Consider the following 57,671-nt stretch of genomic DNA (forward strand, 5'->3'; position numbering starts at 1 on the left):
CCCGAGATGCGGAAGATGGAGCGGATGCTACTGCTGCAGATTCTCGACACCGCCTGGAAGGAACACCTGCTGGCAATGGACCATTTGCGGTCCAGCGTTGGCCTGCGTGGCTACGCTCAAGTCGACCCCAAGGTCGAATACAAGCGAGAAGGCATGCGGATGTTCGAGAACATGTGGGACTCGGTGGGCGCCTACGTCACGGACCTGGTGTTCAAGATGGAACAGCTCGACGAGCGGTTCGTCAAAAGCACCTGGACTGAAACTCAGGCCATCCACGACGAAGCGCCGCCGTCGGACATCGCCCAACAGCAACAAGCGGCCATCGACGCCTCCGGCGGCTCGGAGCGGAAGCTCGACCCGATTCGCAACCGTGGCGAGCGGGTAGGCCGCAACGCCCCCTGCCCTTGCGGGAGCGGAAAAAAGTTCAAACAGTGTTGCATGCGGAATTCAGATGGGTAAAGTAGACATTTGATGGGTCGTGGAAGACCGACCCTTACTTAGGCGGCGAACAGGCGAATGTTCACCATAAGTAGGGAGAAGTCCGATGCGTTTGGGTTCTATCCGACCCGTCCTCTGCAGTTGCGCGCTAGTGATGCTAGCAGGTTGCTCTGATTCTGGTTCCGGCCCACAAGTTACGTCCGAGCCGGCCTCTGCCCCGGTTCAAGCCGGTGATCGAACCACGCTGGCCAGCGGTGGCGAATTCGACCTCGCCAACCCGCTGGGCCGCCCCGACGAAGCAGCGATGTTGCGTTCGACGCCCGATTACTCGATAACTCCTTCGATAGAAACTGAACTGACGCCCGGCGCCGGGCTTGCGATTGATAGCGGGACGATGATCGACCCGGTGAGCCAATTGCCTGGCGAGGGATTGGATCCCGGCCAGATCGATATCGACCTGGACACGAATCCCATTCCCACGGACTTGGGTTCGGAGAATTTGGATCCGTTCTAACGGCGATCAAAACCTGGGAAAGGAATCCCACTTGAGGCGGCTCGAAAGCTATCTGCTGAACGCGCTCTACGCGGCCATTGCCCTGGTCTGCGCGCCGCTCTTGTTGTGGGCGGCCATCACCAAAGGCAAGTATCGCGAAGGCTGGACTGCGAAGCTAATCGGCGACGTGCCGCCGTGCGAAGGTCCGCGCCGCCGCGTGTGGCTGCACGCGGTGAGCGTGGGCGAAGTGAACCTGCTGGCCACCACGATCGCTGAACTGGCGACCCGCCGGCCCGATCTGGAAGTGGTGATCAGCACCACCACCAAAACCGGCTACGACCTGGCGACCCGCAAGTACGGCGCGGACCACACAGTGTTCTACTGCCCGCTCGACTTCAGTTGGGCGGTGCGCCGCGCGATGCGGCGCGTGAAGCCTACGCTCTTGGTACTCGCGGAACTCGAACTGTGGCCCAACCTGATCGCCGCCGCCAAAGAGCATGGCGCACAAGTCGCCATCATCAACGGCCGCCTAAGCGACAACAGCTTCCGCGGCTACAGCCGCGTCGGCTGGCTCGTGGGGCGCGTGCTGCGGCAGGTCGACTTGATCGCTGCGCAGGACGAAACCACGGCCCACCGTTTCCGATTGCTTCGCGGCTCGGAGTCGCGCGACGTCGTCGTAACCGGATCGCTGAAGTACGATGGCGCCACGACCGATCGCACCAACCCACGGACCACCGCGCTTCGCGAACTGTTTGGTCTCACCGATAGCGACACCGTGTGGCTCGTCGGCAGTACGCAATCGCCTGAAGAGCAGATGGCGGCCGGCATCTTCGGCAAGCTGCATCGCGAGCATCCTCACCTGAAGTTGATCCTGGTACCTCGTCACCCCGAACGGTTCGACGAGGTAGCCACGATGCTAGAGAACTCGGGTTTAGCGTGGCGCCGCCGCAGCGAGCTTCCCAAACCGCCCGGGTCCCGAGCCCCGAGCCCCCAGCCCCCCGTCCTGCTGGTCGATACGGTGGGCGAACTCGGCGCGTGGTGGGGCGTGGCCCATATTGGGTTCGTCGGCGGCAGCTTCGGCGATCGCGGCGGGCAGAACATGATCGAACCGGCCGCGTACGGAGTGGCCACCTGCTTCGGCCCCAACACGTGGAACTTCCGCGACATCGTCGCGGCACTACTCACGGTCGACGCCGCGCAAGTGGTGGCCGACGAGGCAGAGTTGCAGCGATTCGTCGAACGCTGTCTCACCAATCCCCAGTTCGCGCACGAATTGGGCGCACGAGCCCAAGCGTTCGTCGCCACGCAACTTGGCGCAACAAGTCGCACGGTCGACTTGCTCGAAGGGCTGCTTCCAGTGGCCGCGAACCAGACGCCCGCCGCCGCGTAACGCCGATCGTCTCAGGTTTGGATCATCGGATCGTAAGCACAGTGTTTCGGTTTCGCCGTTGGCGGCTATAATTGAGTTGGCGATTGCGTTTCGCGCGGAATGCCACGGTGCGTATGACCAGGAGTCTCGTATTGTCTCGCGGTAAGACCATTCTTCTGTTCAGTCTGTTGGCATTCGTCCTGGCCGTTCCTGCCGGCATTCTATGGCTCTATCGATCGACGATAGAAACCGTTCGCGATTGCTATGCACAGGAGCGTCTGGCCGAGATACTCATCGAGCACATGGAGCGGAATCAAGGGGCGTGGCCTGACAGCTGGGACGCGCTCGCCGAGGCCGCCGAGATCTGCGAAGGTCGATCGGGACCAACGTCGGCCAACTTTGAAGAGATTCGCGAGCTGTGCATCATCGAATTCGAAGCCGTACCAGCTGAGTTGGTCAAGGCGAAGTCGGAAAGCGATGCTGAGCCACCGATCGGTGTGGTTCGTCTGGCAAGTGGCAAAGAACGCTACTGGTCGGGAGCTGAACCCAACCGAATGATCTACAACTATCTGCAAGAAGCCGCCAAGCGACCGCCTGACTACCGCCATCCCGAGCGGCCCGTTGAGTCGGAGCGACGCGCGAGGCAAGCACTGTTGAAACATGGAGCCCGCTGGACGATCGACGATGCGGGACACGTAGTATACCTGCAAATGGTATCGCCGGAGGTCGCGCACAAGTACACGGATGACGACCTGCTTCTTGTCGGCGATTTCACCGAACTACGGGAGTTGGGCGTGGACAGCTCCAACATCACCGACCAAGGACTCCAGTCTCTCTCTAAATTGAGAAAACTCGAGACATTGTATTTATCGGGGACTCAAATCACCGACGACGGACTCAGCCATCTTGTTGACCTGGATAAACTCCAAACACTCACTCTGGCCTATAATTCCATCACCGATGAGGGGCTAACGCACCTGCGTAAGCTCGCTTCGCTTAAGACGCTGAATCTGAACTTTACGGAGATCACCGATCACGGTGTCGAGGAGCTCTGTTGTATCCACACACTTGAAGAAATCCAGGTGGGAGATACCAACATCACGATGGAGGGTGCACGCCGATTGGAAGCAGCGTTCCCCGATGCCCGCATCTATCACTTCGCGAAGCCGTTGGAATGAGTGTCGTTAGAACTCACAAGGTAGATTGGCTCGCATGAATGCAACCGATAGACGTGAGATACTTGATCTACTGACGTCCTTTTTCGACGCGATGGGGGCGTGGGAATCGGATTGCAAATCCCTCTTTCGTCGAGCAAGGCAGCAGGAAGTGCCCCATCTGGACGCGAAGAAAATCGCCACGCAATCGCTAGAGAGCATCTTTGCCAGGTACTGCTCTTATTCAAACATCCCAGCAAGAGCGAGCTACGGGGCTCCACACTTTAGCACAATCCCAGTGTACGGTAGAGATTGCGAAGAAGTCCTCGATGTGCAAGGAGATGGGGACACGGCAACTGTATTCACTCAACAGCGAACCGCTGCCAGATTTAAGTTTATCTACCACCTGGTTCGCACGGAGAAAGGGTGGCGTCTGGAAGATAACCGCGAAACCGTGAATCACGATGGTTCGACGTCGCCATGGGATCTCTAACCCAAGTATTGCATGCTCGTCATCTGCTTCCCGCGCCACGCCAACACGCGGCTCCCAAAGCATACGGGCAAGGAAGCTGATCCTCCGTCTGGCGACGGAAGCTACGGGGTGATCCGCCGTCTGGCGACGGCAGCTACGTAGAACGCCGCGCTACGCGTGCATGTGGAGCGTGTGCTTGGCGAGTTGGTGGCCGTCGACCAGGTAGGTGATGCCGGTTTGGGCGTCGTGTAGTCCGCACATGCCGGTGGTGGGATCGTCGGCTCGCACAAGACGGGTGAAGCCGAGCAGCAAGCTGCAGTATTCGTCGGGTCCAACGACGCGACAATTGGCCTCGTCCGCCTGTAAACGGCGGCGCGAACGGCCTGAAGTTTCAGTAGAGACCACCCTCACGGCCCTCCTGTTGAGCGGATGCTCGAGTTCCTTCTCCGCTGTCACCTTGCGGAGCTACAAGCCAAGGGTGTCCGCCACGCCGATAGCTTGGACCCTCTACGCTAGCCGAAATAAATCTGCCGTCTAGCCCCGCTGTCGAGGGTTCTGCGGCACTCTGTAGAAAACGTCGGGGAACCGAACGATTAGCGACTTCCTGACTCTTTTGTAGCTCAGGAAAAGCAGCGAAGATACAATGATTCCACCGCAGCGTCGGCGCCGCCTAGCAACAGGGCAACGGCTGCAAGGATATCGGGCACGCGTTGGGGATACCGTGTTCACAACTTACCGTGCGGAAAGTCGCGTGCGTGAAAAACCTCGGCAATCGTCGATTCGCTGAGACAATTCGGCAAGCCCGTCGAGCCGTGGGCACGCAACTTGCTCTTGTTGTTTAGATTCGCCGCACGGATCGTGGCATCGGCAGGCTCGGACGCCTTGACTCGCAACCACCCTTCTCAGCAAAGGAAGTTGCGATACTCGTTTCCTTCTGATGCAAAAAGGGTGTGTAAGCGTATGGGTACTGCAATTCGCGATGACGCGAACAAGAATGGCAGCTTCCAGTCGGCGGTAGGCGGTGTTTCCAAGGGCGCGTTCGGTTCGCCCCGTCTGGCCGCGATCTCGGCGGTGACCAATTACAAGCCAAGTCCTCCGCAGATGAATTTTCTGGAGGAGCCGACCAGCGAACTGTTCAACTGCAACGTGTTCTCGCCGTCGGTGATGAAGAAGCGGCTGCCGAAAGCCGTCTACAAGGCGTTGATGCGGACCATTGAGTCGGGTGAGAAGCTCGACGATTCGGTGGCCGACATGGTCGCTTCGGCCATGAAAGACTGGGCCATCGAAAAGGGCGCGACGCACTACGCCCACGTGTTCTATCCGCTCACCGGCGCCACGGCCGAGAAGCACGACAGCTTCCTCTCGCCCGATGGCGAAGGTGGTGCGATCGCCGAATTCTCCGGCAGTCAGCTTATTCAGGGCGAGCCCGATGGTTCGAGCTTCCCGACGGGCGGTATCCGCGCCACGTTCGAAGCCCGCGGCTACACCATCTGGGACGTCACCAGCCCTGCGTACCTGTTGGAAAACGCCAACGGCACCACGCTCTGCATTCCCACCGCGTTCGTCTCGTGGACCGGCGAAGCGCTCGATAAGAAGACGCCGGTGCTTCGCTCGATGCAGGCGCTGAACACCCAAGCGCAACGAATCCTCAAGCTGTTCGGCCACACCGACGGCGCGCTGGTTTCGTCCACGGCCGGTCCCGAGCAGGAGTACTTCCTGATCGACCGCAACTTCTACTATGCCCGACCCGACCTGCTGAATGCCGGTCGCACGCTGTTCGGCGCGAAGCCTCCCAAGGGGCAGGAGTTCGACGATCACTACTTCGGTGCGATCCCCGATCGTGTGCTCTCGTTCATGCTGGAAGTGGAGCGCGAGTTGTTCAAGCTCGGCATCCCGGTCAAGACGCGACACAACGAAGTTGCGCCTGGCCAGTACGAGATCGCTCCGATGTTCGAGTTCGCCAACATGGCGACCGACCATCAGCAGTTGATCATGACCACCTTGCGCAAGGTGGCCGAGAAGCACGGCATGGTTTGCCTGACTCACGAGAAGCCGTTCGCTGGTGTGAATGGTTCGGGTAAGCACGTCAACTGGTCGATGGGCAGCGCCACGCATGGCAACCTGTTGGATCCGGGCGACACGCCGCACGAGAACGCGCAGTTCCTGCTGTTCTGTGCCGCGGTGATTCGCGCCGTGCATAAGTTCCAGGGTGTGCTGCGAGCCGTGGTGGCTTCGGCCAGCAACGATCACCGCTTGGGCGCCAACGAGGCACCGCCGGCAATCATGTCGATCTTCCTGGGCGACCAGCTCACGGATGTGTTCGAGCAGATTAAGTCGGGTGGGGCGAACTCGTCGATTCCCAAGGGCACGCTGACCGTGGGCGCCGATGTGCTGCCGCCGCTGCCGAAGGACGCTGGCGACCGCAATCGCACCAGCCCATTCGCGTTCACCGGCAACCGGTTTGAGTTCCGCGCTGTGGGTTCGAACCAGTCGATCGCTGGGCCGCTCGTGGCGATGAACACGATCGTTGCCGAGTCGCTCGACTTCTGCGCCACCCGCCTGGAGGAAGCCACCGGTGGCGACGCCTCCAAGCTGCACGGCGAGTTGCAGAAGCTGCTCACGGAGATCATGAACGAGCATGGCTCGATCGTGTTCAACGGCGACGGCTACAGCCAGGAATGGCACGACGAAGCCGCCAAGCGTGGCCTGCTAAACCTGAAGACCACCGTCGACGCCCTGCCGGCGCTCGAAGGCGAAGAGGTCAAAGAGCTGTTCTCGAAGTACAGCGTGCTTTCCGAGCGTGAACTCGAAAGCCGCTTGGAGATCTACCTCGAGCAGTACGTCATGACCATTGGCGTCGAGGCCAAGCTGACGCTCGAGTTGGCGCGGACCACGATCTTCCCGGCTGCGATTCGATACCAGAACGAACTGGCGTCGACCTGCTCGAACCTGAAGATCCTGGGCTACGACTTCGACACCGATACACTGGACGTGATGACCAGCCTGGTGAAGTCGCTGCAAGACAGCGTCGGAGAGCTGGAATCGGCCATCGCCGAGCCGGCTTCGGACGACCTGATGGCCGAGGCCAAGCACTGCTGCGAAGTCGTGCTACCGGCCATGAACAAGGTTCGTTCCTACGCCGACGCCCTGGAAGGCTACGTGGCCGACGACCTGTGGCCGCTGCCGACCTACCAGGAGATGCTCTTTATCAAGTAAGAGGTGCGTCAAGTAGGAGGGGGGAACCTCCGATTGAAGGCGGCGATGCTCGCGAGGGCATCGCCGCCTTTTTTTTGTGCGCGGGAACAAGAATGAAATGGTGCCTCACGCTTGGGCAGAATCCAACAGCCACGGAGTGGCGCAATCTTAGCCGCGGAGCGGCGGCAGCGCATAGCCTCGGACGCGAGTCCCAGGACACAATTCCCTCTATCGGCCTTTCAAGTACTTGTCGTTCAGTTTGCACAATTCGGCATCGATGAAGCCCTTGGAGAGTAACGCAATTGCATATGTCCACCTCTGCCATAGACTAAGTTCACGCCGACGCGTGATTGTACCATTCGACAAGGCGGTTTGGCGGTAGGGTGCAACGCCGCCTTAGCAAAGGGGTTCATTGTTTAAGGTACTTACCTATCGTCTCGAGGTTTCGCTTCATCAGTACGAGTTGCTGGTTGTCGTCAGTCCAAGTCCTTTCGCCAATGCTGACTGCTTTGGCAACGAAAACTTCTGCGTTGACAAAGTCTTCGTTCGCAGCGTGAAGCATCCCCAAGTTGTAGTAAGGTAAGATCATGGCCGAATGTTCTTCGCCTAGCACTTCGGAACGGAGCATTATTGACCGATGGTAGAAAATAGCTGCTTCTGAAAGCGACCCTTCGTTTTTCTCAATTAGTCCCAGATTTCCGAGGCACTTGGAAAGCAGTAGCTTACTGCTAGCCGGCTGGGAATCGCTAGCTTCTGAAAGAGCAGCTTCGACTTGGGTGAGAAGCTTCTTTGCAGTTTTCGTGTTTCCCTGTTGTATCAGTAGCACGGCTTCTCCGTTCTTGGCACCCCAGTAGTCAAGAGTACTCGTCATTCCGAGTTCTTCAAACAATTCCAAGGATGATCGAAATGAAGTGGCAGCACGATCATCTTCCCCAAGAGTGCGGTATGACTCGCCCAAGGACGCATGCATCTTCGCCGACGCCGTTTTCTGGGCCTCTTCATCATCAAATGGAAGAGTCTGAATCTTGAGGCAGACCTCTGTCGATTCTGCCCAGTTACCAGAACCTTGCAGAGCCATTGTGAGCAATCGGAGTGCTTGGCATTTATCTTCCACGCTCAAGCTGTCGTCTCCTAGCCAAGCTTCGCATGGTGAGAGAAGTTGCGCAGCTTCAAGGAAGCTTCCGGTTTCAATCAGTGCATTGACTTGTTGCAATGGAAGAGTATTACTCTCATTGGTCTTGCTGCGGGTGCCATCATTGCAGCCACCCAGTGGAGACAGTAGAGCAAGACCGAAGATAAGTACAATTGTTCTGCGACGGACTCTGAGCAATTTGAGTTAACTCCATAATCCTAGGCAACACACCAATTGAATACTGCGCCGCATCTTACCAAATTGCGATGGGCCAAGCGAATGGCCCTGACTTCATAGGTGTGAATCACCTGGGCAGAGTAGTCGAATTGCCACACCTCTTCCCCGCACGCTGCCCGGGTACGGTCGGGGCGGCCATACTACGGCTGATTTCAACTTGGCAGCATCAGAGATTTACTCGCTGTCGCCACTCCGTGCCTCGGAGCGCAACGTCTTAAAGCGGTCTAAATGTCGTGCGTATGCGATGGCACCCGTGCAACCGCTTGCTCGAACAGATCATCGTGGAAGAATCTCAATCGGGCGGGGCGCGGCGGGCGGATGGCGCCGAACTGCAGCTCGATGGTCGCCGACATGTTCCACCACGTCAGGCACCGAGGGCTCTGAGTCTCGGACACCGGTTTGCCATACTTCTTGATCAGCGATTGCAGGATCACATGGAATGATTGCGTTCGAAAGTACGCTTCGATTTGAAACAGCCTGCCGTCCAGGAACTGGTACAGGACTAAATCTGTCGGCTCCTGGGCAATTGTAGGCGACGCATTCTCGGCCGGCAGGTCGACTCGCGCCGTCACCACCCCTGCCGCCGCGTGCCACGGCTCGGCGTGCAATTCATTGATCTTTCGCCCGGGCGATTCGTCCGAACACCAAGGCATCGTGCGTCCGAGACTCGGCAGCTCGCGGTAGTACTTCTGTTTGAACTCGTCGAGCGTCATGCCCAGCCAGTCGCCCTTGAGCTCGAACAATTCCTGGTTATTCCCATCCGGCGTGACGTTCTTTGCCAGCTGGTCGCGCCGGACCTTGGCCGCCAGGTGTTCGAGCATTCGACCCACGTGCTGCGATTCGAGGTCGCCTGTTTTGATGCAGTACAGCAGGCGACGATAATCGATGTCCGAATCAAGCAGGTCTCCCTCCACGTCCACTGCGGGCGCAGTCGAGGTGAGCGGATCGCTGTACGCCAGCACGGCGCTGATCTTTCGCCGCGCGAGTTCACCCAGCATTTGCTCAGGGGTCGCATTCTCCAGCGACTGGCTCACCGCCCGCAACACGCTGCTGCTCATGCCGGGAATTTGAATTTTGGCGCCGCAACGCTTACACGTACCCCTGCGGCCAGCAAACGACTCATCTACCTTGAACGGCGTTTCGCATTCCGGGCACTGAAGATCAATCGACATGGTAGTGAAATAGAGAAGAACTACGCCCGAACGGCCCCCTACGGGCGTGCTCCCTCCATTGTACCAGCCATGGCGAGATAGAAAACACACTAAATCGAAGCGATTCGCAACTAGGGCCTGCAGTGCCTGCAAAACTGCTAACGTACTGGCAGTCGGGGGAGAGCGGCCATTCGGCTTACCAACCACCATGGAGCGGATGCCAAGCTGGTAAGGAGGGGGGAATCTACCATTGAGGGTGGCAATGCTCATGGGGCATCACCGTGGCTTCTCGTGGGCTGATGACACCGTGACGGCCGGTCGGATCTACGCCGCCCGCAGTCGATCCGTGATACAATGCGCGAGTTCCACCGCCCTCCACAAGACCCCCGCCTCGCGGAAGACTGACGATGGCCAAGAAGCTTGTGTGCTTGATTGCCACAGTGGTTTGCGTTTGCTGGCAACCGATGGCAAAGTCCGTACCACCGTTGTCAGCAGCCCGTGGTGTGGTAGATATTACAGCCGATCAGCTTGCTGGATGCTGGGACTTTGAAACGAGCGATGACCAGTGGGTTGCCGACATTAGTGGCTGCGGCCATCTCATGTCGGCGGCCAACTGCATGGACCTGTCGTCTCGGATTGTGAGCGCGAGTCGGGCAGCACGACTGGGAGGTGACAACGAGTACCTGGGCGTGATCATCAAGCCTGACACTTCTTTGGCCAACTTGGACGAGCGATTCACCGTTACCCTTCGTATCGCGCCGGATAGAACAACCCGTCGCTGCGTCATCCTCGCCTACAACTTCAACGGACTTTGCTGGACCGTGGGCCGCAACGAACTAGGCGAGCTAGTTGCCGGCCTGCGCGGGGATGGTGTGAGTCGGGGGCTGCGGGCACCGATGCCGTCGGACGGTGGCCACGTCGCGATCACTTTCTCTCGGCAGCATGGCCCCACGGACGTCTATATCCAAGGCGTTGCCGCCGAGACGGTTGCCGAGCCCGATTTTTGGGGTCCCGGGGACACATGCGGTCTGCTGGTCGGTTGCCGCCGGAATCATGGCAAGACACCCAGTCAGCTATACAGCGGCCTACTCGATGACTTGATCGTGATCAACTCGGAGATCGATGCTGAGGATGCAAAGCAACTGGCGAGTCGCTCCTGCCGCGAGCTCTTCGAACTGCCGAACGCTTCGATTCCAGCAGAACCCTTCTTATGGAACATGACTTATAGTCGAGAGCAACTCGGGCACCGACTGAGAACCGACTTGCGATTCAGCGGGTTCGACATCAACCTCCAGAGCCCACCTGCCGGACTAAGAATCGATGAGTCGGTCGGCCTGTTAGTCAACCAGCATGCGAAGGTACAGAAAATCCACGCGTGGCCGCGACCGCGGCAGAAGGTCGATGTGCCGCGAGGCCTGGTTACACCTGGAGGCGACTGGCTGGTTATGTTCGCAGCGGGCCGCAATCAATACGGGTGTAGTGCCGAACTCCGCCATGTGAAGACGAACGAGATGCTGAGCTATCGCTCGGCCGATCAAGGTCGAACTTGGCAGGGCCCCACGCGCGCCTGGACCTGCGATCACTCCAGTTCGTTTACAGTGCCGTTTATTCCTGCAGGATCAAACCGCATCTACGTGTTCGGCACCGAGCCCATCCCGTCGTTGCGCGAAAACAAGGAAGATGGTCCGATCGTCTACCGTTATTCGGACGATGATGGGCACACGTGGTCCGCCGCAACACGTATTCGCCCCGTTAACTTGCCAGACTACACCGGCATTTCTGGTATGCGGATGTGCCAAACCCGTGCCGGTACTTGGCTGCTGGGAACGCACAAAAAGCAGAGCTTCGATTTCACGTCCGCCAACGGTTTTACGCTGCGCGAGAAACAATTTGTCTTGCGCAGCACCGATGAAGGACAAACCTGGAACATGCACCTCACCTCGCCCGCGGCACCACCGCAGGAGCCGCCGCGCCGCAATGAAGGTCGAGTGATCGATCTGAGCGACGGTCGCGCGATGATGCTCGCCCGGGTGCAGGGTCACCTGTGGCAGTCGTTTAGTGCGGACGATGGTGTCACTTGGTCGCTCCCCGAGCCACAAAAATTGGTCCATCCCGCCGCGCCTCCCATGATCTTCCATTTATCGGACGGCAAGACCCTGATTCAGCTTATCCATAACCGTTACGGCGGGAAGGAGCACCACCAGGCGGACCGGAATGAACTGTGGGTCTCGCTGTCCATGGACGATGGCACATCATGGAGCGAGCCAGGCCTGCTAATGGCTAACCTGGTCGAGAATGTCCGCCGCCCCAATCTGTCCTACACCGATATGTTCACCGATGAAGGCCAGGTGCACTTTGTCGTGCCTCACTTGTGGGAACAGGTGCTGCATGTCAGCCTGCCCGAACAAGAACTCTTCAACTTGCCGAAGGCCGGCGATCTTCCGAAGGCTGCTGCAGATTAGCGCGCAGCACGTCACGCTTTGCTGTGCGAATGGAAGTAGCGAGGGACGGCGGTGCGGCTGGTTAGTGCTTCGACTTAGTCGACAGGCAGGCGTGTCACGCCGAAGCTGAGGCGGTTTTGTCTCTGGCCTTGATTGCATGTTCCAAGATTTGCATTCCAGCCTCGAATAGTGAAAGTATGGGAAGGTTGTTTTAGCTCAACTCTATGGATTTCCTCGAAGAAGTAAAATCGGAGAAATAATCCGCATTGGATCACGTAAGATCGACCGAATCACAATTTTCCGCACATCCCCAATCATCTATCTGGCACTTGGTGCGGCGGCTGGATGCGTCTTTGCCATACTTTGTTTCGGCGTTGCTGCTCCAACCAACTACTTGTGGTCAGTTTGCGGGTGGATGGCTGGTGGTCTTGTTTACCGCTGGCGATCACAGGCATTGCCTATCGATCCTAATGTTCGCAAGAAAGTCGTCGCCGTTGCCCTCTATATCGCAATGGTCTTGACTGTCGCAATCGCTCGTACATGGCCAGATGTCAGAAAGTCCTGTCACATCGCTTGTCTGTCAGCCGCTTGCGTTTGTGGAATTCTCTTGTGTGGCGCAAGGCGGCCGTGCGAAGCGGACAATTTAAGAGTTAAGGATGCCTCAGCGTGAAACGCCGAACGCACTCAACTGCCCCAACCCTTCGCACGTTAAACCCCATCCATTCCCGGGACTGACGTCCCGGGCTATGCGCGGTCGCCACTCCGTGGCTGAATCTACTCCGCCGACTCCAACACGGCCAGCATGTCGAAGTCCGTGAGGCTTTGCTGCGTGAAGGGGAAGTAGCGGGGGTCGGCGGTGCGGGTGGTTAGTGCTTCGACTTCGTCCACTGGCAGGGCGACGCCGCGGTGGGTGGGGACGAAGCGCGACACGTCGCCTGCGGTGAGCAAGGCCTCGAGTGAACCTGCTTCGGGCGGGCCGAGGTCGTAGGCGGGTAGGCGGCCGACGCCGACTCCGATTACCGAGTAGCGGATGCCGAGTTGGCCGCGGACGTGCGAGCCGGCGGGCCACCAGCTCAGATTGTTCTCGCCCCACTGCCACTCGGCTTTGCCTAGTTGCAAGTGGCTGTTGTGGGCGAACGCCAGGACGCGGCCGCGCCACTGCTCGCTGCTGGCGATGTACACCAGGTTGTCGGCCATCATCACGTCGCGCTGGGCAAGCATATCGGCCATGCGTGTGTCGCTCGGTGTGGCGACGATCGAGTGGTAGGTGAGAAGTTGCTGGGCCAGCCGCAGGTCCTCGATGGCCGCTTCGTACGCCTCGAGGTCGCTGTGCGTGACCAGCTTGCCTTTTTGCTTTCGCATGATTGCGTGCAGCTTGCGCACCTCGATGGCGAGCGCCTTGGCCTCAGGCGAGTTGCCAATCGACTGCGTTGGGTCGAGGTTGGCCTGCTCGTTCTCCCACTCCGCATCGTCGCCCACCAGTTCGCTGATTCGCCCGCGGCGCTCGGCGACGTCTTTGTCCGAGGCCATCTGCAAGTAACCGAGTGCCGACTCCAGCAACTTTCGCGGGCTGTCGGAGTACGTCATTTCGGTCGGCGCATCGCAGCCTGCGAAGCGCAAAGCGCGCTCCGGGTGTTGGGCCGAGTGGTCGCGCATCCACTCCACCAGGTCGCGATTCGCAGCGCTGGTGCCAAAACCGTGCGAAACGCCTTCGGCCAGCACGTCGTCGAGCGTCCTCGTGGTGCGGTGCTGGATATAGTCGTTCACCAGCCGGCCGCGGGGGTAGCTGCTCTCGATGGCAATGGCCGTGAAGCCGTGATGCTCCACCAGATGCCGAAACACCGTGTTGCGAAACTCGAGAAACCCTTCGACCTGATGCGTCGGCTCGCCCAACCCGAGCATCTGCACCGACGGCCCCAGGTACGCCATCACCCGATCGACCGCCGCAGCAATCGACGCGGGATCGTCGACCGCGAACGACGAAGCCTCGGAGCGGATCCATGATTCGAGACTGGGATGTGCAGGCGGTGGTTCGGACATGTGGGGTATGATAACGCACGGAAGGGGTTGCCGAGAGGGTGAGGTGAGGAGCGGACCCACCCGTCCGTGTGGCCATGCTGGTTCGACTCAACCGAAGTCGGGTATACTCAAGACGTTCATCGTCAGTCAGAGCAACTCAGGAGTCGACTAGTGAAAACTCTACGTGCGGTGTTGCTGGTATTGGCAGCAGGTCTGGCTGCGGATGTTGCCGTGGGGGCGCAGATTGCCGCTTCGAATTTCACATCTGGCTGGGTTCCATCTGGATTCCGAACTGACATCGGCCTGAAGACCAGCGTCAACGTCAACTACACGAACTCTTGGGTCTCGCAGCCGTTCGTGGCCGAGTTCAGTGGCACCGTCACGGCGGTCGATCTGGCCATAAAGCCAAACTCCTTTTCCCAACCCTTGCTTGTGGGAGTTCGGGAGGACAACGGGGGGATTCCAGGCAGCATGTTGGGCGAGGTCAGCGTTCCCAGTTCAGCAGTGAGTCTCGGGTACTTCCCGAACTCGCCCGGCGAACCACTTCGTCGCACCACGGTCGACTTCAGTTCGGTCGAAGTCGCCATCGAACAAGACATGGTGTATCACCTCACACTACGGGTCGACCAACCGACCAACGGGGGCACTGGCCGGTTCTCCTCTCACGTCATGAGGCCCCATGCACAATCGTTCCGAATGCCTTATCTGGTGAGCCCGGGAGATCCGACAGAGTGGCGACGCCTGGACTTGCACCGACTGGAATTTCCGGTGGAAGTGCGCGCCGTGGTACCCGAACCATCGGCCCTTCCACTGGCGCTCGGCGGCTTAGTTGGTGCAGCGTGCTGGCTACGTGCTCGGCGCGATCCGGCACGGTAGTTTTCTTTCGCCCAGTACGATCCAAGACTGCGCAGTTCGGGCGTCTCTGGTGCCTCCGGTCCGCCGCGGCGCGGGTGGGTAGGCGAGGAACGAGTCCGCTTCCGTTCTGTTGTTGAGCAACGCGATTGCAGCAGGAGGATGAAATGCTATACTCGCACTAGCTTATCTTATTTCACACTAGGGGAGGCACACCATGCCATTTGGTCGTCGGGTATGTGTTGCGTTGTATCTCGCGGTCGTTTCCTCGCACGCGTGCAGCGGGCAGTCGCTTTCCCCAGAGGAAGCCAAAGCCATCGCGATTGACGCCTATATCTATGGGTATCCCTTGGTCACGATGGATACTACGCGTCAAGTGATGACGAACGTTGCAAGTCCAAAAGGCACGCACGCGCCGATGGGCCAGTTCGCTCGGCTGCGTGAATACCCAACAGCCAAGTTTCGTGATGTCACCGCCCCAAATGCGGACACGCTCTACACGGTCTCTTGGATTGATGTAGGCAAAGAACCGTGGGTCTTGAGCTTGCCCAATGCAGACGGCAGGTACTATCTATTCCCGATGCTTGACGGATGGACCAACGTATTTCAAGTGCCGGGCAAACGCACGACCGGCACGGAGGCGCAGACCTATGCAATCACTGGCCCCGGCTGGGAAGGGAAGTTGCCCGAAGGTGTGAAGCAGTACAAATCGCCTACGAGCATGGTTTGGTTGCTAGGACGAATCTACTGCACTGGCACAACGGAAGACTATGCAGCAGTCCACAAACTGCAGAACGAAATCACTATTGTACCTCTTAGTTCCTATGGGAAACCATACACGCCACCTGCCGGGAAGGTAGATCCGAGCATCGACATGAAGACTCCCGTCCGTGAGCAGGTGAATGCCATGGACACGGCCGCCTATTTCAATCGGTTAGCGTCCCTGATGGCGGACAACCCTCCGGCAGAAGCCGACTCGCCAATGGTCGCTAAGATGGCGAAACTAGGACTTGCACCGGGGCAGCCGTTTGAGCTGGGTAGCCTCGACCCGTCAATCCAGCAGGCTCTACAAGATGTTCCCAAGCAAGCCCTGGAGAAGATTACCGGTCATTTCAAGGACGCTGGCGAGCACATTAACGGATGGCTGTTCACGACCCAAACGGGGCTGTATGGCACGCACTACCTGGAGCGCGCCATGATTACTTACTTCGGGCTGGGGGCGAACCGGCCACAAGATGCCGTGTATCCAACCTCGGAGACAAATGCCGAGGGCCAACCCTACTCAGGTGAGAACAACTACACGCTGACCTTTCCAAGTGGAAAGATGCCCCCGGTCGAGGGATTTTGGTCACTGACGATGTACGATTCGGAGTACTTCTTTGTTGCCAACCCGCTGAATCGATACACTTTGAGCCAGCGTAACTCGCTAAAGGCTAACCCAAACGGATCGACCACGCTCTACATTCAGCACGAGAATCCCGGTCCCGACAAGCAGTCCAATTGGCTTCCGGCCCCCAAAGGCGAATTCACCCTCATGCTTCGATTGTACTGGCCCCAGGAAACCCCACCATCGATTCTGGACGGCACTTGGACCCCTCCGCCCGCTGTAGTTGCGGAGTGATTTCTTAGCAACGCCGTGTAGTTTTCTTACACTCGCGCGGGGACAATGGGGGGTCGGCAGGCGTTCTGTCGGTGCCGCTGCGAGTGCCGCACGCTGATCTCTGCGTTGGCGTGAGACGCTCGTTCGCGGAGCGAACGGCTACTATCGGGTTTTGGGCCAACGGCCGAACATGCGGGGAACAACGTGGGGCGTTTGTCGCACCCCCCCGAATGGTTTGATCGAGAAAACAAGGAGTTTTTGAAGACGAGGGGGTACCTAACGCCTGGGGTTTTGGGCCAATGGTTGCGTAGGTGGGGAATTGGCCCAAAACTCGGTTGGCCCAAAATGGTCCCTCGGGAAGTCGTTTCCGGAGAGGCGTAGCTCTCCGGCTAGAGGGAGCGCGGTCCGCTTGAGGGACTTGAAGGAGCCGTGGTGGGAAACTGGGTGAGATTCGATACCGGCGAAGCGTGGTGGGGTTGGATTCCCAGGGATACAACGCGACGGCCTGGCCCCGATGAGCCAAAATGCCGTTTTCTCGCGTTGAAATACAGTTATTTCAAGGAGTATTGGCGATGCGACAATTTGTCACTTCAGTGGTTGCGGTCGTGGCGGCGGTGGCGATGGCCGCGGAAGTCGGCGCCCAGGGTCGTGGTGGTCGTGGGGGCTTTGGCGGCGGTCGGGGCTTCGGCGGTGGTGGAGTGCAGCGGGGCGCCCTGTTGCGGCTCGAGTCGGTACAGAATGAGTTGGGAATTGGCGAAGAGGTGATCGAGGAGATCACCACCGCGCAGCGGGAACTTCGCGGCGATCGTGGTGGGCGCGGCCAAGGTCAGCGTAACTTCCGCGACATGAGCGAGGAAGAGCGCACCGCCGCGATGGAAGAGTTTCGCGCCGCCCGCGCCGAGCAGCAGAAGAAGATGAACGCCAAGATGGGCGAGATTCTGGGCGAGGAGAAGATGCAACGACTGAACGAGATCTTCGTGCAGGCCGCTGGCGTCAACGCGCTACAGGATCCGATGGTTGCTGAGAAGTTGGAGATCTCCGCAGGTCAATTGGAAGACATGCAGCAAGTCGCCCGCGATGCTTTTTCCGGTATGCGAGAAGTGTTCCAGTCGCAGGACCGTGATGCGATTCGCGAGAAGATGGAAGAGATTCGGGCCGGGATTGAGAAGGACACGGTCGCGATTCTGTCGGACGATCAGAAGTCGAAGTGGGAAGACATGAAGGGCGAGGCGTTCGAGCTATCCGAAGAGGATCAGCAGTCGCTACGCCGTGGCGGTCGCGGTGGCCGTGGTGGCGGCGGCGGTGGTGGATTCGGTGGCGGTCAGCGTCGTGGACGCCCCGAAGCTGAATAAGCCCTTCAGCCAACTTTGCGAAGTTACAAGTTCCTTGGCGAGTGGCGCGAGTTTCGGCTCGCGCCGCTCGCTCTTTTTGATACGCGAGGTGCGACTGTGTTAGACTAGTGCGTGCCGCACGGGCGTGTAGCGTCTGCGGCGAAAAGTATCCAAAGCAACTCGCACAAATACGCGTTACAGGTATCGGCAGTGCGTTCTAACCGCACCCTGTAGTTCGAAGCTATCTTCACGAATCGCCCAGGAGGACTCATCATGCGCTACGTTACTCTCGCCCTGCTCTTGGTTCTAGCCGCGCCGGCAACCGCCGAAGACCCCGCCCAGCGGTTGAAGGATTCACCGCGCCACCATGAGTGGGTCGACCTGACGGAGGACGATCAACAGGTGAAGTGTTGGGTGGTGTACCCGGAGGTGAGCGAGAAGGCGACCGCGGTGATCGTGATCCACGAGAACCGTGGTCTGAACGACTGGGCGCGGAGCGCGGCCGACCAGTTGGCCGAGGCGGGCTACATCGCCATCGCGCCGGACATGCTCACTGGCACCGGTCCCGACGGCGGCGGCACCAGCAGCTACGACTCGTCGGACGCCGCGCGCACGGCGATCTACAAACTAAAGCCCGAGGATGTGACCAAGAAGCTCGACATGGCGTTCAAGTACGCAAAGGAATTGGACGCAGCCAACGGCAAAGTGGCGGTGAGCGGATTCTGCTGGGGCGGCGGGCAATCGTTTGCCTACGCCACGAAGAATCCCAAGCTCGACGCCGCGTTTGTGTTCTATGGCACCGCACCGCGAGACGAGGATTCGCTGAAGTCGATCGAATGCCCGGTGTACGGCTTCTACGGCGGCAACGACTTCCGCATCACCGGTCAGGTACCGCAGGTGGCGGAGAAGATGGAGCAGTTGGAGAAGAAGTACGAGCCCAAGACTTACGAAGGCGCCGGCCACGGATTCATGCGTGCCGGTGAGGCCGACGATGCTAGCGAGGCCAATCGCACCGGCCGCGAGGAGGCCTGGAAACGCTGGAAAAAGGTGCTTTCCGAGCTGTAACCGCAACGGATGTTGGTAGCAAAGCTTGCGGGCGCGGGGGCAGTTTTCTCTTGCCACCGTGGCGGATTGCCGATATGGATAGTGCGCCGATAGGCATTTAGTCCACGTCCCCGCGAGTACCAAGATGGCTACCCACTTTCGTTTGTCGTTCGTTCGCCCTGTGCTTTGCCTGGCGGTAGTCGCCGCGGTGGCGTCGCCCGCCGCCGCGCAGCAGTACTACTATCAACCGCCGCCCAGCTACTACCACAACGACACCCGCGAAGGCACCGTGACCGGCGCCGGACTGGGAGCGATCACCGGTGCGTTGATCGGCGGCAAGAAGAACTGGGAAGGCGGAGCGATCATCGGCGCCGGCGTGGGAGCGCTCACCGGGCGAGCCATTGGCAGCTCACGCGACCAAGCCGACGCCCAGCAGGTGGCCGTTGGATCGAGCGTTGCCGCGCAGGCCAACGCCCAAGCGGCCGCCAACGCGGTGACCAACTACGACCTGGTTCAGATGACGCAGGCTGGGCTGAGCGACGAGTTGATCGTCAGCACCATCCAAAGCCGCGGAGGCCGTTTCGACTTGAGCCCCAATGGCTTGATCGCGCTGAAGCAGTCGGGCGTGAGCGATCGCGTGGTGCTGACGGCGCAGCAGTTCGGCAGCACGAACGTGGCGACGCCAATCAACCCGCCAACTGTGCGCGTGGAGACGCGACCCGTGGTCGTTCGTCCGGCGCCAGTGATTCACTACTACCACGGCCCGCGCTACCATCACCGCCACCACTACCACTGGCATTGGTAGGCGAGCGCCGTAGCGCGAGCACGACTAGTCGGCTTACTCTTGCTCCACGCAGTACAGCGCGGTGGTGGAGCGGATGAAGAGTTGTCCGTCGCTCACCGCCGGCGTGGCGCTGTACTCGCCGGTGTCGGAGTCAAAGCGATTGGTGGCCAGTTGCTCGAAGTCGTCGCCGGCTTTGATCACGTAACCATCGCCGCCGCGGCTCATGTAGTAGAGCTTGCCATCGGCGATAATGGCCGAGGAATAATCGCCACCGCGTCCGCGGCCGCCACCTCCGCCGCTGGCGCCTCGTAGTCGCTCTTTGTAGACTTCGTCGCCGGTCTCGGCGTCGATGCAGTTGGCGATACCGCCCGAGACCCAGTACAACCGGCCTTCGTACAGCACCGGCGTGCCGATGCGGCCCGAGGCGTTGTTGGTCCACACCATGTGCGACTCGGAGACGTCGCCCTTACCGCCGACTCGCACGGCCACCGCGTCGGAGTCGCGACTGCCGAGCACGTAGGCCACGGGCTCGGGACCCTGGCTCACCACCAGGCTGCCGGTGGCCGAGTTCGACTGTCCGCCCGGCTGGATGCAGTACCAACGCAGCTTGCCGGTATCGGGATTCAGCCCCCAGACTTCTCCGGGCACGTTCAGCACGATGTCGGTTCGCTCATCGTCGACCTGCACCATCACAGGCGTGGTCCAGGTGCCGCTGAGCGTGGGTGCTTCCTGCTTCCAGACCTCTTTGCCGTCGAGCTTGTTGAGCGCGACGATCGACTCGCTCTCGGCGCCCGCCGTAATGATCACCTTATCTTTGTACAAGACGGGACTCGACGCGGAGCCCCAACTGCGCGGATCGAGCCCAGTGCCGACGCTGGTGTCCCAGAGCTTCTCCCCCTCCATATCGAACGCATAGACGCCCGACTTACCGAAGAAGCAGTACACTCGCTCGCCATCGCTCACCGGCGTGTGGCTGGCGTAGCCGTTTTCGGCGAACATGCCGCGGAACTGATCTTCCGGCAGCACGGCGTCGAAGGACTTGCTCCAGTTGATTTTGCCCGTGTTGCGATCCACGCACACCAGCGCCCGCTTCAGGTTGTCCATGTTGTCCGAAGAGCCCTCGCCGGCCGCGTAGCCGGTCCAGCAGGTGAGGAAGATCTTGTCACCTACGATAATCGGGCTCGAAAGTCCCGGCCCCGGCAGTTCGCACTTCCACTTGAGGTTCTCCTGGTCGCTCCAAGTGGTGGGCAGCGGCTTGGCGTCGTCGCTCAGCCCGGTGCCCGAGTCGCCTCGGAATCGCAGCCAGTCGGAAGCAGTCGCGGTACTTGCGACGAGCAGAAGCAGCACCAGAGGAGTGCGGGGGGAGAACAGCATGGCGACCTTCCTTTTGTGAAAATGGGTAATTCGCGCGCATATCGGTACGCACGTTTAACCCCGAAAGCGGACCGAGGTGTCTAGAGTGTAGTGATTTTCCCACCAATTCAAGCCTCAAAACTGGGGTTCTCCCCCCCGATGGCGGCTCCTACAATCTGCCCCGCCCCAAGTTACCCCTTCTGCCACGCCGAATCGGATACCCAGCAGCCATGCGGACCACCTGCCTGGTAAACAACTACAACTACCGCGAATTCGTCGCCGAAGCGGTCGACAGCGCACTGGCGCAGAGCTTGCCTTTCGACGAGATTATCGTGGTCGACGACGGTTCGACCGACGACAGCCTGTGGCACCTGCGGCAGCGATACACCAACGAGCCAGCGGTCTCGATCGTCGCCAAGGAGAACGGCGGGCAGCTTTCCGCATTTAACGCGGGAATGGAGGAAGCTTCCGGAGACTTGATCTTCTTCCTCGACGCCGACGATCTCTATCGGCCCGACTACCTGCAGCACGCGTTCGAACTGTATGCAACCGAGGGCGTCGACTTTGCAATCGCGGGCGTCGAGTCGTTTGGGCCGGCGCTGACTCGCCAGCGGAAGAAGTTCCCGCGGCGCGACCTTGGCTACTCGACACTCGCGACCTTGCTGGCCAAGACCTACGTCGGCGGACCGACGTCGGCCCTGTCGATGCATCGCCGCATCGCCGAAGTGGTGCTCCCCTGCCCTTTCGAAGACCAATGGCGCACCCGAGCGGACGACGTGCTGGTGCTCGGCTCGTCGATCGCCGGCGCGCGTAAGTACCAGATGGCGGGCGTTGGTGTCGACTACCGCGTACACGGTGGCAACAACTTCTCGGGCCGCAAACGCGACGTCGGCCGCAAGCTGCGGCACGCTCTGGCAGTGAATCGGCTGGTTCACTGGTACGCCCAGCAGATGGGCTTCGACATGGGCGAACTGCCCACGATGCTGCACCGTGAGTTTCAGACCATCGAGCGCCCGACGTTCCGTGAGTGGTGGAACTACTTCAAGATGTCGTGGCGGAGCCGCGTGTCGCTTTCGGTGCGTGCACGTCACCTGGGTGAAACCACGCAGCACTACTGGCAAGAGCGCCTCGCGCGTCGCGCCGCCGAGCCGGAGGTCGACGACACGACGCAGGGTGAGATTCTCTCGCTTCCGCAGCGCGACGCGCAGCAACGGCGCGCTGCCTAAGAGACGTTGCTAAGCCGTTGTGCGGAACCGCAGGACTTTCACGCCCAGTCGATCGAGCGAAGTGTTGTAAGTCGCGCCGGTTCCGGCGGAACTGGTGCTGGCGAACAGGTCGTCTACCATGTAGTCGGCTGGCAAGCCATCGATCGACACGTTCATCGTCGCCTCGGTTGAATTTACCAGCACCACGTATCGATCGCCATCCAGCGAGTAGTTGCCGAAGTGCAGCGTCGAGTACTCGTGCTCCTGGTCGAACAGGTCGGTGTACGTGAACGTCTGCGGCGCGTCGGTGGCCACGATCTCCAGATCGTCCTGCTCCCGCCCGGCGAGGAACAACCGTTGCAGGTTGAGCTCACCCGTCAGGTCAGTCGCCACCGAACCATACGCTTCGAACTGCTCGTTGTGCGTGGTCAGGTTGGGACGGTTCTCAAACATCGAGAAGACGTTGAAACTCGTGATGCCCTTGACCAGCGCCAGGTACATATCGTTGCGGATCACTCGCTCGATCTCGGCGGCCATGGTGCCGGTCGCCGGATCGGTGAAGTCCTCGTACAACTGCAGGATGGCCTGCGGCGTCACGCCCAGCTGCTCGGCCGCGCCGAGTATCTGGTCGTAGTTCCACACGGCTAGTCCGGCACGCTGCGGGCCGCGATCTTCCATGGTGGTCATGTAAGCGCCGCGGGCGATGACGTCGAGTTTCTGGCCGATCATCACCAACTGGTCGGCCGTGCGGGCGTTGGCCTGGTAGTTCCACACCGGTCGCGGGGCGACGCCATGCTCTGCTTCCACCTGGCGGATCGTGTCGATCGTGATGTCCAGGTAACGCAGGTCGGCGTCCGACCAGTAGCGTACTTCCTCGGGCGTGACCGCCCAACGGGCCACAGTAGCGTTGGCCACCGGGTCGTCGAGCACTGCCTCGACCTGCTGGCGTGCGTAATCGGCGATGTCGGCGTCCGATAACGCGTCGATCGCGGCCCCGCGATCGTAGACGCCCACTCCATTCAGCGAGGGATGGGCCCGCAACTGATAGGTGAACTTCAACCCAGCCTCAGCAGCCTGGTGCACGTGCGCCAGTCCTTGCCACGCGTAGTCGTAGTACGGGCCAGCCAGCGTGAAGCCTTCTTCCACCACTCGCTCAATGTTCGTCTTCGAGGGGTCGTGGTTGTTCTGCCCTGCAATGGCATACAAACCAAACCCGATCTGTTGACCGTACGGATAAATCCCTTCGGGATCCAGCTGATCGTAGCCGCTGGACGCTGTTAGACGAAAAAACCCGATTCCTGATTGATCTCCAGGATCTCGATGCCTTTTATCGTTGGGTTCTGGTTCTCGTGGAAGAAGTCGATGTCGATGTTGCCGTCCGACTGGATGACGAACGACTCCATCACGCCCGCGTAGCCACCTACCTTGGCGTAGATGTCGTAGTCGTCCAACACGATGTTGCCATCGATCGCTACGTCGAACACCCGCTTGCCGACACCAAACGTACCGGTGTAGGTATCGGCGAAGTACAACCGCACTTCATAGTACTGGCCGGCTTCGACGTCGAAGTCCCACTCCATTTCGCCACCGCCCCCCGGGTCGTAGCGTTCGCTCTTGAAGAGCGACTCGGGCACCTCGGCGGGCAGCGACGCGTGACTCATGTCGATGCCGTGGCTGGTGGAATACGTCTTGCTGCCCGAGTTGACGAAGCCACCGTCGCCGGTCCAATTCGGGTCGCCACCGATCGGGCTGCCGCCGGCATTGACGCGATAGACCACCTCGCTCATCTGCGGATCGACGATGATCTCCTCTTCGACCGTCACGGTGACGCTCTGATTGTCGGTCAGCGCCGGGTTGCCATCGTCGGTCACGGTGACGATGAAGCTCGTCATGCCCGCATCGCCCGCTTGGGGAGCCAACGTCAGCGTGGCGGTTCCGTTGCCGTTGTCCACCAGCGAGGCGTAGCTCGGCAGGTTCGTGGTGGAGAACTGCAGATTGTGGTTGTTGGGATCGGTGGCCGTGATGCTCACGATCACCGTTTCGCCTTCGGTCACCGACTGGTTGGCGATCAACGCGAGCACTGGTGGATCGTTCTCCACGTCCTCGGGATTGTATTGCACTTGCAGGTGATCGGCTTCGCTGTTCACGTCGCCATCGACGGCAACGGCCATCAGGTGATTCAAACCACCTTCGTCGTCGGTATTCAGCAGTGTGATCGGCACATCGGTAAAGCCTCCGCCGCCGATGACGATGGTCTGCTCGGTGAGTCCGATTACCTTGTTCGACTCGTAAGGATCGACGTCATACCCACCGCCCGGCACGCCCGCCAGGTGCAGCGCCGCTTCGGCGTGCAATAGTCGCACGGTGGAGCCCACCGCGCCAGTGACTCGAACCACCTGATTGGCGGTGGTCGTGGTGGTCGGAGTGCTGCCGAGTCCGAGGATCTCGAGCGTCGGCGTGGTAAGCGTGTTGGCCTCGGCGGTCGTCTCGCCTCCGGTGTCGCTACCCGCCTTGCGGAACAGCGTAGTGGTGAGCACCGAGCCGTCTTCGAACGTGATGGTTACCAAGGAGCCGGATAGTTCCATGCCCGAGACGCTGCCCGAAGCTTCGGGACCAGGATCGTTCGCGCCACGAATGGTCGTGGGATCGATGTCGATCGAGAAGCTGATCGACTCGCCGGGATCGAAGTCGTCGAAGGCGATCTCCAACGCTTGGAAACCAGTGTGCAGCGCTTTGTCGAACGTGTGACCGTCGACACCGGTGCTCCCGCCGCCACTGTTCACGGTGAAGTCTTTGCCCACCGGGTCGCCCGCGGTGCCGAAGGGATCGAAAACCACGTCGGGCAGGAGGGCCGAGTCGATGTCGAACCGCACCGAGGCGATGCGCTGGCCACCGGACGAGTTGTTCTCGATGTCGAACGAGCCGCTGCTGTACGTGCTGGACGAACTGAGCGATCCGCCTGAGTCGACGTCGATGTAAACCGAGGCGGTCTCAGCCGCCGGGGCTGCGCCGCTGCCGGTGAGCGAGACGCTCAGCGGCGAGTTGGTGCCAGAGTGCGCGATCGCCAAACTGGCGCTCTTGGCGCCGGAGGTGTTGGGAGCGAATTCGACGTCGACGAACGCCGAACCGCCCGCGGGAATGGTGAGCGTGCCGGTGGTGAGCACCGAGTAGGCCCCCGCACCGGGGCCACTGAACACCAAGTCGGCTGTGTTCACCGTGATGGCCGGGTCGCCCGACTCGCCGAGGTTCACCAGCGCGAACGACTGCGTGGCGGTGCCGCCGGTGGGCACGGTGCCAAAGTCGAGCGCGGTAAGGCTGGTCGACAACACACCCGGCGATGCGGCGCCAATGCTCACGATCTCGATCGCTCGCACCAGCGGGTTCTGCTTCTCATGCAGGAAGTCGATGTCGATGTTGGTATCGGCCGTGATGACGAACGACTTCATGACACCTTTGTTCTTGCCGACGTCGGCGAAGATGTCGTAGTCGTCCAGCACGGTCACGCCTTCGATCAGCACGTCGAACACCCGCTTGCCAACGCCCGAGGTACTTCCATAAGTCTCGGCGAAGTACAATCGCACTTCGTATTGGCCGGGGTCGACAGCGAAGTTGTACTGCATCTCCTGCCCGCTCGACGGATCGTACCGCTCGGTCTTGAAGATCGCCTCAGGCGTGCCTTCCGGTACGGAGGGATCGGACAAGTTGATGCCTGCCGAGGTGCTGTAGCCTTTGCTACCCGCGGCACCGGAGTTGGTGTAGGAGTCGTCCTTCTGCCACGTTGGGTCATCGTTCACCGCGTTGCCGCCAGCGTTCACGCGATGGATCACTTCGCCACCGGGCATCGGGGGCGGCACCGCGTTGACCGTCACGTTCACTACCTGGCTGTCGGAGAGTGACGGGCTGCCATTGTCGGTTGCCGTTACGGTGAGACTGTCGGAACCGACGTCGCCACTCTCCGGAGCCAGGGTAAGTGTGCCAGTGCCGTTGCCATGGTCGACGAACGTGGCGTAGCTCGGCAGGTTATCGATCGACAGGGCAATGTCGTTGCTGTCGGGGTCGCTGGCGGTGATCGTCACTTGCTGCGTCGAGCCGGCCATGAGCGTCGGATCGGCAATCCCTGCCAGGATCGGCGCGAGGTTCGACGGCGACTCGGCGACCACCTCGATCAAATCCCACGTGGCGGGAATCGCCGGGGCCGAGCCCACGGAAGTGGAAATGATGCCGGCGGCCATACCTTGCGTGGCGCTGGTGAGCCAACTGGCCGGAATCGCAATGGGCGAACCGAGCACGGTCCGTCCCGCGCCGTCGACGTCGTAACTGGCGGTGACCGTGGAGTTGGCGACGTCGACCGTCAGGTACAAATCGATGCCCGCTGGGCCTGGCAGCTCGAGGTTGGCCGACGGACCGGTGGTGACCACCCCACCGACTTCCAGTTGCGTGGTAATGCCAGTTGCCGAGACCACGATCTTGAAGTAGTTGTCCTGGTCGCCGTTGCCAATGAACATGCCCATCGACTGCTGGCCTTGCGGCGTGTCGTCGCCGAACGGAGCGAGTATCCTGCTGTGCGCGGTCACTGGCGAGGTAGCCGAGGCGACATTCACGCCGAGCTGGAAAGCTTGCTCTTGCGTGTTGAGCGAACCAGTGGCGTCGCCCTCGCTGATCATGTCCATTGTCAGCACGCCAGCCGCACCGCCGGAGGTGAGCTGCGTGGTGTCGAACAGTGACTCGTAGTCATCGATGCCGTTGGTCATCAGGCCGGTGAAGCCGGCGTTGATCAGCCCGCCGATGTCGCTGCCTTCGTTCTCCCAGGTGTGCGACACGCCGACCGCGGTGGTCAAACCGTTGTCGGGGTCGATGGCAAACGGATCCTCGTGGTCCAGCAAACCGTCGTTGTCGTCGTCGTCATCCAGCAGGTTCGAGGTGAAGTCGGAGTCCCAGTCGGCCGGGTAGTCGGCTGCGTTCTCGGGATTGGTGCCGTTGGCGATCTCGTCGTCGTTCAGGTAACCATCGCCGTCGGTGTCGTCAGGATTCTGCGGGACGATGATGCCGTCGTTCATGTAGTCGGCCGGCTCGAAGACGTGGATCTTGCCACTACCAATAGCGGCCACCCAGATGGTGCCGGGGAACTTACCGTTGTCGCCCACGGCCGTTACGTCGAGCGGCACCGAACCGGCGGAACTGAACAGTTGCTCCTCGAGTGCAGCCTGATCGCCGGCCGCGTTGAGCTTCACGCGTTTGATGCTATTGTTAAAGCTGGCCGCCAGCAGGTCGCCCTTGAGCGAGCCCTGGAAGTTGCTGGCCGTGTATTCGGTGAGACCATTGGTCGAACTGCCCCATACGTGCAGCGCGCCGTTCTGGCTGCCTGGCTGGCGATAGTCCGACTCGATGTCGTTGCCTTCGCTCACCGGCGATTGCGGATTGCTGTCGTTGAACGTGTTGTCGGTGTTCGAGCGGGTGGGGTTGGGATGGCCGCCGTAGTAGCCTTCGCCAGTGATGTAGTGCAGGCTATCGCCATAGGTGTTGCCGCCGTTCTTCGGATCGTTGGTGGCCTCGCCCGTGGTGCCTTCACCATTGGGAATGCCGCCCCAGCCAGCGTTCGGGCCGTTGTCCACCGAGTACATCTTGCCGTCTTCAGTGATTACCACATCATACGGATTGCGGAAGCCCGGCGCGTAGACTTGCACCGGACCGCCCGGCACCAGGATCGCCTGGTTCTTGCCATCGTTGCCGCCGAACGGGTCGTTGGGATCCGCGCCTGGGTGGTCTTCGTCGTCCAGCGTCGGCAGGTCGTAAGTAGTGTCGCCGATGGCGTCGAGGTCGACGCTCAAGATGGCAGCGGAGAGCGCGAACTCGGGCAGGTAGGCAAAGTTGTTCGACGGCGCGCCCATGTTCGTCAGGCCGCCTTGGGCGATGTACAGCGTGTTGGTCGTGTGATCGATGGCCATGCCGTTCGGGGCGTGGTTTTCTTCCGAACGTGGCAAGCCGCGGACCAGATCGAGCTTCTCCCACTCGCTACCATTCCAGGTGAGCCGCGAGAGAATGCCCGAGTTGGTGTCGAGATTCAAATCCGCGCCCGAGCCACCGGCGCCGATGCGAGGGTCGCTCGACGTGACGTAGATCACGGGATTGGTTGCGGTGCCGTCGACATACAGGCCGGTTACGAGCCGCTCGTCGACCGACGTGTTCAGCGAACCGTCGTCGTTGTGGTTGGGAATGTCGCGAATCAGGTTGATCGTCTCGGTCGCCAGCACCTGATAGTCGTTCGCGGCAAAGCGTTCGATGCTGTAGACCTTAATCACGCCATCTTGCTGCGCCACGTACAGGCGGTCGTCCGGTCCGAACTGCAGCGAGGTGGGTCGCGAAGCATCTTCGCCTTCGAGGTCGGACTTGCTGAAGCTGATCGGCACCTCGCTCACGCCGGTGCCGCTCAAAGCCACAGTGAGCGGCGTGTTGTCGCCAGAGTGAGGAATCGACAGCAGCGCGCCCTTGGTCGACGCGTCGTCGGCCGTGAACGAGACATCAAGTGTGGCCGACTCGCCCGGCTGCAGAGCAAATGGCGCGTTGGTGTCGAAGCTGGCCGCAAACGCCGACGCGTCGCTGCCGGTGATGGCGAGCTGCGCGGGGTCGATGGTAATCGCCGGGTCGCCGGCGTCGCCGATGTTGGTGAGCGTCACGCTCTGTTGCAGTGCGTTGCCAACCAGCGTGCCGGGGAAGTCGAGCGAACTACTGGAGACCGCCAGCGTATTGGCCGTGACCACCTGCTGCAGGATCTCGATTCCCTTGATCGCCGGGTTCTGCACCACGTGACCGAAGTCGATATCCAGGTTCGAGTCGCTCGCCACGGTGAACGACTTCATCACGCCCTTGTAACCGCCAACGTCGGCGTAGATGTCGTAGTTGTCGAGTACCGTTTGCCCTTCGATCGTCACGTCGAACACGCGCTTGCCGACGCCTTGAGCGCCGTTGTAGATCTCCGCGAAGTACAACCGCACTTCCACGTTGCCCGGCGTCACGGCGAAGTTCCACTGCATCTCCGCACCGCCCGCGCCGTCGTAGATCTCCGACTTGAACAAGTTCTGGGAGATACCTACGGGCAACGAGGCATCTGTCAGATCGATCGTGTTGGAGACCGTGTACTTGGTCGAGATGTTCGTGTACTGCGAGCCGGCAACCCAGTCGGGGTTGTCGCTGATGGTTCCTCCACCTGCGTTGATGCGATACAGCACATCGGCAGCCAGCATTTGGCGCTCTTCCAGATTCTCCATGGTGAGCGAACGCTGTGCGCGGCGAATCAAGCGGTTGGTGCGACGACCGTGGCGACGGCCAAAAGGATTGGAACTCATCAGTAGCTGCCGCCCGTGAATGGGCAGCCCCCAGTGGATAGAAAAGCAGCGGGCGGGCGCGAAAATGGCCCGTTAAGTTCCACACTGATTAGCGGCCTGCGCGACTTCCACAGATTTGCGCCCCGCTGCCCGGATTTCCTCGCTTCTGCCATCGGTACGGGCAGCCTCACGCGCGCTACCGGAATAACCCGAACAAGCGTGCGGGGACCAGCATGGGAGCCTCGGAGCGGGAGGACGCCACTGGAAAGCTATTGTTCGGAACTAACGCAATACCAGAGGTTTGCGACGGGCGACTAACGCCTTGGACGAGAAACGTGACGCAGAGGGAAAGATTGGCGGCCGATCGGCGAAGTACGAGAAACCGCTACAATCCTCCCCTTCCACTCCAGATGCTCTGCGACTCGAGTTACAGTCCGGCAGTGTTCACTGCCGCCAGAAATACGTCATGCCAGAGCTGACTTCGGCGTTCGCATCGATCGCCCACTGGCTGCCCGGCGACGCGGACCGGGGCATCCATTGCTCTCGCGGCTGCCACCGCTGCGCGGACAGCGGCTACGCTGGGCGGGGCGGTTTGTTCGAGATCATGGCGGCCACCAAAGCCACCCGCGCACTCATCGCCGGCAAAGCGGCACGCGACGAGGTTCACGCGCAGGCAGTGCAAGATGGTCTGGTCGATTTCCGCAGCGCCGCGCTGGTCGCGCTGGCCGAAGGCCGCACCAGCATCGAAGAGGTAGTGCGCGTGATTCCCACCGACCTGCTCGACGCGGACGGCTAGTCGTTCGTCGCGCCCAACGGTGCGTCATGGTTGGATGGCGGGCGGGCGTCGGGTATAACGGGGGCGTTCTTTCGATTCCCCGACCGAGAGGTGTGTGATGGCGCTACTTATCAAGAACGGACACATCGTCACGGCCTCCGATAGCTACGTGGCCGACATTCTGTGCGAGGATGGCAAGATCGCCGCCATTGGTCACGACCTGTCGGCTCCGGCGGGCGACGAAGTGGTGGACGCCACGGGCCACTATGTGTTTCCCGGCTTCATCGATCCGCATGTGCACATCTACTTGCCGTTTATGGGCACGTTCGCCAAGGACGATTACAACACGGCCAGCCGCGCCGCGCTGGTGGGTGGCACCACCACGCTGATCGAAATGTGCTGTCCCAGTCGCGAGGAAGACCCGCTCGAAGCGTTTGAACTGTGGCTGGGCAAGGCCCAGGGCATCTCGTGCTGCGACTATACGTTCCACATGGCCGTGTCGAAATTCGACGACGCCACGGCGGCGAAGCTTCGCACGATCGTCGAGCGAGGAATCGCCAGCTTCAAAGTGTTCCTGGCCTACAAGGGGTTCTTTGGCGTCGACGACGATGAGCTATTCAAAACGCTCGAGCTTGCCAAGGAACTCGGCGTGATCGTCACCGCCCACTGCGAGAACGAAACCCTGGTGGCCGAACTGCAGCAGCGACTGCTGGCCGAAGGCAAGACCGGCCCCGAGTGGCACGAGCCCTCCCGCCCCGTGCAGGTCGAGGCCGAAGGTGTGCACCATCTGATGGCCTTCGCCGAAGCGACCGGCGCGCATGTGTACGTGGTGCACACCAGTTGCGAACCGGCCGTGCGCGCGGCTGAAGCGGCCAAGATGCGGGGCGTGAACGTGTGGATCGAGACCGTGATACCTTTCCTCACACTCGACTCTACCCACGCCGAGCGGCCCGACTTCGAGGGCGCCAAGTACGTGATGTCGCCGCCGATCCGCGCGAAGCAGCATCAGGACTACTTATGGAACGCGCTGCGGTCGCGCAGCGTGAGTACCGTGGCCACCGATCACGCTCCATTCGACTTCGCTGGGCAAAAGGAAATGGGCCGCGACGACTTCACCAAAATCCCCAACGGACTGCCGAGCGTCGAAGACCGCGTGAACCTGCTCTACACCTACGGAGTCAAGCGTGGCAAGATCGACCTGCACACGTTCGTCGACTCCGCCAGCACCCAGGCGGCCAAGCTGTTTGGGCTGTTTCCTCGCAAGGGAACCATCGCCCTGGGCAGCGATGCCGACCTGGTGGTGTACGACCCAATGTTCCGCGGAACGATCTCCGCTGCCAAACATCACATGGCCACCGACTACAATCCCTACGAAGGTTGGGAGCTCGAAGGCCGACCAAGCCTGGTGACTGTTCGCGGCGAAGTCCAAGTCCGCGACGGCCAGTTCGTGGGCAAAGACGGCTTCGGAGAATTCCTCAAACGCGAGTGCACGCATTAGGGAGTTCTTACCGACGAGGCGTAAAAGCGTCGGCTAGTTAGCTTGTTTACCTACTCCACTTAATCACCTCTCAACGCATCCTCACTTGTTATGCCCTCGCCTACTATTGCCGACTTTCAACAGTTGATCCGCGACATGTATTTGGAGAAGGACATCGCGCGGGGTGTCGATGGCACGTTCATGTGGTTGATGGAGGAGGTGGGCGAACTGGCCAGTGCGCTGCGGGAGGGATCCCACGAAGAGCTGAAGGGCGAGTTTGCCGACGTGCTGGCATGGCTCACCACCATCGCCAACGTGAAGGGTGTCGACTTGACCGAGGCCGTGCACGAAAAATATGGCACCGGCTGCCCCGGCTGTGGCCAATTGGTCTGCCACTGCGACGACGCCGAGAAACCGTGAACTCGTCCAGACGGTGACTCCGCGGCCCGCCGAGGGTACAATACCGAGCGTTCTGTCCACCGCCCTACTCCACTCTGCCCCATCGCCTGCCAGTTATGCGAATCCCATTTTTGCTGCTACTGGCAACCGCGGCGTTTCTCTTGCCAGCCGAGACACTCCTGGCGCAAAAGAAGCCAGCACCAGTTCTTGCGGAGATGGGTTTTGGCAACTGCTACAAAGTGGGAAGCTGGACCCCGCTGCGGATCACGGTCGAGGGCGGCGACAAACCATCCACCCTGGTCGCCAATGTTTGGGCCCCGGACGGCGAGGGAACCCTCACGAGCATTAGTTCCCGCCCTTTCAACGTATCGGCGGGCGGGCTCGCGACCATTGAGCTGTTGGTCCGCGTTGGGCAGTTGGACTCGTCGGTAGAGATCGAGCTTTATGACTTGGAGTTGAATAAGGCCGTTTCGAAACGGACCTTCACCACGCATCGCGATCTGGACAAGGCCGGCATTGCTCCCGGAGAGCCCGCCACCACGCGATTAATTGTCGAAGTGGCCCCCAGCCAACTGGGTGTCGCCAGCGCCGAGGCGGATAAGACAAACGAAGAGTGGTACACCCAAGATGTGGTGGGGCGCGTAACGAGCCTCGACGCCCTGCCACGCGAATCGCTCGCCTACGAAGGTGTCGACACGGTCGTGGTCTCGACCAGCGATCGCGACGCCTGGAGCGCCATGCGTCCCGACGATCCGCGCATGGCCGCATTGGTCGAGTGGGTCGAACAGGGAGGCCGATTGGTGCTCTATGCCGCGTCCAACGCGGATCTGGTGCTAGGTTCCGGCGGCTCGCTCGAGACGCTCTCGCCAGGGGAGTACACCGGTTCGGTGACGCTCGACGAATTTGGTCCGTTGGAAACTCACGTCGGCGGTAACGAACCCCTTTCGCGGCGCGGCCGGTTGCGACTCGCGGTGCCCACGTTTGCCAACTTGCAGGGCGACGTGGAGCTTTCGCTGGGTACGCGGGACGATCCAGTGCCGCTGGTCGTCCGCACGCGTCAGGGCCTGGGACAAGTCGTGCTGGTAGGCCTCGATATCGACGAGCCGCCGATTCGCAACTGGAAGAGCCGCGACCGCTTGGTCGAAAAGAACTTGGCCTTTCCAAACGACCAACCATCGACCGATACGGAGAACTACTACTACTCCGGCCCCGACGACGTCACCGTGGCCCTCGAGCAAAAACTCGACGCGGCGCTCGAACAGTCCGGCATCCGCACGCCGCCGTTCATGGCCATCGCCGGTCTGGTGGTGCTCTACATTCTGCTCATCGGCCCCGGCGACTACTTCTTCGTCAAGAAAGTGCTGAAGAAGATGGAGTGGACCTGGATCACGTTCCCGGCGATTGTCGTGGCCACCTGCCTGGCCGCCTACTGGTATGCCGACTACCTGAAGGGCGACTCGCTGCGCGTCAATCAGGTGGAGATCGTCGACGTCGACAACACGACTGGCTTTGCGCGCGGCACAATGTGGACCCACATCTTTAGCCCGAACCCCGATCGCTACACGCTGCTGCTCGACGCCAAGTCGCCGGCCGGCACCACCAGCGAACTCGCCGGATCGTCGGTCGCCTGGATGGGCAAACCTTCGTCCGGACTCGGCGGCATGAGCAATGAACAAGGAATGCTGCCCGGCCGCCCCATCTACGCTTGGTCGCCGGACCGCGCGATGATGATGGGAGTGCCCATCGAAATCTGGTCGACCAAAACGTTCATCACCCGCTGGGAGACCAAAACGGACGACCAACTGATTAGCAACCTGACGCGAACGCCGAACAACCTGGTGGTGGGAAGCGTAGAGAATCCCACCGAGTTGAGCCTATCCGACTGCATGCTGGTGTACGGCACCTGGGCATGGCGTCTGGGCGATCTGCCACCTGGCGGGAAGGTGGAAGTGACGCCCACCAGCCTGGGCGACCCCCGCGCCACACGCCGCCTGCGCAACATGTACGAGGACCGGTTCAACTTCAGCGTTGAACAGGGATCGTATTACGAAAGACAACAACTGTTGGGCCGCTTGGACCTTGCCGCGCTGGCCGAGATGATGATGTTCTACGATGCCCTGGGCGGCCGTCGTCAAAGCCATCAGTGGCACCGCCACCAACACTTCGTCGATTTGAGTCACTCACTCGATAGCCATACCGCCATGCTGGTAGGCAAGTGCGACGCACCACGCAGCGAATTGCTGCGAGCAGAGGACTCCGAGTCGGTCGAGTCGATGCGCGGCGAAAAGGACGTATACGTCGTGTTGTATCGCTACGTGCTACCGGTCGCCGAAGATTCCGACGAAAACTGATCTTTGTATCGCACGCTTCCCCTGAATACTGACCCCTGATCCCTGTGTCGTTTCCATGATCGAAATTCGCGGTCTGACCAAGAAGTACGGCGAGCTGTTCGCCATCAAGGACATCAACCTCGAGTTGTCCAAGGGCGACGTGTTCGGGTTCATCGGCCCCAATGGTGCGGGCAAGACCACCACGATGCGGATTCTGGCGACGTTGCTCAACCCCACCTGGGGCGAGGCCTACGTCGCGGGGCACTCCATCTACACGCAGCCCAAGGAAATCCGCCGCATCATTGGCTACATGCCAGACTTCTTTGGCGTGTACGACGACATGAAGGTGATCGAGTACCTGGAGTTCTTTGCCGCCGCGTATCGCATCCGCGGCCCCGAACGGCGAAAGATCTGCGAGAGCGTGTTGGAACTCGTCGACCTGACCTACAAACGCGAAGCCCTGGTTACCAGTCTGTCGCGCGGCATGACGCAGCGGCTGGGACTCGCGCGGGTGCTATTGCACGATCCCCAAGTGCTGCTACTGGACGAACCAGCGAGCGGCCTCGACCCGCGCGCCCGAATTGAAATCCGCGGCCTGCTGAAAGAGCTTCGCAACATGGGCAAGACCATCATGGTCTCCAGCCACATCCTGCCGGAGTTGGCCGACATCTGCAACAAAATTGGCATCATCGAGAAGGGCGAACTGATCGTCAACGCCGACGTCGATTCGGTGATGAAACAAGTGCGGCAGCAAATGGTGCTGAAGATCCGCGTGCTGGGCGACATGCAGGCCGCGCTGGAAATCGTCAAAGCTCACCCCACGGTCGAGTCGGCCGAGCTCACCGAAAAGGACATCACCGCCACGCTGATCGCCGAGGCCGACGACCCCAGCGAACTGGCCGCCGCCCTGATCGCCGCCAACCACCGCCTGACGATGCTCAAAGAGGACGAGATCAACCTCGAAACCGCCTTCATGGCCCTCACCAAGGGCATCACGTCGTAAAGCCCGCCATCCATCCGGCCCCGAACCCGAGTTCGAGCCCTCTTGTCCTGAAAGTCTAAACTCGGATAATCAAGGTTTCCGATAACACGAGTCGGGCGTTTTCGGACGCCGTTCGGATATCGTCATCGCCACTTGCCCCGTTCGTCTAGTGGCCCAGGACACCGCCCTCTCACGGCGGAGACAGGGGTTCGACTCCCCTACGGGGTATCCAGCGTTCCCCGTTTCTATCGGGGAACGCTGCTTTTCTAGGGATTTTCACGTTTGACAGTGTACGGCGGTGCATCGCTGGACTACCCCAGTCTCCCGCTGACTGAGTCAAAAAGTGAGTCAAAAATTCAGGACAGCGCCCGCTCGAAATCCTCGTCGGTCACCTTCAGGTAGTGCTTGAGGGCGACCGCTTCGGAGTTGCCGATCCAGGTCGTGACGACGTGTAGCGGGTGCTCGCGGGCGAGCTCGATCTCCCGTACCTGGCGAAGGTTCTTCCACAGGTCGGGCCACTGTTCCAACCCAGCTCGCTTGATGGCCATCAGCAGCGGCTTGCGCAAGGCGGCGCCCTTCAGCGTCTCGCACTTTGGTACGACCAGCTCCTCGCCCTCGCCCGTCTCTGCGGCCTGGTGGCGCTGTTCGAACAGCGGCATCAACTCCGCGAAGATCGGCACCGTCCGCCAGCTCTTTGTTTTCTTGGCGTAGAACGTGAACCGGCGTTGCTTCCAATCGATACCGCTCCACCGTAGCCCCTGCACGTCGGACGGAACGCGTAGGCCGCCCCATCGGGCCAGGGCGAACATCAGCGGCCACTCTGTACCCTTCAGCTTGCCCAGGATCGCCATGGAGTCGGCCCTCGATATCATCGTCAGCTTCCCGCCTGCCATGTTGCTGGTGGGAACATCGATGAATGGATTCGCCACAATCCACTTCTTCCGCATCGCGTATCGCATCAGCTTGCTGACCACCGCGCAGTCCTTGCGCGCCGACGTTTCGTTTAGACGTGGCTTGCGTTCGTTCATCAGCCAATCGCGGTAGTCGTCGGCGTCGCCCTCGGTGATGCTGTCGAGCGGCGTACCCAGCTTCCAGAACGTCAGCAGGTTCGTGAACACCAGCTCGTGATTGGCCCGCGTGCGTTGCTCGTATCCGCCGAACTTCTTCTGCCGGTAACCGTTGACCAGGTCGCCAACTGTTGGCACCCTCAGTCGCTCGGCAATCTCGCACAAACCATGGGCGGCCAGCTTCTTCTTCAGCTTGTCGCCCTGCTCGGCGAGCCACTCCGACGTTGCCGGTCTGGGGGCCCTGCCCTCGACGGCCGCGGCGATCAGGTCCTCGACGCGACGCAACACCCGGTCGGCGTCGTCAACGTTCATCTTTCCGAGCCAGATTTGTTTGCGTTCGCCGGCCAACATGAATTGCAGTCGTCTGCCGTTCTTCAGCTTCGTGATTCCAGCCATCGTTTTCTCCAGGTACTTGGGGTCGGGTTGATCGCTTCCGAGCGAAACTGGGGCGTCCTGTGGCTGCCTATTCGGCAGTTTGCTCGTCGCACGCGGCGAGCGGGCCAGGTCCGACCACTTGGGCCAGCCAGTCGCGCTCCCACGCGCCGGGCCGGGTGATCGCCTGGTCGGTGTGGTCGAGCAAGCGCTCGAGCAAAACTTCCGGCCGGCCGAGACCGGCATACGCGGCGAGGCGTCGGAGTCGGGCGTGTTCGGCCGGTTCGATGTTGATAGTGATTTGGGTCATGGGTCTTGCCGTTTGTGAGAAGCCGCGCCGGCCGCGACGGTGCGGCCGGCGGGTGGTGATGGTTACAGTTGACTAAGCACCGGGAACCGATACCGCGGCACCGCCCTGCGCGGATTGCGTCGCCGGAATTCCTCGCACTTGGCGACGATTTCCTCCGGGCTCGGCAGATACGCGCCGTGATCAGACCGAGAGTGAGGCGGCTTGATGGGCGGCCTCTTCGCCGGCGTGACCTTCAGTTTCGGTGGTGGCACCTTGGCCACTTCGGGCTTAGGTTTCGCCACTATCGGCGTGACCTTGTCGGGTTCTCGCGGTCGCAGTTGCTGTGGGTGCCTGCCGCTGCGAATGCGCTGCACGCTGAAGCAACTCACGCGCATTCGGCGGGCAACCTTGCGGCTACTGACGCCAGCGGCGAGCAGAGCTTCGACCTGTCGGACTTCCTGGAGGGTTAGCACGGGGCACCTCCTTTCGCAGCCATACCGCGTTTGCGGTCGCGTTCGCACTGGCGGCAGGGCAACTTGCTCTGTCGCTGGCCGCAGTGGATGCACAGCGGTTTCACGTGCTTCTCTCGCCGGACCAACTCTGCAACGTTGGGATCGTCGATGTTGATGCGGTCGAGCAGCAACGTGGTTACCAACGCGCGGAGGATGTCGGCCGCTCTCCACGACGGATCGCCCACAGCCATGAGCGCCGCCCGAATCAAGCGACTCTCGTAGGGCTCGAGGAAGTCGACTGCGTGTAGCCGGTCGACCAAAACCATCGGGTCCTTCACCACGCTGCAGGGCGAGATGCCTGCGCGCTCAACGAACTTCAGGCGGAGCCATTGGCCCAACGCTTCGATGTAGCCACCGATCGCGGCAGACAAGTCGCCGCATTCGTGGTCGTACTTCGATCGCTTCATCACCGACTCGAGGTCGCCGTAGCGGAGGCGATGCATCTTTCGCACTTGCTCGGGGGTCGTACTCAAGATTCACCCCCTTTCTCCTCAGAGGCGGCCCAGCGGTCCTCGTCGCTGAGCGGTTCGACGTTGTCGGTCCACTTCAGCAGGTGCCAGGCGTCGTGCTCGAGCACGTAGTCGCGCAGCTCCGCGGGGTTGTTGAAATTGCGGGAGGTTCCACTTCGTCGCGTAGGTGTGACGGTAGCCATACTTGGCCAGTCCCTTTCCTGCCCCTCAGAGATGCCGGGTGACACGTTGGCAATGGCGAGGGGGCAAAGAAAGCGCCGATGTGCGAAGGCTTTGCTAGGCGGCCGAAGAGCCACCCGTGGCCCTTACGGGTACCACAAACCTGCGCACACCGGCGCTCTGATTTCTTCGGAGAATTTAGCATTTGTCTTCGGTCCTCTTTGCCGCTCGCGGGTTGTCCGCGGTCGACGGGTTTAGCACCTACAATCTTACCCGTCAGGCCGCGGATTTCAACCCGATTCCCACTCCCACAGCTAGCACTCGCTCGGCTGGGCGTGCTTCCAGCACTTGCCAGCCAGGATTAGCTGTATGTTCCTGACGTTGAGCCCGAATCGCTCGGATAGCTGGCGAGTCGTCATACCCTGTCGCCTAAGCTCATGGATCAGTGGGACATCCGCCTCGGTGATCTTAGCTTGTGGCTGGGCGGTCCCTTTGGGCGAGTTGCACCGACGCTTCTTGCCTTTGTCGGCCATGTTCGCTGCGTGGCTGCCAGCGAATAGGTGCGAAGGTCGAACGCAGAGAGGGTTGTCGCAGCGGTGGCACACAGAGAGGCCCGTCGTGACTTGTCCCTCGCTGGACATCGCCTTAGCGACGCGGTGGGCCAGGTAGCTGCGACCCTGGTAGTAGAAAATGCCATACCCGGAATTGATGCGTGCGCCTTGCCACTCCCAGCACTCTCCAACAACTGAGACCTTCGCCCAGAATTTCGCCCGGTCCGCTGGGCTGGGAATCGGCAACTCCCTCACTTTCGTCGGCATCGCATTGCCCTCCATGGTCAAGTTCGTGGATCCCACCGCCACGGGCGCCGTGGTCTCCTGGATCATCAGCCGACACTTGTGAAAACTTTTCACAAGTGTGCCCGCCGCTGGTGGCGGTCCTGCAGGACCTTGAATTTTCAATAGGTGGAACGTTTTCCACCTTCTGAGACTGTGGTTGATTTGCTCGCCCTGGCGCCTTCAATATGAGTCTATGAGTGATAGACTCATCGTCTCGCCCCATCGTCGCCGGCGTGGCTCGAGTACTCGCCGGCTACGTCGGTGGTCGACGGTCCAACTCGGCCTCCAGCTCCGCAATCTGCTGGTCGAAGATCTGCACCGTGCGATCAACCAGGTTGCGGCCCTCTTGCAGTTCTTCGAGGGACAGCTCGCCGGGCGTGGCGTGGAGCGCGAGCTCGGGCAACTGCCGAATCAGCTCGTAGAACTCGCCGCGGGTTCGGCACGCCATGACCTGGTCGGGTTCGATGTGCCCTTCGACCATGCCGTCGATCGCAAGGTCGATCAACTTCTCGGCTAGGTCGCTGATCGGCAGGTCGGTCCGCCAATCATCCTGGTACATTCCGGTGATCAGCTTGCGGATATGTTGGTCGGTGGTCACGGGTTACTCCGGCATGCGTGAATCTGAATCCAAGACCATTCTTTGCAGTTCCTGCTGAAGTCGGCCGGCAGGCATGGGCATTTGATCGCCTTCAAATCTCTCCATGGCACCAAACCCCGCCTTGCCCTTCTGAAGTTCGTTGGCTTCCTGTTGTAGTTCGATCAGCTTGCGGAGGTTCTCGTTTTGCTCCTGCAGCAGCGCGTCGGGCGACGCGCCCCGCCGCGAACGGAAATCGACGTTTGGCCCCCACCAAGCCTGGTATGTGTCAAGCACGAAGTCGCCAGTGGCCATCAACCACTCCGGCACACCCTCCGTTCTACCGAGTCCGCGGTCGAGCGCCTGCTGACCTTCGGATAGATTCTCCCGAATGCCCTGGGGGCGAGCAGAGAGTTCCTTGACCGCTTCGCCTCGGCGTCGGTAGATCGCGGCGGCGATCTCGGGATCTTCGACGGCGTTGCGAATGGTCTGACCTGCAAGGTTGTTTTGCTGAGCAGCGTTGATCTCGCTCAGGCGTGTTCGAAACGCGCCGGTGTCGGAGAGTACGTCGTAAGCGCCAGCCGCTTCGACTGATCCGAGGTACTTGGTGAGGCCGGCTTTGCTGAGTTCCTGCTCTTTGACGAAGTTGATAACCCCCTCGAGGCCCTGCCCCTGAAGGTCATCCGCAACACCCTGACGAGCCAGCGCGCTGAGCAAGCGTCGCATGGCGTTGCCGGCTTCGGTACCGCTGCCAAGCGTCTGTGCGATACGAGAAACACCAGCATGGACATCTTCGTCGCTCAACCCGAATTTCTTCGCCAACGGGGCGACTGTTGAAACGCCCTCAGCAATCTGGGCGGGCGAAACGCCGGTGGCGGGTAGCGCACCGGCGATCGCCTTCGACACCAGCTCCCGACTGGTGCCAACGTCATCCCCACCAGCGAAACCGGCGCGGGTTAGAGCCGTCGATTTGGCAAGCGTCGCAGCATCATCGATCAGGGAGAGTTTTGAAAAGAACGCTCGATCCTTGAGGACGCCGCCACTATCGAGCTCGAACGTTAACCGCTGGGACGCCTCCTCGTTGGCAATAAATCCTTCGATGAAAGTCAGGTCGGACGAGCGAAATAGCTGATCTCGTTTCTTCGTGTCCGCACCAGCGAGTTGCACCAGTTTGGCTTTGGCGTTGACGCCGGTCACTTGCTTCTGGGCCGAGGCTTCGACTTCAGCGCGATACTCGCGGACAAGTTCAACTGCCAGGCTCCAAACACGATGCAGAGCCGCAACGCCGCCCACCATCGCACCGATTTTCGTGATCATCCCACTACCGAACGCGCCCTCGCTGGCGGTCCCTGCATCGTGTAGTTTCCGCTGGTAGTAGGCCGTGGCTCGCGCGGCTTGCTCTTGGCTGAGTGCACCTTGCTTTAGCAGCTTGTTGGTTTCCTCGAGCTTGCGATTGTACCTGGCCTGGGCCCCTTCAGTTTGCTTAACGATGCGCTCCGCAGCGCGCGACATGGCGTCGGCCGCCTTGGCGTTGTCCTTGAAGGACTTCTCGCTCGTGTCCAGGGCCGTGTTCAAATCGCGAACAGCCTTCACCACGCCAGCACTTTTGCCGCGGAGTTCGAATTGTGCGCTCATGTTACTCTCCGGAGTCTTGTTGCGTCAGTCGCAAGAGTTGATCGTAGCGGCAGTGAATTTGTATGGCGGCAACAATCGAGTCGTCCGCAGCGAGCACACCCAGTATCGCGAGCTCTGGCAGTGCAACAGCGTAGTTGGCCTGCAGCAGCGCCACGGCCGCGGTAAAGAGCTTCAGCTCATCCTCATTCGGATCGCCGGTTCCAAAGTCGGGTTCCACCACTGGCGCGGTCAGGTCCCAGAGCGATTGGTAGCAATCGAGTGTTCGACCTCGAACCGCGTTGCCATGCTCGTCGTAGTCGAGGTACGCCGGCAGCTTCGACTCGTACTCTCCAGTCTCTTCATTGAACTGGCGCACGATTGGAATTCGCCAGGGCTGATCGTCGGCCATGATGACTGGCACCGACTTCAGCCTGCCTTCGCGCGCCAGCGACTCGGGTGTCGGCTTCGCGTCGTTCCAATAGCCGATGTAGAGGGGCGGGCGCCCGTCGCGGGCTGGCATTTCACGCCAGGTCTGCTTGTCCGGGAAGTAGCCGGCTGGTCTGTCGGACCGCAATGAGTCGCAGAATACCACGCCCTTTTGACCACCGGGACCGGCGGTCACTTCGCGATTCTCGATCGACGCGCCGAGAGCGTACTCGAGGCCCAGCTCGGCGACGTCATCCTTGGTTACGACCTTACGGGTGTCGCCTGATTTGAAATACAGAAAGTTGCTCATTGTCGTTCCTTCGATTGGGTTTGGTCATAGTCATCAGCCACCAGCGATTCCATCGCTTGCTGAAACGCTTTGAGGTCTTCGCGGTACCAACTCGCGAGCTCTTCGGGTGAGATCGTGTCCTCCCGCCGTGACAGTTGGTCGAGTCGCCGAGTGTGGGGTTCGACATAGAACTCTTGCAGCAGCACGTGGACAACTTCGCGCGGCACGTTATCACCATGGCGATCGAGCCGTCCATCGCGTTCCTTCAACGCTCGCTCTTTGGTGAGTTGACGTTGCCAGAACTCGAGCGTGTCGTTCTCGTCGTGCTGGTCCGCGGCATCGCGAGACTGAAACACCTGAAGGATCGCGGCCTTGTGCCGTAGCGCCCACTGGTGAAACCCGCGAAGCATGGCGAACAGGTCGACCGTCTTACCGCTGGTGTGGTACGCCAAGCCGAACCGGCGGCTCTGATCGATCGCCACGCGACGGTGGATGCCAACCGCTTCGGTAAAGTGGTGCTTCGGGCAGTTTCGCGCGTACCGCTCACCGTAGTGCTGCAACGCCTGCTTTTCGCGCTGGCGGGCGGTCTGCTTGGGGGTCGGTCGGTCGGGCACGTGCGCGCTCCGTGAGTTACTTACTTTGGCAGCAAAACGTGGATAAATCTGCGGCGATTGCGGGCGAAGCCCACTGTGGGGCGGCCCCCAGGGGAAGAACCTAACCCTCCGGGGGGTGGGGGTGCCCCTAGGCCGTCGCCTGCCGCTACAGGGGCATGACCTGGACAGGTTCGTCGGTCCCACCCTCGAGCGCAACTCCAGCGACCACCGTGCCCGACGATGCCACCATGCCATTTGCAGCTTGGTACACCACGCCCTCGGTCACCTCGCCGCTGGCTTCAACTAGGTAGCTACTGCTCGCTGATCGCATTGCTACCCTGCCGTAAGGTGCACTTGTGTTCCAACCTTGTCCCGCGCCGATCACATCCTCGTCAGTCGCACCGGCCAGCACCGGCTCGCCACTCGATAGACGCACCAGTCGGTTCCGTGGCACCTTCGCAGACACGGGAAAGTGCCGGACCGATTCACTAATCAATTCTGCTCGCATGTCTCAAGTCCTTATTGAAAGTCGGAGGGGAAGCCGCGGGCGACGGGGGACGACCTGCACTAATAGGCTGGACCCCGCCGCCACACGGCAGCCCATGAACTACTCTGGCAGCGGTCGTCCCACCTTAAACATCGCCCTGGCCTCAGGGTACCGCTTCTTCATGCGGTACATTGCTTCTCGACGGCTGCAGCCCTCGTGTCGCATCAAGTCTCGCATCTCGGCCCGGACTTGCTCCTCGGTAACCTCGCTGCCACTCTTGCCGGTGGTTTGGCTGGCGTTCTTCGCCATAGTAAGTCTCCTAAAGTAAACACAGGTGATCCACCAACACGCGCTGGCGGCAGAATTCAGTCGGTCGGTTGCAGCATGTCGAGCTCCAGCCGCTTCGCATTCATCCAGGCATGCAACGGTGCACGCGCTTTGTCCAACAGCGCGGCCGTATCGGCCCGCAATCCTTCGAGCTGCTGCTCTTTGTTCGGCAGGTCGTCCTCGAGTTCATCAAGCCAAGCGTGCCACACCTTCGCCCGCAACGAACGGTCGCCGCGTGTGGTGCCGTGCGATTGATCAAGAGCTTCGGGGCATTTGTTCTCAACGAATTGCCAGACGATCACGTGACTCTGGTACGGCTCCGTCCATCGCCGAAGCGATAGATAGCTGGATCTATCGAGCCACTTTCGATGCTCGGCGATCGTGCGCTCGAGTTGGTCCGCTTCAGCCTGCGCAGCTGCGACTCCCAGGTCCTGTGTACGCTGTTCGACGATCTGTCGAAGGATGGGCGGAGCCAACGTGCACAACGTGGTGTGCAAGCTTTGCAGCCGAGCAACCTCGCTCGCCGCGAGAGATTGGCGCTTTCGCAGCTCGGCAAGTCGCCGAGTTAGCACGCGCAACTGAGCCTCGAGCGCTGGTTCTTCTACCGCTTCGACCTCCAGGTCCTGCAAATCGGCCCGGGTGTGGGTGAGCACCTCCGAAGCCTCTGCAAGCCGCTCCTGGGCAGCTTCCAACACAGCAGGCCAATGGCCGCCTAAGTCGTCCAGCATGCGCCTGGTGGCAAGGCGGCGTTCTAGCTGGCGCAGCAGGTCGTGGCGGGTGCGAATCGCTGGCGTACCGTCCGATTCTGTTGGGCCGGCAGAGCGAAGCAACGCCCACTCCTCCGGTCGCACAACCAGGTTGGCGATTGCAGCCTCGTCGTGTCGATCAGCCAGGTCGTCGATAACGCTTTCGAAAGCAGTGGCCATCAGCAGCATGTTGGCGCGTTCGTTGTCGAGAATCGCCGTGGCTTCGCTGGTCACCGGCGGCAAACGGCTGGGGCTCGCGGATCCCGCATCGCCACTGACGGCGGGAGGATCTGCGGCCGGAGCCGCCGCTGGCGTTTCTCGAGCCGAGTCGCTCGCGCTGGTGGTCGACGCCATCGACGTCGGGTCGAGCTGCTCTGCTGGTTTCTTGGTTTTGGGCATTTGGAATTCCTTTTCCGGTTGTTGGTGGGTCGGGTGGTTGGTGTCACTCGTCGAACGAGGTCATTGGCTCCATGGCAGCTGTCAGCTTGGGGTACTTGCGCCGCATGCGAGCCACCTGGCTCGAACGGAGGTCGGACGCGTATTGAAGTTCTCCGTCGGGCCATTCGCTCTGAGCCAACTCCATGAATTTGGAGTAGGCTTTCTCGCCGTAGAGATCTCCATAGGGGTCGGTTGACACGTTACTAATCGCCGTGCCGTGGTCGAGTTCGCCGAATACATCCTCGAGCAGCGCGACACGATCAACTACGCCACGACGTTTCGCCTCGGCCGCGTCAAACACACTAGCGTCCGACAGCTCGGCTACCTGTTTGTCGTTGAACCGGCCAGACTTCAGTAGGTCGAGTTGGAAGTCCCGCATGCAGCCGTCAACCAACTGCTGGTAATAATCAATGGCATCGTCAGAGACTGGCACACCTTCCGTGTTGACAATCTTTTTCGTTGAGGTCCCCAACGGGATGACCTTCAAGCCAAGCGATTCATAAAACTTGCTTGAGTCGACCAGGGTGGAGCGAACACCAACCGAGCCCAGCAGAGCACTGGGACACGCGATAAAGGTTGTCGACTGTGCGGCGAGCCAGAAAGCGGCCGAGCAACAGAGTCCAGTTGCCACCACGGTGATCGGCTTCGACTTTCGTACCCGCCGCATGATTTCACTTGTCTCGATAAGGCCATCAGCGTTGCCACCGGGTGAGTTAATGAGGATCAGCACAGACGAGAATCGATCATTGGCGGCGACGTGCAGCAGCCAAGACCGCAATCGTTCGCAGTAGTTGCCGTTGATCACACCGAACATCGATGCTCGGGCCACCTTGCCCAGCTCGGCTGTCGGCCCTTGCGAATCATCTGGCGCGGCGACCTTCGCCTCAGGGTCCCAAAGCAGGGCTTCGTGGCCGGACAAAATCGCCGCGAGCTTAAATTGTCGTGGTGGATGATTCATCGTCTCGGGTGTCTCCGTACAACTTCGCCAAAAACTTCCTTCGCATGATCCGCATCGTCGGCCGGCAGCAGGCCAAGTAAATGCTCGGCGGCTTCGGCACCGAGCGAGTTATCGCGCAACCAGGTCAGCCGCTCGCGCGACACATTCCAATGGCGACCAGGCGTTGGTCGGCGCCCATCCCAACGCCAGCCGGTGGCCAACTGGCTCGACTCGAGGCGAGCGCCGTACTGCCCGACGCGCGACGTGGGCAGTACGAATGCAACATCCGCCATCGCTGCCAACTCGAGACCGCGGCCAAGCCCATCGAGCAACAGCACCGCGACCGGCAGCCGCTTGTGGTGTCGCACCTGGTCGACGGCCTGAACAATCAGCTCCCAGCCGGTCGACGCCTGGGCCCGGCTATCGAACACAGCGAACACCGGCCGCGCGAAACTCTCCAGCAGCTCGGCCGCCTCGACCTGGTTGTCGAAGTCCAGAGCGCCGGACAAGTGCAACACGTCGAGGGACGGGTGCCATTCGTGGAACACCTCGCCTGCAGCATCGATGTTGGCGACGTCGCCAAGCCAAACGGCCGGTTTTGGTTTGAGGTCTACTGCCATCGTGATTTCGCCTCCGCTCTACTGGCGACGATGCCCAACAGCGTTGCCAATGCGATGCCTTGCGGCTTTTCGCCTTCTGGCCAGGTCCGTAGGATCGCGGGCGCCACACCTTGGTGGTGCTTGTAGATCAGTCTCTCGGCCGTTGGCCGATCAAGCTGCGCCACGGCGTCGTGATGCTCGCGAGTGAACGTTTCGACGTCTGTTGGCAGCGGTGGGTACAGTCTCGCGCTCATACCGTGGCCTCCTGTCGGGCTTCGAGCCGTTCGCAGATACGCCGGTAGATGCTCTCGCCATCGCCCCGCAACTCGGGTGAGTCGCCAATGATGTCCTTCCACCACTTGCGTTTCGTAGACTCTGGCCACCCGTCGATCGTCGGCTTCCACTTGTCGACCAGCGATTGCCAGTAGCGTTCCTGCTCGCGGGCCTGTCGAGCCTCGGGCGGTTCGTAGCCCTCGCGGAAGTCGGGCCAACCTTCGCTGGCCGGCAGATCGGGCGAGCACACTTGGAGGCGGTAGTAGAGTTCCTCTTTTGGGAACTTGAACCCATCACGGCGATCCAACCACCAGGCCACGACGTCGCGGACGTCGTCAGGGGTAGCTTGGTTCGATCGAGCAGCGCCCACTGCGATCGAAACCTGCTTTACTCCCGTTCTTCGAACCTCCTCCTCCACCTCCTCCCATGCGTCTGAGGTTGTTGAGGTTCTATTTGAATCTAAAGATTCTATTGGGTGCTCATTCTGACCATACCCCCTGCTCATATTGAGCAGGGGGGCATGGTCAGAATGAGCAGGGGGGTGTTCAACATGAGCAGGGGGGTGTTCATCTTGACCACACCCCCTATTGGTAGTGATTTGACGAACCGAGGCCCAGTCGATTGAGAGTTCGTTGGCCGTTTGAAGTCGTCCAACGCACCGCCCTCGCTTCGTCAGCAATCCAAGCTTGAGTGCCGTACCTACGGTTCGTCGAGCGGTCGACACGCTGTAGCCGTGCCTCTCTGCAATATCCGCGTAGCTCCATCGCAGAACGCCTGTTTCGCCACACACGCTTTCGATGGTGCGTACCAGACTCCAAACGTGGGCAGGGGCAGAGGTTAGGCGTAGGGCAGAGTCGAGTAGCACGTAACGCTCCCGCTTCGCGGACTCGAAGTCCAACGGCAGTTGGCCGGTATCGGCTGATCGTGTAGAATCCATCTCGCATTCCTTTGCGAAACCCTGGTCGAGCGCGTGGCGATGTTCTCGGCCAGGGTTTGTTCTTACTTGAGCCCTTGGCGCTCGACGCGTTCTACTTCATCCGCGTGAATCTTCACGCGGACACCGAACCGCACGACGTCGATCTTGCCCTCGGCGATTTTGCGGTCCAGATAGCGAGTAGAAACGCCCAGTCGCTGGGCAACCTCGCTACGGTCAAAGAGCTTCTTCAATCCCGTTGTCATCGTCGTGTGCATGGTTGCTCCAGTGTTACCACCAGTTGACCAGCAACGAAAAAACGGCATGGCCAACCGGCGTTGTGATTAACAACGCTACAGTTACCCATGCCGTCTTGGACTCGGCAGAGTGGTGCCCATCCTGGGGCTATGTGATCCACCGACGGGATGTCGCCAAGAGCGGATCATCGCTGGCCACGTGCCATATTTACTCCAACCGTGGCCAACTTGTTGGGGAGCGTCCTGGGAACACGCTTCGCCAACCAAGGTTGCCCGTCGCCGCCATGCACAATGCCAAGTACGGCGGGCTGCTCATCACATTCGATGCCGCGTCACGACTAGAGCCAAGTGCAGCGAACGATCAGAACGGCGGACAATTTAGCCCCTCTGTCATTTCGATTCAACCCAGGTCTAGCCGGCAGCAGAATTGAGTCAAAAAGTGAGTCAAAACGGCAGGAGTGACGAAAAACCTCTACACGTCGCACGAGTTACGACTCCCCTACGGGGTACTGATTCGCAAATCGAGCCCTCCGGTAGCAATGCCGGAGGGCTCTTTTGATTCACATTCAGCCGCTGTAGAACACCGCCAGCCAAACGGTTGGTTCCTCCGGCGACGTCCAGTCCACGCGGTGCTTGCGATGGGCTGGGATCAGCACAAAGTCGCCCGGCGTCATTTGCAGCACTTCGCCGTCTTCGAATCGCAGAGTCGCCTGGCCTTGCAGCACGGCCACCCACTCGTTTTCGGTTTGATCGTACCAGTAGTCTTCAGGCGACGACTGCCCGGTAGAGACGATTCGCTCGATACGAATCGTGGGCGACTCGGCGAGAACGGTCGTGAGTTCTTCGTTCAGACTTGTGGGGAGTTTGGAGAAAAGGTTCTTCATTGCCGCGGCGCTAGCCCTCTCGGTAAATGCAGCGGGGAACCACGGAAGACTGTCGCAAGCCAAGTTCCTCGTTCCAGATTCGGAGGCAGGAGACGAGCAAGAGCGGTGGCCACACGATGGCAAGCCACGGCCATACGCCGAGAACGGTCGCGAAGCCCACCGGCAGCAACAGCAGTCCTAGCTCTGCGGGGTGGCGTACATACTGGTAGGGGCCGCTTTGCGAGATCGCTGTGGCTGGCTGAAAGCCATCGGTGAAGCCGGGGCCAAGCTGGCGGATGGCGGAGAGTCTCAGGGCGGCTGCAGTGGCAAGCACTACGAGCCCCAGAAATTCCATACCGTGGTGGGGTTGCTGAGCGTCTTGCGCTGCGACCATGGCTAGGAACTGAAGCACCGCTAGTAACGACGCTCCCTGTACGATATTCAGTCGCTTAGCGCTACGGTCTGCTTCGGAACTGCGGGCGGTAAGTGCCCTGTGGGGCGACTGGGCGATGAGTTCCGCAGCCAAGACCAGCGAGAGCCCGCAAAGCGCCATCCAGAACCCGCGCTGCCCGAACACGTGGCCGGCGGAAAGGAGTACTGCGGGACCGAACACGAGCACTGCGTTTGCGACCAGCGCTGGCCAGACTTGCCACACGTCAATTCTCCGCAGAGTCCAATAGCTGCTTGATCGCCTTCTTGCGGAAGCCGAGTTGCTTGCCGGCCTCGTAGAGCGTCGCGGCTTCATCGTCCGCCAAATGCCCGTCGGCCATGGCGACCATGAACAGGCCTCTCAGCACCATGACCCTGCCGTCTTCGTTGAGCGACGCGGCAACGTCTGCGAGGACCTGGTTGAGCGTTTGATGACCGCAAGTTCGCAGGACTTCGCGTACTTCGTCCACCTCGTGTGCAACGCCCGATAGCTGCGTCATGATATCGGCGATAACCTCCAGTTCGTCTTCATCCACCGAGCCATCGGCTTGCGCCATGACCAGCATCGAGCGCATCATCGCATCTTCAAACGATGCACGGAACTTGGCATCTTCGACCTCGGGGTCCAGATGCTTGACTCGTTCGTCAAACGTCCCCGAGCAATTCTGACACTCGAGAAACCTCCCTGCCTCGCCCATGGGAATGAGCGGAATGAAGTAGATGGTGAACCAGCGATTAACACTAACGACGTCGAATGGCTTGTCGCGTCCACACCGCGGACAGTGGAACAGCCCCGACTCGACTCGGGAATTCCGGCCCGTTGTACCCCAGATGATCATCGACCCTCCCCCTTTTTCTTGAACGACCATGGTAGAAGCAGGCAAAGCTGTCGACACTACCAATACCCCATTCGTCGCCAACGCACAAGTACAATGTACGCGCGGACTAGGGGATATACTGAGCGGCCGTGGTACTGTTTCTAGAGGAGCTCGTCGCTTTCGAGATCGCCGAGCAGCGCGGCGAGAGTCACATCCGTTGCTTCGGCGTGCGAATCATTGGAATGCCCGAGGAGGTAGCTATCGTGATCGCTCGCCGACTCCGATGCTGGGGCGGACCTGAGCAGAAGCAGCAAAGACTCGTCCGGGCCTTCCTGGTACGTGGTTTCCCCTATGGGTGCGGTCGACTCCGACTGATCTTCTTCGGCAAGCAGGGCAAACGCTGAGTCATGAGCCCCCATCGCGGCAGAAGATATCGCCTGGATCGCAGCGGGCGTTGCTTGGACGATGCTTAGAATTTGCTTAGCGGGCAGTGCTTCGGCATAAAGGCGGAAGTCGTCGATCCTGCCGCGTAGCGGAGGATCGGCGGCGTACTGGGAGTCGCCCAGATAGTTCTGCGTGGTCGATCCCATATCGGCCGGGGTGAGCGACATACTGTCATTGGTAGCGATAGGCACTCCGTCGAGATACAGGGTGCCGCCGCTGCCGGTGAGGGTGACCGCCACATGATACCATTGGCCTGAGGCAAGCGAAGGACCGTTGAGTTGCTGCTCGGCGCCGCTGCTGGCGGTCTTGATCGCGAACCGCAACGGACCTCCGGACCCGCCCGCCTGCGGTGTGAGGAACATGTTGACATTGATTCCAGAGCCGAAGTCGAATACGCGCGACCACGTATCGACCGAGTCGAGATAGAACCACGTAGCGATGGTCGCCTGATTCAAACCGCTGACAACACCGTTCGGCAGGTTCACATGGCCACCCGTAAGCCGCAAGGCGTTGCCGTCGACTCCCGACGCCCAGCCAGACGACCCCATAAGAGTTCCATGCTGACCGCCCGTAGAGTCGATGAGTGTTTGCCCTGAGTTGGAGTCGGCTTCGTACCAGGACGTCGGCGAAAGCACGTCGAAGGAAGCTTCGTCGTTGCCGGTGGGCGATTCGACGCGGACCGTCACCGAGGTTCCCGATGCGGGCGCGGTAAACTGTCCCATCGAGTCAACGTTGCCACCGCCGCTCGTGATTGACCAAGTGGGACTCGAAGCCTCGGCGACGGGGTTGCCGAACTGGTCGACCTCGAAAACCGACAGCTGCATCGTAGCGCCGGCGGCGATGAAGGTGTCGGAGGGGTAGATGGAAACACCCGACACGACTTGTTCCACCAGCACCTGCACGGCACTCGACTGCGCTATGCCGGTGGTCGGGTCTTCGACCAGAGCAGTCAGCAGATACTCGCCTGCTGCGGAGAAAGTGGCGGTCGTGTCCTTCGCGCCGTTGTTGCCATTGGAACTGAAAACCACCTCGGCGGGCCCCGTGGCATACCAGGTGTATGACAGGTTCTGTTCTCCGCTGGAGCCGTCGCCCAGCACCAATAGCGTGGTCGAAAATCCCGTGACCGTGGTAGGACTCGCGGCCGCCGCGGTAGCCACTTCCAGATAGTAGCCCAAGTTGTTTCGCCAGACCGTGTAGTCCGCGAGGTTCACGACGTCGTCGTTGTTGCCATCCGCCCTCAAATCGGAAGTGGAACCGAAAGTGCTCCTCCACACCTCGTAGTCGAGCGAGTCGATGACGCCGTTGCGATCGTAGTCGCCCGGCAAGGCGTCGACCACGAACGCTACTTCGGAGAGCCCCGACCAAGTTCCGTCCGCGGCCCGCACGCGCGCCCAGACCGTTGCATCCTCCGTCAATACGATCGGCCCACTTCCTGCAGACACCTCGGGTGATGGATTGACTCCACCGCCAATCAACCGTGGATCGGTAATCCCGTCGGTGGTGTAGTAGATGGTGCCCCCTTCGACGCTGCCCTCGATCGTCAGCAACGAACCGTAGGACACCGTTCCCGCCAAGCGACTGAAAGTCGGCGCGGGCACGTAGAGACCATCTTGCTGCAATTGATCGACCACCACCGCGTGACGGTTTGGGAAATACGTCTCAAGCAACCACTCGACCTCGTTATCCCAGTCCGACTTGTTGTATGGCGTGGTTCGCTTGGCGTCACCCCAGCGAGCGGACTCGGCGATGATGGCCGACTCGACTTGCTCCACACGCTCGGTCATGCGTGCAATGTTGGCGTCGGGCGTAAGCACTCCGTCGTCGAACATCAGCGTTTGCACGCGGTCGACAAATTGCTGTCGGTACTCGGGGTGAACGAGCAGATCCTGATGGAGGTAAACCGGATTGAAGAAATCGTAGTCATCGTCCAAGGCGGTATAGAACGGCCCTGTCCGGTCGATATCGGCCGTGCCATGCAACGTACCGGTCAGTTCGCCGGTTCCCAGCGAGTGTTCATTGTCGTGCAGGAAGAACTGGAAGCCCAGGTCGGCGTCCTCACGGTCGCGAATCCCAAACCAGTTGTTCGCGCGATCGTTCCCTACAAAGGCGGAGATGCCTGTGTCGTGACCACCGGTGTAGATGATGATCATCATGTAGTCGATCAGATTGTCGACATCCAGCAGTACTTCGAGGTTCTCGTTGCGTGAGCCATCGTTATTCAGCCCCTGCATGGCCCAGTAGTTATCGGCGCTACTGGTTGGGTTGTCGGCCAACTCTTGCGCGTAGTCGAAGAGCTGTCGCCAGGCGATGTCGTTGCCGTTAGCGATCTCCGTGGAGTAGGCCTCGGTGGAGTCGGCCTTCACCACGTCGTAGTCTTCCTTGTCGCCGCCGAAGTAGCTCTCGCCAAAGTACTCCTCGATCCTCTCCTGGGTCATGAACAAGCCCCAGTACTGCCCATTCAGATAGAGGTGGTAGTACCCACTACGAGTATGCGGCTGCCCCATGTCGGCCTGCGTATCGCGAGAGAACACCTCGCGGAGGTAGGTGTTCTGCAGCCCGTTGACGCTGTCGCCCCACGCAGCCCACGAGTAGTTCTGCGCGGTGCGTAGGTCGAGCACATCGAACTCATCAACGCCTTCCTCGCCGAACAGCGGATAGTTGAGTATGCCGTCGCCGTAGTCGCTACGGAAGTACAAGCGGAACGCGTGCTTGGGATTGAAATCGTTGCGGTGATAGCCACCACGAATCCTCAAACCGGCGTTGGTGGAGAATCCCTCGCTGCCATCGGGATTGACCAGTTCGACGGAAGCCAACCGCTCCCACTCTCTACCCCGGTTTAGCGCATTGACGTAGATACCCGTTTGGCTGTCGAAGAGGTTCTCGATGTCGGTGGTCAACGTGATGGTGGGAATCGACGTAAGCGAGTCCTTCACCGCTTGCTCGCCGTACATGGCGATGATCTCGGGATCGATGCCGTAATTGAGCAACTGGCCATTGACGTTAAAGTTGGGCCAGCCAGCCGGGGCCTCGCCTGCTGGCGATTGATCGACGATGTCGTCCAGGAACAAATAACTGGCCGACTGCACGAACGATGGCTTGTAGTCCTGCTGGAAGGCCATCGCTCGCAGGGTAGTCGTGCTGCTTACCGGAATGGCGGAGTTGTACAACTGGCCGTTGGTCGGCACGAGGTTCTCATCCACAGCGGGAGTCGATCCATCGGTGGTGTAGACGATGATCGCGCCGGGCGTTTCTGATTCGATCACGACATGCTGAGTGGTGTCGTAGAAACCGTGCGGCACGCTAAAGGTGGTATCGGCGGCAAACCCTGCGAAGCTCTCGCCATTACCAAAGCCAGGCGTGGGAACTTCGAAGTATCCTGCCGCTTTTGGTTCAACCACAACGGACGTGCTGGCGATTAGCTCTGGCACGATCAAGAAGTCAGAACTACCTGCCGACTGATTGAGCGCGTGAATCGCTAGCACGTTGTCGCCGACGACGAGCGACGAGATCGCCGAGGAGACATTGAACTCCTGAAAATCCATCGCATCGAAGTCGTCGTGTATGGATGTGGCTGTCGAATTCCAGGAGGGGTTGGCGGGGCTGTTGGCCGAAGCAACCTGCACCCCATTGAGGTAGGCGACAAAACCATCGTCGTATTTCAAATTGAGTTGCAGCTGTTGGATTCCAGCGACGGAAGTCAATTCAAACGGCAACCGAACATAGAGCGCCGACGTACTGACTGGGACGGCCGTGTTGAACTCACCTTCGAAGCTAGGAAAGCCCGTTCCGCCTTCATAGCCAAAGCCCGACGGACCCACGATATCGAAAGCGCTGTCGTCGAAACCGACATCCTTCCAAGTGGAATCGCTACCCCCGTTGGTCGGCCGCCACGCACGGGCGGTGGCGCCTTCGGCGACGAGCGTGGTCGTCTCACTGGTCATCGCCAGACCGTACGACACGTCCTCCACCTGAGGTGGGAACTCGGGACTAAAAGCGTCGATTACCGTACTGCCATCGACGTCGACGATCGCAAGATACTCGCCGTCGGAAGTGAGCTTGAAGCTCGTGTGCAGTTCGTCATTCGGCCCAATCAGGTCCTTGTCCGAAGCGAACACCACCTTGAACTCGCCCGGGCCGATGGAAGCTCCCGCGGGGAATTGCCACTTCGTCAATTCTTCGGCGTCGTCCGTGAGATAGAGACCTTGCAGGTCAACGGTCGCCGTGGACGGATTGTAGAGTTCTACCCAATCCGGATAGTCGCCTTCGAAGTCTGCAAGCGTAGTGTCGTTGGAGGCCAGTATCTCGGTGATCCGCAGTGCCGACGCGTCGAGTACACAACGTGCCTCAAGGGTCTGAAAACGAAGCGAGCGCGAGCCGCGAGCGGTCTCCTTACGAAGCATAGATTCAAGCCTTTTCTCGTCCGTCCGGGGCGCGAAACCAAGCGGGCATATTCCGGGGGGTGAAGAGATACTCAAAGTTCGCGGCTACGAGCGTAGCAACGCGAAGGCGCCCCATACTTCGATGATACTCACCGCCTCAAATCACGTCGAGGAATGCAAACCAGTCATACGAGTCTATCCTGATTAGCTTGTAGGTCCGGTTTCCCGCGACGAGCGAGCGTTCCAAGCAAACAACGCGGAAAGTGCAGCAACCCGCAATAGTCGCCAATCGTGTTGAACTACCCGCAGAAACATGATGAAGCAGAAGCAATGGGCTACCAAAGGGACAGCCCACGCAACGGGGAACGGGAGCGTTCCGGGGGCGCGAGTTTGCCATCGATGACCAGCAAACCTCTCCCTATGAGTTCGCAAAATTAACCATGGATTGCAACTGGTCGGTCGGTGGTAAATCGGCACGAAAGACGGTTCACAGTTGTCAAAAACGCAATGATGGAAGTCGCCAGCTGTTTCGAAGGATGCTAGCACGACTGCTTCAAGGAGTCACATTTCTGGGTTGTTCGCTTTCGCCGGTGGCGATAGATTTAGCTCCAGCTCTCGAGTAGTGCCCTGAGCGGCACCGTAGCGGGGGCGAACGCTGCGTCAGCACCACGGAGGGAGCCGACGGCAGCCAGTGCGGTGCTGGGACTGGCATCGCAAGACAGCACCCGCGCGCTCGTCGGGGTGCCGCTATTGAGGGATTCTCGCCGTGCTTGTTCTATCTCGCCGAGCGGAGCAACAAATTCTGTTTCCGCACCTGGGCATTCGAATCAACGTACTTCAAGTCAAAGGGCAACTCGTCAAACTGGGAGTCGACGCGCCTCGGTCGATTCACGTCGTGAGGCAAGAACTTGCCGACGCGGACACCCAAGCCGAGTTAGAGCGACCCTCCGATCGTCAGCTGGATCATCAGTTGCGAAACGAACTGAATCTGCTGCACTTGAAGATTCAGGCACTGCAGGTTCGCATCGAGCGTGGCGAGTCGGTGCAGTTGGACGCCGCGCTCGAGCAGTTGCTCGCCAAGTACTCCGAACTCGACCACTCACTGCAATCGTCCACTCCGGCTAACGGCTCACACGATCCGGAACGGCCGATTCGGCTGTTGGTGGTCGAAGATAGTCCGAACGAGCGGCAGCTCATGGCCTACTTGCTGGCGTCGCATGGATTCGACGTACAAGTGGCCACCGATGGCCTGGTGGCCATCGACGCGCTCCGACAAGCGGACAAACTGCCGGACTTCGTGTTGATGGACATCGAGATGCCGGGCGCTGATGGACTGGAAACCCTACTGACCTTGCGGACCGACAACCGTCTGAAGCACTTGAAAGTGTTCGCCGTGACTGGCTTGGCCCGCGATCCGCAGAACGAACCACTCAGCCATAGCTGGGACGGATGGTTCCGCAAGCCGTTGGATGTGCCATCGTTGGTGTCGCGTCTGGACGCAGAGTTCAAGGGAACTCCGCAGCCAGCCCATGCGTAACTCGCTGCGTTACGATTGCGGGCTTGCTATCAGGCGGTAGCGACGAATTCGTCGCGGAACTCTCCAGTCACCCGGCATGGTTTGGCTATGAACGTCCATATTCTAAAAGAACGAACACTTACTCCCCTGGCCAACTACGGCGTCGCGGTGCTCACCACCGGATTGGCCGTGTGGGCCAGGTACGCTTTGGATTCCCACTTACAGGAAGAGTGCCCCTTCAGCTTGTTCTACCTCAGCGTGTTGCTCACCGCGTGGATCGCGGGCTCGGGGCCAGCTTTTCTGGCGGTTCTGCTGGGAACGTGCTCGGCCGCCTACTTCTTCATCGCGCCCCAGGCGAGCATGGGCGTGTCGGAGATTGTTCAGTTGTTGATCTACGTTCTGGTGAACTCGGCCGCGGCACTGCTGTTCAATCGTCTGCGTCGGCAGCGACGCCTGGCCGAACAGCGGTCGCGCGACAACGAGCGCCTTAGCGCGTCGCTTCGCGAAGCCGACGAGCGCAAGGACGAGTTTCTTGCCCTGTTGGCGCACGAACTTCGCAACCCTCTCGCTCCGATTCGATCGGGGCTTGAAATGCTCCGCCGCGAACCGCAGAACGCCACTCTTACTGACCGAGTGCGCGGCATCATCGAGCGGCAGACTGGTCATTTGGTGAGGCTGACGAACGATCTGCTGGACGTATCTCGCTTTTCTCGCGGGAAACTGGAACTGCAGATGGAGCGGTTCGATCTACGCGACGCAGTAAGCGACGCCATCGAAATGACAGCCGACCAGTTCGCCGAGCGATCGCATCGATTCGAACAACTGACGCCCGACTCGCCGGTGTGGGTTCAAGGCGATCGCGTTCGACTGGCCCAGTTGACCGCCAACCTGCTGGGCAACGCTGCCAAGTACACGCCCTCGGAAGGCTGCATCGTGCTGGAGATCGAAACGCAAGGAAATTGGACCTGTATTTCGGTTCGCGACAACGGCATCGGATTCCCGCCCAACGAAGCCGACAACATCCTCATGCCTTTTCGGCAAATCGACACTTCGAGAACCCGCGCCTACGGCGGGCTCGGATTGGGGCTCTCGATCGTGCAGCGAATCGCCGCAATGCACGGCGGGCAACTTGAAGCGTTTAGCCGCGGGCCCGGGCGGGGAAGTTGCTTCACCGCGCAGCTGCCGGCCGCCGAGATTGCCGATGCGGAGCAGATTCCGCCTGTGGAGAGTCAAGCGGTCGAGCCTCCCGAGAACACTGACTCGCGGGAGCGCACCCGTTTGTCGGTGCTTGTGGCCGAGGACGGCACCGACGCAGCTGACTTGTTGCGGGAGTTGCTGGAGGCCGAAGGGTACGAGGTGCAACTCGCCCGCGACGGTGTTTCCGCCGTGCAGTTGGCGGCTGCTCAGTTGCCCGACGTTTGCGTGCTCGACATCGGCCTGCCAGGCATGGATGGCTATGAGGTGGCACGGCGGATTCGGCGGATGGACC

Annotated in this window: 49 protein-coding genes and 1 tRNA gene (2 of these 50 running past the window's edge); 21 read left to right on the forward strand and 29 right to left on the reverse strand. The window is 60.4% G+C overall.

The annotated features are described in order from the left end of the window. The 5 genes from secA to ACQK2L_RS14945 form a co-directional block, all read left to right on the forward strand. A protein-coding gene (gene secA / locus ACQK2L_RS14925; protein WP_425397824.1) for a preprotein translocase subunit SecA crosses the window boundary here: on the forward strand, positions 1–459 show its 3' end. Its footprint begins 3,228 nt before the window's first position; the window shows 459 of its 3,687 coding nt (coding positions 3,229–3,687); its start codon lies beyond the left edge, outside the window; the stop codon is at positions 457–459. Between the two features lie 85 nt (positions 460–544). After that, complete coding sequence (locus ACQK2L_RS14930; protein WP_425397825.1) at positions 545–952, forward strand: hypothetical protein; 408 nt, start codon at positions 545–547, stop codon at positions 950–952. A 31-nt stretch (positions 953–983) separates the two neighbouring features. Then, positions 984–2,321 (forward strand): 3-deoxy-D-manno-octulosonic acid transferase, encoded by a 1,338-nt coding sequence (locus ACQK2L_RS14935; protein WP_425397826.1) that lies wholly within the window; start codon positions 984–986, stop codon positions 2,319–2,321. A gap of 131 nt (positions 2,322–2,452) precedes the next feature. Beyond that, complete coding sequence (locus ACQK2L_RS14940; RefSeq protein WP_425397827.1) at positions 2,453–3,478, forward strand: leucine-rich repeat domain-containing protein; 1,026 nt, start codon at positions 2,453–2,455, stop codon at positions 3,476–3,478. A 34-nt stretch (positions 3,479–3,512) separates the two neighbouring features. After that, positions 3,513–3,947 carry an NTF2 fold immunity protein gene (locus ACQK2L_RS14945; RefSeq protein ID WP_425397828.1) on the forward strand — a complete coding sequence of 145 codons (435 nt, stop codon included), beginning with the start codon at positions 3,513–3,515 and terminating at the stop codon, positions 3,945–3,947. A gap of 150 nt (positions 3,948–4,097) precedes the next feature. On the opposite strand, the gene ACQK2L_RS14950 is transcribed toward ACQK2L_RS14945, so the two are convergent. After that, on the reverse strand, positions 4,098–4,331 hold the full coding sequence (locus ACQK2L_RS14950; RefSeq protein WP_425397829.1) for a hypothetical protein: 234 nt from the start codon (positions 4,329–4,331) through the stop codon (positions 4,098–4,100). Between the two features lie 555 nt (positions 4,332–4,886). Between ACQK2L_RS14950 and ACQK2L_RS14955 the strand changes: the two genes are divergently transcribed. Beyond that, the gene (locus tag ACQK2L_RS14955) at positions 4,887–7,142 is read left to right on the forward strand and encodes a glutamine synthetase III (protein WP_425397830.1); all 2,256 of its coding nucleotides are present in this window, start codon (positions 4,887–4,889) and stop codon (positions 7,140–7,142) included. Between the two features lie 388 nt (positions 7,143–7,530). Here the strand turns inward: ACQK2L_RS14955 and ACQK2L_RS14960 are convergent, their stop codons facing one another. Both ACQK2L_RS14960 and ACQK2L_RS14965 read right to left on the reverse strand, forming a co-directional pair. After that, positions 7,531–8,451, reverse strand: coding sequence for a tetratricopeptide repeat protein (locus ACQK2L_RS14960; RefSeq protein WP_425397831.1), 921 nt, complete (start codon positions 8,449–8,451; stop codon positions 7,531–7,533). Positions 8,452–8,714: 263 nt separating this feature from the next. After that, entirely contained in the window at positions 8,715–9,662 is a 948-nt protein-coding gene (locus ACQK2L_RS14965; protein WP_425397832.1) for a hypothetical protein, read from the reverse strand. 386 nt (positions 9,663–10,048) lie between these two features. On the opposite strand from ACQK2L_RS14965, the gene ACQK2L_RS14970 reads away from it, so the two are divergent. Then, positions 10,049–12,103, forward strand: coding sequence for a sialidase family protein (locus ACQK2L_RS14970; RefSeq protein ID WP_425397833.1), 2,055 nt, complete (start codon positions 10,049–10,051; stop codon positions 12,101–12,103). 753 nt (positions 12,104–12,856) lie between these two features. On the opposite strand, the gene ACQK2L_RS14975 is transcribed toward ACQK2L_RS14970, so the two are convergent. Continuing rightward, positions 12,857–14,122, reverse strand: a complete 1,266-nt coding sequence (locus ACQK2L_RS14975) for an erythromycin esterase family protein (RefSeq protein WP_425397834.1) — start codon at positions 14,120–14,122, stop codon at positions 12,857–12,859. A gap of 150 nt (positions 14,123–14,272) precedes the next feature. Here ACQK2L_RS14975 and ACQK2L_RS14980 point away from each other — a divergent pair, with 150 nt between their 5' ends. From ACQK2L_RS14980 to ACQK2L_RS15000, 5 genes are all read left to right on the forward strand, one after another. Then, positions 14,273–14,977 carry a hypothetical protein gene (locus ACQK2L_RS14980; RefSeq protein ID WP_425397835.1) on the forward strand — a complete coding sequence of 235 codons (705 nt, stop codon included), beginning with the start codon at positions 14,273–14,275 and terminating at the stop codon, positions 14,975–14,977. A gap of 193 nt (positions 14,978–15,170) precedes the next feature. Beyond that, complete coding sequence (locus ACQK2L_RS14985) at positions 15,171–16,574, forward strand: DUF1254 domain-containing protein (RefSeq protein ID WP_425397836.1); 1,404 nt, start codon at positions 15,171–15,173, stop codon at positions 16,572–16,574. 551 nt (positions 16,575–17,125) lie between these two features. Further along, positions 17,126–17,905 carry a hypothetical protein gene (locus ACQK2L_RS14990; RefSeq protein WP_425397837.1) on the forward strand — a complete coding sequence of 260 codons (780 nt, stop codon included), beginning with the start codon at positions 17,126–17,128 and terminating at the stop codon, positions 17,903–17,905. 252 nt (positions 17,906–18,157) lie between these two features. Next, the gene (locus tag ACQK2L_RS14995; RefSeq protein ID WP_425397838.1) at positions 18,158–18,949 is read left to right on the forward strand and encodes a dienelactone hydrolase family protein; all 792 of its coding nucleotides are present in this window, start codon (positions 18,158–18,160) and stop codon (positions 18,947–18,949) included. 124 nt (positions 18,950–19,073) lie between these two features. Beyond that, complete coding sequence (locus ACQK2L_RS15000; protein ID WP_425397839.1) at positions 19,074–19,733, forward strand: YMGG-like glycine zipper-containing protein; 660 nt, start codon at positions 19,074–19,076, stop codon at positions 19,731–19,733. A 33-nt stretch (positions 19,734–19,766) separates the two neighbouring features. Here ACQK2L_RS15000 and ACQK2L_RS15005 read toward each other — a convergent pair whose 3' ends face one another. Then, complete coding sequence (locus ACQK2L_RS15005; RefSeq protein ID WP_425397840.1) at positions 19,767–21,086, reverse strand: PQQ-binding-like beta-propeller repeat protein; 1,320 nt, start codon at positions 21,084–21,086, stop codon at positions 19,767–19,769. 209 nt (positions 21,087–21,295) lie between these two features. Between ACQK2L_RS15005 and ACQK2L_RS15010 the strand changes: the two genes are divergently transcribed. Further along, entirely contained in the window at positions 21,296–22,291 is a 996-nt protein-coding gene (locus tag ACQK2L_RS15010) for a glycosyltransferase family 2 protein (protein ID WP_425397841.1), read from the forward strand. 9 nt (positions 22,292–22,300) lie between these two features. On the opposite strand, the gene ACQK2L_RS15015 is transcribed toward ACQK2L_RS15010, so the two are convergent. Next, positions 22,301–23,476: a hypothetical protein gene (locus ACQK2L_RS15015; RefSeq protein WP_425397842.1), complete on the reverse strand. Its 1,176-nt coding sequence runs from the start codon at positions 23,474–23,476 to the stop codon at positions 22,301–22,303. A 71-nt stretch (positions 23,477–23,547) separates the two neighbouring features. Beyond that, positions 23,548–29,613, reverse strand: coding sequence for a malectin domain-containing carbohydrate-binding protein (locus ACQK2L_RS15020; protein ID WP_425397843.1), 6,066 nt, complete (start codon positions 29,611–29,613; stop codon positions 23,548–23,550). Positions 29,614–29,914: 301 nt separating this feature from the next. Here ACQK2L_RS15020 and ACQK2L_RS15025 point away from each other — a divergent pair, with 301 nt between their 5' ends. The 6 genes from ACQK2L_RS15025 to ACQK2L_RS15050 all read left to right on the forward strand — a co-directional run bounded on the left by ACQK2L_RS15025 (position 29,915) and on the right by ACQK2L_RS15050 (position 35,783). After that, on the forward strand, positions 29,915–30,388 hold the full coding sequence (locus ACQK2L_RS15025) for a hypothetical protein (protein WP_425397844.1): 474 nt from the start codon (positions 29,915–29,917) through the stop codon (positions 30,386–30,388). Positions 30,389–30,485: 97 nt separating this feature from the next. Next, positions 30,486–31,865: a dihydropyrimidinase gene (hydA, locus tag ACQK2L_RS15030; RefSeq protein ID WP_425397845.1), complete on the forward strand. Its 1,380-nt coding sequence runs from the start codon at positions 30,486–30,488 to the stop codon at positions 31,863–31,865. A 90-nt stretch (positions 31,866–31,955) separates the two neighbouring features. Beyond that, positions 31,956–32,264, forward strand: a complete 309-nt coding sequence (locus ACQK2L_RS15035) for a MazG nucleotide pyrophosphohydrolase domain-containing protein (protein WP_425397846.1) — start codon at positions 31,956–31,958, stop codon at positions 32,262–32,264. Between the two features lie 95 nt (positions 32,265–32,359). Beyond that, positions 32,360–34,594, forward strand: coding sequence for a hypothetical protein (locus ACQK2L_RS15040; RefSeq protein ID WP_425397847.1), 2,235 nt, complete (start codon positions 32,360–32,362; stop codon positions 34,592–34,594). Positions 34,595–34,649: 55 nt separating this feature from the next. Then, complete coding sequence (locus ACQK2L_RS15045) at positions 34,650–35,576, forward strand: ABC transporter ATP-binding protein (RefSeq protein ID WP_425397848.1); 927 nt, start codon at positions 34,650–34,652, stop codon at positions 35,574–35,576. A 134-nt stretch (positions 35,577–35,710) separates the two neighbouring features. Next, a tRNA-Glu gene (locus ACQK2L_RS15050) sits at positions 35,711–35,783 on the forward strand. A 128-nt stretch (positions 35,784–35,911) separates the two neighbouring features. Here the strand turns inward: ACQK2L_RS15050 and ACQK2L_RS15055 are convergent. From ACQK2L_RS15055 to ACQK2L_RS15160, 22 genes are all read right to left on the reverse strand, one after another. Then, positions 35,912–37,018 carry a tyrosine-type recombinase/integrase gene (locus ACQK2L_RS15055; protein ID WP_425397849.1) on the reverse strand — a complete coding sequence of 369 codons (1,107 nt, stop codon included), beginning with the start codon at positions 37,016–37,018 and terminating at the stop codon, positions 35,912–35,914. Between the two features lie 67 nt (positions 37,019–37,085). Further along, positions 37,086–37,304: a hypothetical protein gene (locus ACQK2L_RS15060; protein ID WP_425397850.1), complete on the reverse strand. Its 219-nt coding sequence runs from the start codon at positions 37,302–37,304 to the stop codon at positions 37,086–37,088. A 62-nt stretch (positions 37,305–37,366) separates the two neighbouring features. Continuing rightward, positions 37,367–37,756 (reverse strand): helix-turn-helix domain-containing protein, encoded by a 390-nt coding sequence (locus ACQK2L_RS15065; protein ID WP_425397851.1) that lies wholly within the window; start codon positions 37,754–37,756, stop codon positions 37,367–37,369. Next, positions 37,750–38,268, reverse strand: coding sequence for a hypothetical protein (locus tag ACQK2L_RS15070; RefSeq protein WP_425397852.1), 519 nt, complete (start codon positions 38,266–38,268; stop codon positions 37,750–37,752). The genes ACQK2L_RS15065 and ACQK2L_RS15070 overlap by 7 nt, the downstream gene beginning before the upstream one ends. Further along, complete coding sequence (locus ACQK2L_RS15075) at positions 38,265–38,447, reverse strand: hypothetical protein (protein WP_425397853.1); 183 nt, start codon at positions 38,445–38,447, stop codon at positions 38,265–38,267. The genes ACQK2L_RS15070 and ACQK2L_RS15075 overlap by 4 nt, the downstream gene beginning before the upstream one ends. Positions 38,448–38,738: 291 nt before the next feature. Further along, complete coding sequence (locus ACQK2L_RS15080; RefSeq protein ID WP_425397854.1) at positions 38,739–39,242, reverse strand: HNH endonuclease signature motif containing protein; 504 nt, start codon at positions 39,240–39,242, stop codon at positions 38,739–38,741. Positions 39,243–39,513: 271 nt separating this feature from the next. Beyond that, positions 39,514–39,858, reverse strand: coding sequence for a hypothetical protein (locus ACQK2L_RS15085; protein ID WP_425397855.1), 345 nt, complete (start codon positions 39,856–39,858; stop codon positions 39,514–39,516). A 3-nt stretch (positions 39,859–39,861) separates the two neighbouring features. Further along, the gene (locus tag ACQK2L_RS15090; RefSeq protein ID WP_425397856.1) at positions 39,862–41,469 is read right to left on the reverse strand and encodes a hypothetical protein; all 1,608 of its coding nucleotides are present in this window, start codon (positions 41,467–41,469) and stop codon (positions 39,862–39,864) included. Position 41,470: 1 nt separating this feature from the next. Further along, positions 41,471–42,184 carry a hypothetical protein gene (locus tag ACQK2L_RS15095; RefSeq protein ID WP_425397857.1) on the reverse strand — a complete coding sequence of 238 codons (714 nt, stop codon included), beginning with the start codon at positions 42,182–42,184 and terminating at the stop codon, positions 41,471–41,473. Continuing rightward, positions 42,181–42,777, reverse strand: coding sequence for a hypothetical protein (locus ACQK2L_RS15100; protein ID WP_425397858.1), 597 nt, complete (start codon positions 42,775–42,777; stop codon positions 42,181–42,183). The genes ACQK2L_RS15095 and ACQK2L_RS15100 overlap by 4 nt, the downstream gene beginning before the upstream one ends. A 145-nt stretch (positions 42,778–42,922) precedes the next feature. Continuing rightward, complete coding sequence (locus ACQK2L_RS15105) at positions 42,923–43,264, reverse strand: hypothetical protein (protein ID WP_425397482.1); 342 nt, start codon at positions 43,262–43,264, stop codon at positions 42,923–42,925. A 99-nt stretch (positions 43,265–43,363) separates the two neighbouring features. Then, entirely contained in the window at positions 43,364–43,552 is a 189-nt protein-coding gene (locus tag ACQK2L_RS15110; RefSeq protein WP_425397481.1) for a hypothetical protein, read from the reverse strand. Positions 43,553–43,608: 56 nt separating this feature from the next. Beyond that, on the reverse strand, positions 43,609–44,715 hold the full coding sequence (locus tag ACQK2L_RS15115; RefSeq protein WP_425397480.1) for a hypothetical protein: 1,107 nt from the start codon (positions 44,713–44,715) through the stop codon (positions 43,609–43,611). A gap of 43 nt (positions 44,716–44,758) precedes the next feature. Further along, positions 44,759–45,712: a S49 family peptidase gene (locus ACQK2L_RS15120; RefSeq protein ID WP_425397479.1), complete on the reverse strand. Its 954-nt coding sequence runs from the start codon at positions 45,710–45,712 to the stop codon at positions 44,759–44,761. Next, positions 45,709–46,311: a hypothetical protein gene (locus ACQK2L_RS15125; protein WP_425397859.1), complete on the reverse strand. Its 603-nt coding sequence runs from the start codon at positions 46,309–46,311 to the stop codon at positions 45,709–45,711. The genes ACQK2L_RS15120 and ACQK2L_RS15125 overlap by 4 nt, the downstream gene beginning before the upstream one ends. Continuing rightward, positions 46,302–46,544, reverse strand: coding sequence for a hypothetical protein (locus ACQK2L_RS15130; RefSeq protein WP_425397860.1), 243 nt, complete (start codon positions 46,542–46,544; stop codon positions 46,302–46,304). Before ACQK2L_RS15130 ends, ACQK2L_RS15125 begins: the two co-directional genes overlap by 10 nt. Further along, entirely contained in the window at positions 46,541–46,933 is a 393-nt protein-coding gene (locus ACQK2L_RS15135) for a hypothetical protein (RefSeq protein ID WP_425397861.1), read from the reverse strand. The genes ACQK2L_RS15130 and ACQK2L_RS15135 overlap by 4 nt, the downstream gene beginning before the upstream one ends. 629 nt (positions 46,934–47,562) lie before the next feature. Then, positions 47,563–47,754 (reverse strand): helix-turn-helix transcriptional regulator, encoded by a 192-nt coding sequence (locus ACQK2L_RS15140; protein WP_425397862.1) that lies wholly within the window; start codon positions 47,752–47,754, stop codon positions 47,563–47,565. Positions 47,755–48,299: 545 nt separating this feature from the next. Beyond that, positions 48,300–48,617, reverse strand: coding sequence for a cupin domain-containing protein (locus ACQK2L_RS15145; RefSeq protein WP_425397863.1), 318 nt, complete (start codon positions 48,615–48,617; stop codon positions 48,300–48,302). Positions 48,618–48,627: 10 nt separating this feature from the next. Beyond that, complete coding sequence (locus tag ACQK2L_RS15150; RefSeq protein ID WP_425397864.1) at positions 48,628–49,251, reverse strand: methyltransferase family protein; 624 nt, start codon at positions 49,249–49,251, stop codon at positions 48,628–48,630. Between the two features lies 1 nt (position 49,252). Next, on the reverse strand, positions 49,253–49,894 hold the full coding sequence (locus ACQK2L_RS15155; protein WP_425397865.1) for a TerB family tellurite resistance protein: 642 nt from the start codon (positions 49,892–49,894) through the stop codon (positions 49,253–49,255). A 110-nt stretch (positions 49,895–50,004) separates the two neighbouring features. Continuing rightward, positions 50,005–54,687, reverse strand: coding sequence for a LamG-like jellyroll fold domain-containing protein (locus tag ACQK2L_RS15160; RefSeq protein ID WP_425397866.1), 4,683 nt, complete (start codon positions 54,685–54,687; stop codon positions 50,005–50,007). Between the two features lie 745 nt (positions 54,688–55,432). Between ACQK2L_RS15160 and ACQK2L_RS15165 the strand changes: the two genes are divergently transcribed. Both ACQK2L_RS15165 and ACQK2L_RS15170 read left to right on the forward strand, forming a co-directional pair. Next, entirely contained in the window at positions 55,433–56,203 is a 771-nt protein-coding gene (locus ACQK2L_RS15165; RefSeq protein ID WP_425397867.1) for a response regulator, read from the forward strand. 87 nt (positions 56,204–56,290) lie between these two features. Next, positions 56,291–57,671, forward strand: partial view of an ATP-binding response regulator gene (locus ACQK2L_RS15170; protein ID WP_425397868.1) — the 5' portion only. It continues 179 nt past the right edge of the window; 1,381 of the gene's 1,560 nt are visible here — the first part of the coding sequence; the start codon lies at positions 56,291–56,293; its stop codon lies beyond the right edge, outside the window.

Origin of the sequence: Aeoliella sp., assembly GCF_965227375.1 — a bacterium.
GTDB lineage: Bacteria > Planctomycetota > Planctomycetia > Pirellulales > Lacipirellulaceae > Aeoliella.

Bases quoted from the DNA above. Each gene is read 5' to 3' on its own strand.
- ACQK2L_RS15110 (WP_425397481.1), bottom strand. From the start codon at position 43,552: ATGGCGAAGAACGCCAGCCAAACCACCGGCAAGAGTGGCAGCGAGGTT.
- ACQK2L_RS14945 (WP_425397828.1), top strand. From the start codon at position 3,513: ATGAATGCAACCGATAGACGTGAGATACTTGATCTACTGACGTCCTTT.
- ACQK2L_RS14955 (WP_425397830.1), top strand. From the start codon at position 4,887: ATGGGTACTGCAATTCGCGATGACGCGAACAAGAATGGCAGCTTCCAG.
- ACQK2L_RS15045 (WP_425397848.1), top strand. From the start codon at position 34,650: ATGATCGAAATTCGCGGTCTGACCAAGAAGTACGGCGAGCTGTTCGCC.
- ACQK2L_RS15010 (WP_425397841.1), top strand. From the start codon at position 21,296: ATGCGGACCACCTGCCTGGTAAACAACTACAACTACCGCGAATTCGTC.
- ACQK2L_RS15080 (WP_425397854.1), bottom strand. From the start codon at position 39,242: ATGCCGACGAAAGTGAGGGAGTTGCCGATTCCCAGCCCAGCGGACCGG.
- ACQK2L_RS15055 (WP_425397849.1), bottom strand. From the start codon at position 37,018: ATGGCTGGAATCACGAAGCTGAAGAACGGCAGACGACTGCAATTCATG.
- ACQK2L_RS15120 (WP_425397479.1), bottom strand. From the start codon at position 45,712: ATGAATCATCCACCACGACAATTTAAGCTCGCGGCGATTTTGTCCGGC.
- ACQK2L_RS14975 (WP_425397834.1), bottom strand. From the start codon at position 14,122: ATGTCCGAACCACCGCCTGCACATCCCAGTCTCGAATCATGGATCCGC.
- ACQK2L_RS14995 (WP_425397838.1), top strand. From the start codon at position 18,158: ATGCGCTACGTTACTCTCGCCCTGCTCTTGGTTCTAGCCGCGCCGGCA.
- ACQK2L_RS15125 (WP_425397859.1), bottom strand. From the start codon at position 46,311: ATGGCAGTAGACCTCAAACCAAAACCGGCCGTTTGGCTTGGCGACGTC.
- ACQK2L_RS15005 (WP_425397840.1), bottom strand. From the start codon at position 21,086: ATGCTGTTCTCCCCCCGCACTCCTCTGGTGCTGCTTCTGCTCGTCGCA.
- ACQK2L_RS15155 (WP_425397865.1), bottom strand. From the start codon at position 49,894: ATGGTCGTTCAAGAAAAAGGGGGAGGGTCGATGATCATCTGGGGTACA.
- ACQK2L_RS14965 (WP_425397832.1), bottom strand. From the start codon at position 9,662: ATGTCGATTGATCTTCAGTGCCCGGAATGCGAAACGCCGTTCAAGGTA.
- ACQK2L_RS14985 (WP_425397836.1), top strand. From the start codon at position 15,171: ATGCCATTTGGTCGTCGGGTATGTGTTGCGTTGTATCTCGCGGTCGTT.
- ACQK2L_RS15095 (WP_425397857.1), bottom strand. From the start codon at position 42,184: ATGAGCAACTTTCTGTATTTCAAATCAGGCGACACCCGTAAGGTCGTA.
- ACQK2L_RS15160 (WP_425397866.1), bottom strand. From the start codon at position 54,687: ATGCTTCGTAAGGAGACCGCTCGCGGCTCGCGCTCGCTTCGTTTTCAG.
- ACQK2L_RS15035 (WP_425397846.1), top strand. From the start codon at position 31,956: ATGCCCTCGCCTACTATTGCCGACTTTCAACAGTTGATCCGCGACATG.
- ACQK2L_RS15105 (WP_425397482.1), bottom strand. From the start codon at position 43,264: ATGCGAGCAGAATTGATTAGTGAATCGGTCCGGCACTTTCCCGTGTCT.
- ACQK2L_RS15130 (WP_425397860.1), bottom strand. From the start codon at position 46,544: ATGAGCGCGAGACTGTACCCACCGCTGCCAACAGACGTCGAAACGTTC.
- ACQK2L_RS14990 (WP_425397837.1), top strand. From the start codon at position 17,126: ATGCGACAATTTGTCACTTCAGTGGTTGCGGTCGTGGCGGCGGTGGCG.
- hydA (WP_425397845.1), top strand. From the start codon at position 30,486: ATGGCGCTACTTATCAAGAACGGACACATCGTCACGGCCTCCGATAGC.
- ACQK2L_RS15075 (WP_425397853.1), bottom strand. From the start codon at position 38,447: ATGGCTACCGTCACACCTACGCGACGAAGTGGAACCTCCCGCAATTTC.
- ACQK2L_RS14970 (WP_425397833.1), top strand. From the start codon at position 10,049: ATGGCCAAGAAGCTTGTGTGCTTGATTGCCACAGTGGTTTGCGTTTGC.
- ACQK2L_RS15145 (WP_425397863.1), bottom strand. From the start codon at position 48,617: ATGAAGAACCTTTTCTCCAAACTCCCCACAAGTCTGAACGAAGAACTC.
- ACQK2L_RS15000 (WP_425397839.1), top strand. From the start codon at position 19,074: ATGGCTACCCACTTTCGTTTGTCGTTCGTTCGCCCTGTGCTTTGCCTG.
- ACQK2L_RS15060 (WP_425397850.1), bottom strand. From the start codon at position 37,304: ATGACCCAAATCACTATCAACATCGAACCGGCCGAACACGCCCGACTC.
- ACQK2L_RS14930 (WP_425397825.1), top strand. From the start codon at position 545: ATGCGTTTGGGTTCTATCCGACCCGTCCTCTGCAGTTGCGCGCTAGTG.
- ACQK2L_RS15115 (WP_425397480.1), bottom strand. From the start codon at position 44,715: ATGCCCAAAACCAAGAAACCAGCAGAGCAGCTCGACCCGACGTCGATG.
- ACQK2L_RS15020 (WP_425397843.1), bottom strand. From the start codon at position 29,613: ATGAGTTCCAATCCTTTTGGCCGTCGCCACGGTCGTCGCACCAACCGC.
- ACQK2L_RS15040 (WP_425397847.1), top strand. From the start codon at position 32,360: ATGCGAATCCCATTTTTGCTGCTACTGGCAACCGCGGCGTTTCTCTTG.
- ACQK2L_RS15090 (WP_425397856.1), bottom strand. From the start codon at position 41,469: ATGAGCGCACAATTCGAACTCCGCGGCAAAAGTGCTGGCGTGGTGAAG.
- ACQK2L_RS15140 (WP_425397862.1), bottom strand. From the start codon at position 47,754: ATGCACACGACGATGACAACGGGATTGAAGAAGCTCTTTGACCGTAGC.